This is a genomic window from Promicromonospora sp. NPDC019610, from assembly GCF_044389365.1.
Lineage (GTDB): Bacteria > Actinomycetota > Actinomycetes > Actinomycetales > Cellulomonadaceae > Promicromonospora.
In genome coordinates, this window is record NZ_JBIRXX010000001.1 from 1,424,410 (window position 1) to 1,477,935 (window position 53,526).

At 73.7% G+C, this 53,526-nt stretch carries 58 protein-coding genes (2 of these 58 cut by a window edge); 36 read left to right on the plus strand and 22 right to left on the minus strand.

The features are described 5' to 3' along the window. The 4 genes in view from ACH45N_RS06300 to ACH45N_RS06315 are tightly spaced (each overlapping or abutting the next) and all read left to right on the plus strand, a layout consistent with a single transcriptional unit that may run on beyond the window. Positions 1-340, plus strand: the final stretch of a protein-coding gene (locus tag ACH45N_RS06300; RefSeq protein ID WP_397392201.1) for an ABC transporter permease. 698 nt of this gene lie to the left of the window's left edge; the window shows 340 of its 1,038 coding nt (coding positions 699-1,038); its start codon lies off the left edge, out of view; its stop codon occupies positions 338-340. Continuing rightward, entirely contained in the window at positions 337-1,173 is an 837-nt protein-coding gene (locus ACH45N_RS06305; RefSeq protein ID WP_357480633.1) for an ABC transporter permease, read from the plus strand. Before ACH45N_RS06300 ends, ACH45N_RS06305 begins: the two co-directional genes overlap by 4 nt. After that, positions 1,170-2,939: a dipeptide ABC transporter ATP-binding protein gene (locus tag ACH45N_RS06310; RefSeq protein WP_397392203.1), complete on the plus strand. Its 1,770-nt coding sequence runs from the start codon at positions 1,170-1,172 to the stop codon at positions 2,937-2,939. Before ACH45N_RS06305 ends, ACH45N_RS06310 begins: the two co-directional genes overlap by 4 nt. Beyond that, a complete protein-coding gene (locus ACH45N_RS06315) occupies positions 2,936-3,910 on the plus strand; it encodes an ROK family protein (RefSeq protein WP_397392205.1) in 975 nt (324 codons plus the stop codon). Before ACH45N_RS06310 ends, ACH45N_RS06315 begins: the two co-directional genes overlap by 4 nt. 108 nt (positions 3,911-4,018) lie before the next feature. On the opposite strand, the gene ACH45N_RS06320 is transcribed toward ACH45N_RS06315, so the two are convergent. Further along, on the minus strand, positions 4,019-4,438 hold the full coding sequence (locus ACH45N_RS06320; protein WP_397392207.1) for an Hsp20/alpha crystallin family protein: 420 nt from the start codon (positions 4,436-4,438) through the stop codon (positions 4,019-4,021). 102 nt (positions 4,439-4,540) lie between these two features. Beyond that, positions 4,541-5,539, minus strand: a complete 999-nt coding sequence (locus ACH45N_RS06325; protein ID WP_397392209.1) for a S66 peptidase family protein — start codon at positions 5,537-5,539, stop codon at positions 4,541-4,543. A 72-nt stretch (positions 5,540-5,611) separates the two neighbouring features. Here ACH45N_RS06325 and ACH45N_RS06330 point away from each other — a divergent pair, with 72 nt between their 5' ends. From ACH45N_RS06330 to ACH45N_RS06340, 3 genes are all read left to right on the plus strand, one after another. Further along, positions 5,612-5,965 (plus strand): VOC family protein, encoded by a 354-nt coding sequence (locus tag ACH45N_RS06330; RefSeq protein WP_397392211.1) that lies wholly within the window; start codon positions 5,612-5,614, stop codon positions 5,963-5,965. A gap of 61 nt (positions 5,966-6,026) precedes the next feature. Continuing rightward, positions 6,027-6,578 carry a nucleotidyltransferase family protein gene (locus tag ACH45N_RS06335; protein ID WP_397392213.1) on the plus strand — a complete coding sequence of 184 codons (552 nt, stop codon included), beginning with the start codon at positions 6,027-6,029 and terminating at the stop codon, positions 6,576-6,578. Continuing rightward, positions 6,575-6,910 (plus strand): DUF86 domain-containing protein, encoded by a 336-nt coding sequence (locus ACH45N_RS06340; RefSeq protein ID WP_397392215.1) that lies wholly within the window; start codon positions 6,575-6,577, stop codon positions 6,908-6,910. Before ACH45N_RS06335 ends, ACH45N_RS06340 begins: the two co-directional genes overlap by 4 nt. A 282-nt stretch (positions 6,911-7,192) precedes the next feature. Here the strand turns inward: ACH45N_RS06340 and ACH45N_RS06345 are convergent, their stop codons facing one another. Continuing rightward, positions 7,193-8,407: an XdhC family protein gene (locus ACH45N_RS06345; RefSeq protein WP_397392217.1), complete on the minus strand. Its 1,215-nt coding sequence runs from the start codon at positions 8,405-8,407 to the stop codon at positions 7,193-7,195. Between the two features lie 191 nt (positions 8,408-8,598). Between ACH45N_RS06345 and ACH45N_RS06350 the strand changes: the two genes are divergently transcribed. Beyond that, positions 8,599-9,087, plus strand: a complete 489-nt coding sequence (locus ACH45N_RS06350; RefSeq protein WP_397392219.1) for a dsRBD fold-containing protein — start codon at positions 8,599-8,601, stop codon at positions 9,085-9,087. A gap of 12 nt (positions 9,088-9,099) precedes the next feature. On the opposite strand, the gene ACH45N_RS06355 is transcribed toward ACH45N_RS06350, so the two are convergent. Further along, positions 9,100-9,738, minus strand: a complete 639-nt coding sequence (locus ACH45N_RS06355) for a hypothetical protein (RefSeq protein ID WP_397392221.1) — start codon at positions 9,736-9,738, stop codon at positions 9,100-9,102. A 78-nt stretch (positions 9,739-9,816) separates the two neighbouring features. On the opposite strand from ACH45N_RS06355, the gene glp reads away from it, so the two are divergent. Next, complete coding sequence (gene glp / locus ACH45N_RS06360) at positions 9,817-11,097, plus strand: gephyrin-like molybdotransferase Glp (protein ID WP_397392223.1); 1,281 nt, start codon at positions 9,817-9,819, stop codon at positions 11,095-11,097. 40 nt (positions 11,098-11,137) lie between these two features. Beyond that, complete coding sequence (locus tag ACH45N_RS06365; RefSeq protein WP_397393805.1) at positions 11,138-11,587, plus strand: molybdenum cofactor biosynthesis protein MoaE; 450 nt, start codon at positions 11,138-11,140, stop codon at positions 11,585-11,587. Here ACH45N_RS06365 and ACH45N_RS06370 read toward each other — a convergent pair. The 6 genes from ACH45N_RS06370 to ACH45N_RS06395 all read right to left on the minus strand — a co-directional run bounded on the left by ACH45N_RS06370 (position 11,553) and on the right by ACH45N_RS06395 (position 17,986). Beyond that, the gene (locus ACH45N_RS06370) at positions 11,553-12,908 is read right to left on the minus strand and encodes a glycosyltransferase family 4 protein (protein ID WP_397392225.1); all 1,356 of its coding nucleotides are present in this window, start codon (positions 12,906-12,908) and stop codon (positions 11,553-11,555) included. The genes ACH45N_RS06365 and ACH45N_RS06370 overlap by 35 nt on opposite strands. Before the next feature lie 92 nt (positions 12,909-13,000). Then, entirely contained in the window at positions 13,001-14,380 is a 1,380-nt protein-coding gene (locus tag ACH45N_RS06375; protein ID WP_397392227.1) for an ABC transporter substrate-binding protein, read from the minus strand. Positions 14,381-14,429: 49 nt separating this feature from the next. Next, positions 14,430-15,311 (minus strand): carbohydrate ABC transporter permease, encoded by an 882-nt coding sequence (locus tag ACH45N_RS06380; RefSeq protein WP_397392229.1) that lies wholly within the window; start codon positions 15,309-15,311, stop codon positions 14,430-14,432. After that, on the minus strand, positions 15,308-16,297 hold the full coding sequence (locus ACH45N_RS06385; RefSeq protein WP_397392231.1) for a carbohydrate ABC transporter permease: 990 nt from the start codon (positions 16,295-16,297) through the stop codon (positions 15,308-15,310). Before ACH45N_RS06385 ends, ACH45N_RS06380 begins: the two co-directional genes overlap by 4 nt. Positions 16,298-16,431: 134 nt before the next feature. Continuing rightward, positions 16,432-17,550: a GTP 3',8-cyclase MoaA gene (moaA, locus tag ACH45N_RS06390; protein WP_397392233.1), complete on the minus strand. Its 1,119-nt coding sequence runs from the start codon at positions 17,548-17,550 to the stop codon at positions 16,432-16,434. 52 nt (positions 17,551-17,602) lie between these two features. Further along, positions 17,603-17,986, minus strand: a complete 384-nt coding sequence (locus tag ACH45N_RS06395) for a universal stress protein (protein WP_397392235.1) — start codon at positions 17,984-17,986, stop codon at positions 17,603-17,605. A 224-nt stretch (positions 17,987-18,210) separates the two neighbouring features. Here ACH45N_RS06395 and ACH45N_RS06400 point away from each other — a divergent pair, with 224 nt between their 5' ends. From ACH45N_RS06400 to ACH45N_RS06445, 10 genes are all read left to right on the plus strand, one after another. Continuing rightward, positions 18,211-19,335 (plus strand): SPFH domain-containing protein, encoded by a 1,125-nt coding sequence (locus tag ACH45N_RS06400; RefSeq protein WP_397392237.1) that lies wholly within the window; start codon positions 18,211-18,213, stop codon positions 19,333-19,335. Positions 19,336-19,337: 2 nt separating this feature from the next. Beyond that, on the plus strand, positions 19,338-20,525 hold the full coding sequence (locus ACH45N_RS06405; protein WP_397392239.1) for a hypothetical protein: 1,188 nt from the start codon (positions 19,338-19,340) through the stop codon (positions 20,523-20,525). Between the two features lie 26 nt (positions 20,526-20,551). Then, positions 20,552-20,983 carry a zf-TFIIB domain-containing protein gene (locus tag ACH45N_RS06410; RefSeq protein WP_397392241.1) on the plus strand — a complete coding sequence of 144 codons (432 nt, stop codon included), beginning with the start codon at positions 20,552-20,554 and terminating at the stop codon, positions 20,981-20,983. 181 nt (positions 20,984-21,164) lie between these two features. Then, on the plus strand, positions 21,165-21,296 hold the full coding sequence (locus ACH45N_RS06415) for a hypothetical protein (RefSeq protein ID WP_397392243.1): 132 nt from the start codon (positions 21,165-21,167) through the stop codon (positions 21,294-21,296). Then, complete coding sequence (kdpF, locus tag ACH45N_RS06420) at positions 21,293-21,385, plus strand: K(+)-transporting ATPase subunit F (RefSeq protein ID WP_020016455.1); 93 nt, start codon at positions 21,293-21,295, stop codon at positions 21,383-21,385. Before ACH45N_RS06415 ends, kdpF begins: the two co-directional genes overlap by 4 nt. A 5-nt stretch (positions 21,386-21,390) precedes the next feature. Further along, entirely contained in the window at positions 21,391-23,058 is a 1,668-nt protein-coding gene (gene kdpA / locus ACH45N_RS06425; protein ID WP_397392245.1) for a potassium-transporting ATPase subunit KdpA, read from the plus strand. After that, positions 23,055-25,247, plus strand: coding sequence for a potassium-transporting ATPase subunit KdpB (gene kdpB / locus ACH45N_RS06430; protein ID WP_397392247.1), 2,193 nt, complete (start codon positions 23,055-23,057; stop codon positions 25,245-25,247). The genes kdpA and kdpB overlap by 4 nt, the downstream gene beginning before the upstream one ends. 31 nt (positions 25,248-25,278) lie before the next feature. Next, a complete protein-coding gene (gene kdpC / locus ACH45N_RS06435; protein ID WP_397392249.1) occupies positions 25,279-25,905 on the plus strand; it encodes a potassium-transporting ATPase subunit KdpC in 627 nt (208 codons plus the stop codon). Positions 25,906-25,909: 4 nt separating this feature from the next. Next, complete coding sequence (locus ACH45N_RS06440; protein ID WP_397392251.1) at positions 25,910-28,489, plus strand: DUF4118 domain-containing protein; 2,580 nt, start codon at positions 25,910-25,912, stop codon at positions 28,487-28,489. Then, a complete protein-coding gene (locus ACH45N_RS06445) occupies positions 28,486-29,208 on the plus strand; it encodes a response regulator (RefSeq protein ID WP_397392253.1) in 723 nt (240 codons plus the stop codon). Before ACH45N_RS06440 ends, ACH45N_RS06445 begins: the two co-directional genes overlap by 4 nt. 25 nt (positions 29,209-29,233) lie before the next feature. Here the strand turns inward: ACH45N_RS06445 and ACH45N_RS06450 are convergent, their stop codons facing one another. Beyond that, positions 29,234-29,995, minus strand: a complete 762-nt coding sequence (locus ACH45N_RS06450; RefSeq protein ID WP_397392255.1) for an alpha/beta fold hydrolase — start codon at positions 29,993-29,995, stop codon at positions 29,234-29,236. Positions 29,996-30,001: 6 nt separating this feature from the next. Between ACH45N_RS06450 and ACH45N_RS06455 the strand changes: the two genes are divergently transcribed. Next, positions 30,002-30,154 (plus strand): hypothetical protein, encoded by a 153-nt coding sequence (locus ACH45N_RS06455; protein WP_397392257.1) that lies wholly within the window; start codon positions 30,002-30,004, stop codon positions 30,152-30,154. Between the two features lie 31 nt (positions 30,155-30,185). Here ACH45N_RS06455 and ACH45N_RS06460 read toward each other — a convergent pair whose 3' ends face one another. After that, the gene (locus ACH45N_RS06460) at positions 30,186-30,602 is read right to left on the minus strand and encodes a MarR family winged helix-turn-helix transcriptional regulator (protein ID WP_397392259.1); all 417 of its coding nucleotides are present in this window, start codon (positions 30,600-30,602) and stop codon (positions 30,186-30,188) included. Positions 30,603-30,653: 51 nt separating this feature from the next. On the opposite strand from ACH45N_RS06460, the gene ACH45N_RS06465 reads away from it, so the two are divergent. After that, positions 30,654-31,268: a TIGR03086 family metal-binding protein gene (locus ACH45N_RS06465; RefSeq protein WP_397392261.1), complete on the plus strand. Its 615-nt coding sequence runs from the start codon at positions 30,654-30,656 to the stop codon at positions 31,266-31,268. On the opposite strand, the gene ACH45N_RS06470 is transcribed toward ACH45N_RS06465, so the two are convergent. Next, positions 31,168-32,220: a DMT family transporter gene (locus ACH45N_RS06470; RefSeq protein WP_397392262.1), complete on the minus strand. Its 1,053-nt coding sequence runs from the start codon at positions 32,218-32,220 to the stop codon at positions 31,168-31,170. The genes ACH45N_RS06465 and ACH45N_RS06470 overlap by 101 nt on opposite strands. A gap of 68 nt (positions 32,221-32,288) precedes the next feature. Here ACH45N_RS06470 and ACH45N_RS06475 point away from each other — a divergent pair, with 68 nt between their 5' ends. Both ACH45N_RS06475 and metG read left to right on the plus strand, forming a co-directional pair. After that, a complete protein-coding gene (locus tag ACH45N_RS06475; protein ID WP_397392264.1) occupies positions 32,289-33,872 on the plus strand; it encodes a PLP-dependent aminotransferase family protein in 1,584 nt (527 codons plus the stop codon). Between the two features lie 82 nt (positions 33,873-33,954). Continuing rightward, positions 33,955-35,673 (plus strand): methionine--tRNA ligase, encoded by a 1,719-nt coding sequence (metG, locus tag ACH45N_RS06480; protein ID WP_397392266.1) that lies wholly within the window; start codon positions 33,955-33,957, stop codon positions 35,671-35,673. 164 nt (positions 35,674-35,837) lie between these two features. On the opposite strand, the gene ACH45N_RS06485 is transcribed toward metG, so the two are convergent. After that, positions 35,838-36,293 (minus strand): SufE family protein, encoded by a 456-nt coding sequence (locus ACH45N_RS06485; protein WP_121385377.1) that lies wholly within the window; start codon positions 36,291-36,293, stop codon positions 35,838-35,840. 88 nt (positions 36,294-36,381) lie between these two features. On the opposite strand from ACH45N_RS06485, the gene ACH45N_RS06490 reads away from it, so the two are divergent. Continuing rightward, complete coding sequence (locus ACH45N_RS06490) at positions 36,382-36,693, plus strand: DUF3175 domain-containing protein (RefSeq protein ID WP_397392268.1); 312 nt, start codon at positions 36,382-36,384, stop codon at positions 36,691-36,693. 4 nt (positions 36,694-36,697) lie between these two features. On the opposite strand, the gene ACH45N_RS06495 is transcribed toward ACH45N_RS06490, so the two are convergent. Next, positions 36,698-37,591, minus strand: coding sequence for a sulfurtransferase (locus ACH45N_RS06495; protein ID WP_397392270.1), 894 nt, complete (start codon positions 37,589-37,591; stop codon positions 36,698-36,700). A gap of 142 nt (positions 37,592-37,733) precedes the next feature. Here ACH45N_RS06495 and ACH45N_RS06500 point away from each other — a divergent pair, with 142 nt between their 5' ends. After that, positions 37,734-38,252 (plus strand): hypothetical protein, encoded by a 519-nt coding sequence (locus ACH45N_RS06500; RefSeq protein ID WP_397392272.1) that lies wholly within the window; start codon positions 37,734-37,736, stop codon positions 38,250-38,252. 40 nt (positions 38,253-38,292) lie between these two features. Here the strand turns inward: ACH45N_RS06500 and ACH45N_RS06505 are convergent, their stop codons facing one another. Next, positions 38,293-39,600, minus strand: coding sequence for a transcriptional regulator (locus ACH45N_RS06505; protein ID WP_397392274.1), 1,308 nt, complete (start codon positions 39,598-39,600; stop codon positions 38,293-38,295). 289 nt (positions 39,601-39,889) lie between these two features. On the opposite strand from ACH45N_RS06505, the gene ACH45N_RS06510 reads away from it, so the two are divergent. Beyond that, complete coding sequence (locus ACH45N_RS06510) at positions 39,890-40,519, plus strand: hypothetical protein (protein ID WP_397392276.1); 630 nt, start codon at positions 39,890-39,892, stop codon at positions 40,517-40,519. A gap of 273 nt (positions 40,520-40,792) precedes the next feature. Here the strand turns inward: ACH45N_RS06510 and ACH45N_RS06515 are convergent, their stop codons facing one another. Then, entirely contained in the window at positions 40,793-42,472 is a 1,680-nt protein-coding gene (locus tag ACH45N_RS06515; protein ID WP_397392278.1) for a von Willebrand factor type A domain-containing protein, read from the minus strand. 242 nt (positions 42,473-42,714) lie between these two features. On the opposite strand from ACH45N_RS06515, the gene ACH45N_RS06520 reads away from it, so the two are divergent. After that, positions 42,715-44,238 carry an aldehyde dehydrogenase family protein gene (locus tag ACH45N_RS06520; protein ID WP_397392280.1) on the plus strand — a complete coding sequence of 508 codons (1,524 nt, stop codon included), beginning with the start codon at positions 42,715-42,717 and terminating at the stop codon, positions 44,236-44,238. A gap of 97 nt (positions 44,239-44,335) precedes the next feature. After that, complete coding sequence (locus ACH45N_RS06525) at positions 44,336-44,767, plus strand: DUF779 domain-containing protein (RefSeq protein ID WP_377231504.1); 432 nt, start codon at positions 44,336-44,338, stop codon at positions 44,765-44,767. On the opposite strand, the gene ACH45N_RS06530 is transcribed toward ACH45N_RS06525, so the two are convergent. After that, positions 44,724-45,230, minus strand: coding sequence for a hypothetical protein (locus ACH45N_RS06530; RefSeq protein ID WP_397392282.1), 507 nt, complete (start codon positions 45,228-45,230; stop codon positions 44,724-44,726). The genes ACH45N_RS06525 and ACH45N_RS06530 overlap by 44 nt on opposite strands. A gap of 126 nt (positions 45,231-45,356) precedes the next feature. On the opposite strand from ACH45N_RS06530, the gene ACH45N_RS06535 reads away from it, so the two are divergent. Then, positions 45,357-46,160: a MerR family transcriptional regulator gene (locus ACH45N_RS06535; protein ID WP_397392284.1), complete on the plus strand. Its 804-nt coding sequence runs from the start codon at positions 45,357-45,359 to the stop codon at positions 46,158-46,160. Here the strand turns inward: ACH45N_RS06535 and ACH45N_RS06540 are convergent. Further along, on the minus strand, positions 46,124-46,741 hold the full coding sequence (locus tag ACH45N_RS06540; RefSeq protein WP_397392286.1) for a DinB family protein: 618 nt from the start codon (positions 46,739-46,741) through the stop codon (positions 46,124-46,126). The two genes, ACH45N_RS06535 and ACH45N_RS06540, sit on opposite strands and share 37 nt — an antisense overlap. 55 nt (positions 46,742-46,796) lie before the next feature. On the opposite strand from ACH45N_RS06540, the gene ACH45N_RS06545 reads away from it, so the two are divergent. Continuing rightward, the gene (locus tag ACH45N_RS06545) at positions 46,797-47,681 is read left to right on the plus strand and encodes a PfkB family carbohydrate kinase (protein WP_397392288.1); all 885 of its coding nucleotides are present in this window, start codon (positions 46,797-46,799) and stop codon (positions 47,679-47,681) included. Further along, positions 47,672-48,310 carry a nucleoside/nucleotide kinase family protein gene (locus ACH45N_RS06550; protein WP_397392290.1) on the plus strand — a complete coding sequence of 213 codons (639 nt, stop codon included), beginning with the start codon at positions 47,672-47,674 and terminating at the stop codon, positions 48,308-48,310. The genes ACH45N_RS06545 and ACH45N_RS06550 overlap by 10 nt, the downstream gene beginning before the upstream one ends. Positions 48,311-48,340: 30 nt before the next feature. Here the strand turns inward: ACH45N_RS06550 and ACH45N_RS06555 are convergent, their stop codons facing one another. Further along, positions 48,341-48,964, minus strand: a complete 624-nt coding sequence (locus ACH45N_RS06555; RefSeq protein WP_397392292.1) for an Rv3235 family protein — start codon at positions 48,962-48,964, stop codon at positions 48,341-48,343. Positions 48,965-49,016: 52 nt separating this feature from the next. After that, positions 49,017-49,799 (minus strand): hypothetical protein, encoded by a 783-nt coding sequence (locus ACH45N_RS06560; RefSeq protein ID WP_397392294.1) that lies wholly within the window; start codon positions 49,797-49,799, stop codon positions 49,017-49,019. 279 nt (positions 49,800-50,078) lie between these two features. Here ACH45N_RS06560 and ACH45N_RS06565 point away from each other — a divergent pair, with 279 nt between their 5' ends. Next, positions 50,079-50,633 (plus strand): hypothetical protein, encoded by a 555-nt coding sequence (locus ACH45N_RS06565; protein ID WP_397392296.1) that lies wholly within the window; start codon positions 50,079-50,081, stop codon positions 50,631-50,633. A 99-nt stretch (positions 50,634-50,732) separates the two neighbouring features. Here the strand turns inward: ACH45N_RS06565 and ACH45N_RS06570 are convergent, their stop codons facing one another. Beyond that, positions 50,733-50,951, minus strand: coding sequence for an AlpA family transcriptional regulator (locus tag ACH45N_RS06570; protein ID WP_020016485.1), 219 nt, complete (start codon positions 50,949-50,951; stop codon positions 50,733-50,735). Between the two features lie 195 nt (positions 50,952-51,146). Here ACH45N_RS06570 and ACH45N_RS06575 point away from each other — a divergent pair, with 195 nt between their 5' ends. From ACH45N_RS06575 to hisN, 3 genes are all read left to right on the plus strand, one after another. Continuing rightward, positions 51,147-51,836, plus strand: a complete 690-nt coding sequence (locus tag ACH45N_RS06575; protein ID WP_397392299.1) for a hypothetical protein — start codon at positions 51,147-51,149, stop codon at positions 51,834-51,836. Then, complete coding sequence (locus ACH45N_RS06580) at positions 51,833-53,134, plus strand: hypothetical protein (protein ID WP_397392301.1); 1,302 nt, start codon at positions 51,833-51,835, stop codon at positions 53,132-53,134. Before ACH45N_RS06575 ends, ACH45N_RS06580 begins: the two co-directional genes overlap by 4 nt. 105 nt (positions 53,135-53,239) lie before the next feature. After that, positions 53,240-53,526: the 5' end (the start) of a histidinol-phosphatase gene (hisN, locus tag ACH45N_RS06585; RefSeq protein WP_397392303.1), read on the plus strand. Its footprint extends 514 nt past the window's final position; 287 of the gene's 801 nt are visible here — the first part of the coding sequence; its start codon is at positions 53,240-53,242; its stop codon lies off the right edge, out of view.

A 53,526-nucleotide genomic window follows, 5' to 3' on the forward strand; every position in this document is an offset into this window, starting at 1 on the left:
CCTCGACAACCTCGGCGAGGACTACGTGCGCACCGCCCGCGCCAAGGGCACCGCCTACCGGCGCGTCGTGCTGCGGCACGTGCTGCGCAACTCGCTCACGCCCGTCGTCGCGATGCTCGGCTACTACCTGCCCGTGATGTTCGGCGGCGCGCTCGTGGTGGAGCAGCTCTTCAACTACCCCGGCATGGGCCTGCTGTTCTGGAGCGCCGCGCAGAGCAGCGACTTCCCGGTGCTGCTGGGCTGCGTGCTCGTCATCTCGGTGGCGACCGTCGTCGGCTCGCTGCTGGCCGACCTGCTCCAGGCCCTCCTGGACCCGCGCACCCGAGGGGGCCTGCGATGACGGGGCTGCGCAGGTTCGCCCGCAACCGGCTGGCCGTCGTCGGCGCCGTGGCGCTCGCCGTGCTGGTGCTGTTCGTGCTGGTCGGCCCGCTCGTGTACCCCACCGAGCAGGTGGCGACCGACCTCGGCGCCGCCAACCTGCCGCCCGGCGTCGACGGGCACCCGCTCGGCACCGACGCGCTCGGGTACGACAACCTGGGCCGACTGATGGTGGCCGGCCGGGTGTCGCTCCTGGTCGGCGTGCTGGCCGGGGCGCTCGCGACGGTGGTCGGCACGCTCTGGGGCGCCGTCGCCGGCTACGTGGGCGGCGTCGTGGATGCCGTCATGATGCGCGTGGTCGACGCCGGGATCGCCATCCCCGCGATCTTCCTGCTGCTGGTGCTGTCCACCATCGTGCGGCCCACGGTCGGCATGATGATCGTGGTGCTGGGCCTGGTGTCCTGGCTGGTCCCGGCCCGGCTGATCCGGGCGGAGGCACTGTCGGTGCGGACCCGCGACTACGTGGTGGCGGCCCGCGCGATGGGTGCCACGCACCGCCGCACCGTGCTCACGCACGTCATCCCCAACACCGTGGGCACCGTGGTCGTCAACGCGACCTTCCAGGTGGCCGACGCCATCCTGCTCGTGGCCTACATCAGCTTCCTCGGGATGGGCGTCCAGCCGCCCACGACCGACTGGGGCGCCATGCTCAACGACGGCATCAACTACATCTACCAGGGCGCGTGGTGGCTCATCCTGCCGCCCGGCCTCGCGATCGTGATCGTGGTCTGCGCCCTGAACTTCGTGGGCGACGGGCTGCGGGACGTCGTCGACGTGAAGGGGAGGACCGCATGAGCGACGTCGTCCTGCGCATCGCGGACCTGAACGTCACCTTCGCCACCGACTCCGGGGAGGTGGAGGCGGTGCGCGGCATCGACCTGGAGGTGCGGCGCGGCCGGGTGGTCGCGCTGGTGGGCGAGTCCGGCTCGGGCAAGAGCGTCACCTCGCTGTCCGTCCTGGGCCTCCTGCCCGGGACAGCCCGGGTGTCGGGCTCGGTGGAGCTGGCCGACGGCGACACGCTGCGCGACGTCGTCACCACGCCCGAGGAGCAGCTCGTGGACCTGCGCGGCCGCGTGGCGTCCATGGTGTTCCAGGAGCCGATGACGGCGCTCAACCCGACCATGACCCTGGGGGACCAGGTCGCCGAGGCGGTGCTGAACCACGAGCGCGTGCCGCGTGCCGTCGCCCGCGAGCGGGCCGTGGAGCTGTTGCGGTCGGTGGGCATCCCCGAGCCGGAGCGGCGGGCGGGGCAGTACCCGCACGAGCTGTCCGGCGGGCAGCGGCAGCGCGTGGTCATCGCCATCGCGCTGGCCTGCGAGCCGCGGCTGATCGTCGCGGACGAGCCGACCACGGCGCTCGACGTCACCGTGCAGGCCGGGATCCTCGACCTGCTGCGCGAGCTGGTGGCGCAGCACGACACGGCGCTGCTGCTGGTCACGCACAACATGGGCGTGGTGGCCGACCTGGCCGACGAGGTGGCCGTGATGAGCGGTGGCCGGATCGTGGAGCACGGGCTCGTGGAGCAGGTGCTGCTCGACCCGGCGCACGCGTACACGCGGGCGCTGCTGGACGCCGTGCCGGCGGCGCCGCCGGCGAGCTCGACGACGGCTGACCACGAGTCGGCCGACCGGCGGTCGAGCTTGTCGAGACCTGGTACGACGAGCGCGGGCGTCTCGACAGGCTCGACCACCGGGGTCGGTGAGGTGGTGCTCGACCTGCGCGGCGTCAGCCTCGACTACCGGGTGCAGGGCCGCCACGTGCGCGCCGTCGAACGCCTCGACCTGACCGTGCGCGCGGGCGAGATGCTGGGCCTGGTCGGCGAGTCGGGCTCGGGCAAGTCGACGGCCGGCCGGGCCTGCCTGGGTCTGCTCGCGCCGTCCGAGGGCGAGGTGCTGCTGCTCGGCACGTCGATGGCGCGGGCGCGCGGCCGGGCGCGTCGGCGCCTGCTGGCCGACGTCGGCGTGGTGTTCCAGGACCCGGGCGGGTCGCTCGACCCGCGCCGGCTGGTGGGCGAGTCGATCGCGGAGCCGCTGGCGATCCACGGCCGGGACGGGCGGCGACTGACGCCGGCCGAGAAGCGGGCGCGGGTGCGGGAGCTGCTGGACGCCGTCCGGCTGCCGGCGGGCGCCGAGCGGCGCTACCCGCACGAGTTCTCCGGCGGGCAGCGGCAGCGCATCGGGCTCGCCCGCGCGCTCGCGCTGCGTCCCCGCCTGCTGGTGGCCGACGAGCCGACGAGCGCGCTGGACGTGTCCGTGCAGGCCGAGGTGCTGCAGGTGCTGCGCGACCTGCACGCGGAGCTGGGGTTCGGCTGCCTGTTCATCAGCCACGACCTGGGCGTGGTGCACGAGCTGACCGACCGCGTGGCCGTGCTGCGCGCGGGCCGGCTCGTGGAGAGCGGCGCGACCGCGGAGGTGTTCAGCGCGCCGCGCGAGCTGTACACCGCGGAGCTGCTGGCCTCGGTGCCGACGCCGGACCCGGTGGCGCAGCGGGAACGGCGCGCGGCGCGGCTGGCGCTGGCCTCCGCGGAGGACGCCGCCCCGGCCGCCGGTGCCGCCCGATGACGGACCGGCCCACGGCCGGCGTCGACATCGGGGGCACCAAGATCAAGGCCGCCGTCGTCACGACCGACGGCGCGGTGCTCGCCTCGGCGACCGCGCCCACGCCGTCGGGCGGCGCGGCGATGCTCGACGTCGCGGCGGAGCTGGTCGCGGGTGCGACGGCGTCGGCGGGCGTGCCCGTGGCGGCCGTCGGCGTGGGCGCGGCCGGCGTCGTCGACCCCGTGACGGGCGAGGTGCTGGCGGCCAGCGACTCCTTCGTCGACTGGGTGGGCACGAACCTGCGCTCCGGGCTCGCCGCCCGGACCGGACTGCCGGTGACCGTCGCGAACGACGTCGACTCGTTCCTCGTGGGCGAGGCGACCTGGGGCGCCGTCCGCGGTGTCCGGTCGGCGGCGGGCATCGCGCTCGGGACCGGCGTCGGGGGAGCGCTGTGGCTGGACGGCGCGCTGTACCGGGGCGCGGGCGCGGCGGGGGAGATCGGGCACATGCCCGGGTTCGGCGACACGCGGTGCACCTGCGGGCAGCGGGGGCACCTGGAGACGCTCGCGTCCGGACGGTCGGTGGAGCGGCGGTACGCGGAGCTGGTGGCGGCGGGCGGCTCGGGCGGTGTCCTGCGGGGTGCGGCCGGCGTCGGCGTCGCCCCCGGGGCCGGCATCGCTGCCGGGGCCGGTGTCGTCGTCGGCGCGGCGGAGATCGAGGCGCAGGCCCGGGCCGGGGACGAGGCCGCGGTGCGCGTGCTGGCCGACGCCGGCCACGCGGTCGGCTCGGCGGTGCTGGTGCTGGCGGCGCTGCTCGACGTCGGGCACGTGGTGGTGGGCGGCGGGCTGGCCCACGCCTGGGACCTGCTGGAACCCGCGATCCGGGCCCGGCTGGCGGACGAGCCGCCGGTCTCGGGGCACACGGTCGAGGTGCGCCGGGCCGTGCTGGGCGGCGACGCGACGGTGGTGGGCGCGGCGGCCCTGGCCCGGCCCTGACGGGTGGCGCAGATGAGATCGGTCAGCTGCCCCGGCCCGGCAGCAGAACGCGGACGGCGCCCGGCCGCGGGGTGCGGTCGGGCGCCGTCGGGTGGCTGCCTGAGGGGATCAGGCGGCGGTGGTGACCTCGATGCGCTGCGGCGTGGTGCCGGCGAAGACGCCCGGCACGGTGACCGTCAGCACGCCCGCGTCGTAGGACGCGCGGACGACGTCGCCGTCCACGGCCCTGGGCAGCGTGACGACGCGGCGGAAGGAGCCGAAGCGGACCTCCGAGATGCGGCGGCCCTCGGACTCCTCCGAGCGCTGGTCCTTGCGCTCGCCGCGGACGACGAGCTTGCGGCCCTCGACCTCGACGGTGATGTCGTCGGCCGGGTTGACGCCCGGCAGGTCGAGGCGGGCGACGAGGTCCTCGCCCTCACGGTAGACGTCGGCCGCGGGCACGACGCCCTCGGAGACGCCGAGCTGCTGGCTCCACGGCTCGCGCAGCCAGGTGCTGGCGAACGGGGAACGGGTAAGAACGGTGGTCATGATGTCCTCCTCCGGACGGGTCTGATGACGGGTACAACCTGAGTCGACCCGACTCAATTTCCGGGTTCGCCGACGGCGGACGCCACCCTCCCGCACCCCGTGTCAGTGGCGGGTGATCGTGAGGCTCGCGTCGTCCGGGCCCACGACGACGTCCGCCGCGCCGCCGACCGGGATCGTGAGCAGCGGGCTGGTGTGGCCCAGGTCGACCCCTGCCAGCACCGGCTTGCCGGCCAGCGCGGGCTGCCGCGCGACGATCTCGTCGAGCGCCGCGCGCGTCATGCCCGAGGCGGTCTGGAACCGGCCGACGACCAGCCCGGTCACGCCGGCGGCGTCGGGCAGCTGGAGCAGGGACGTGAGGTTGCGGGCGAAGGCGACCGTGTTCGACTCGTAGTCGTCCTCGATGAAGAGGAGCGCGCCGTCGAGCGACGGCATGTTCGCCGTGCCCTGGAGCAGGTTGAGCGTGCAGAGGTTGCCGCCCACGATCCGGCCCGACGCCTGCCCGGGCCGCAACCGCCACCAGCCCTCGTTGGCCACCGGGGTGCGGGCGTCCTGGTCGAGGAACCACAGGTCGTCCGTCCAGGCCGCCGACGGCTCGACGGCGATCGGGTCCTCGGTCGTGACCGCGGCACGGAACCAGTCGCCGGTGGGCTCGAAGTGGTCGCGCATGCCCCAGCTCGACCAGTGCGGGCCGGAGTAGGTGGCCAGGCCCGTGCGGGCGAGGATCGCGTTCTGCAGCGCAGTGATGTCCGAGTAGCCGCAGAACACCTTGGGGTGGGCCGCGATCAGGTCGAAGTCGAGGTAGGGGAGCAGCTCGTTGCTGTTGAACCCGCCGATCACCGTGAGGATGCCCGCGACGGCGGGGTCGGCGAACGCTGCGTGCAGGTCGGCGACGCGGTGCTCGATCGAGGCGCTGCGGAACTGGTCGTCCTCGTCGACGTGCTCGCCGAACGTCAGCGTGAGTCCCATCGCGGCGAACCGCTCGTCGATCCAACGGGTGTTGTCGTGCTCCATGACCATGGCCCGCGACCGGGCGGGGGCGATGACGCGGACGGTGTCGCCGGAGCGGAGCTTGGGCGGGACGATGGTTGCGTGCGCTGACATGACCGCAGCCTAGGACGACGCCGTGGGTGCCGGCCCCGGAATTTTCCGACCAGTTCCCGACAAGGAGGAACGATGCGTGCCACCCGGATCATGGCCAACCTGCGGGTGGCCGACCTCGACGCGGCCAAGGACTTCTATGCCGACTACCTCGGGCTGAGCACCGAGGAGTTCAACCTGGGCTGGGTGGCTCGCTACACGTCGCCGTCCACCGGCGCGGTGGTCCAGCTCGTGACGCGCGACGCGACTGCCGCCGCGGACGCAGCCGTCTCGATCCACACACCCGACGTCGAGGGTGCGTACGCCGAGGCGCGGCAGCGGGGGTACGAGATCGTGCACCCGCTGACGACGGAGTCGTGGGGAGTGCGGCGGTTCCTGGTGCGGGCGCCCGACGGCACGGTGGTCAACGTGGTGCAGCACGCGGACTGACGGGTTCCCTGGGCGCTCGACGAGATGCCCTGATAGCATCTGCTATCAGGAGGTGGTTCGGGTGGAACGTCAGCCGGTGGAGCGAGAGACGGAGCGGGAATCAGCAGTCGAGCGTGCTTTCGCCGAGCACCTCATGCGGACGAGCCGGCATGCGGGCGAGCTACGAGCGGCTGCCACGCGTGAGCTTGTCATCGCGGCAAGCCAGGCGCGCGACCTGGGGTGGAGTCAGCGCAGGATCGGTCTGGCCCTCGGTCGGAGCCAGCCGGAGGTCGCGCGGCTCCTGAAGCTGGAGACGACGGCTGCCGACGACGAGCCGGACCAGGCGGTGCCGTTGCTGACCCTGCTTCTACGCGAGCGACGCGACGAGATCGTCGAGGCCGCTGCGCGTCGCGGGGTGCACAACGTCCGCGTGTTCGGGTCGGTGGCCCGCGGTGAGGACACCGCGGAGTCGGACATCGACTTGCTCGTCGACATCGATCCCGACGTCGGCCTGTTCACGATCGGTGCGCTGGAGGCGGAGCTCGAGGAGATGCTGGGGCGCGAGGTCGACGTAGTGATCGCGCGGGCGCTGCGCGAGGACGTGGCTGTCACCGTCGAGGCGATCCCGCTGTGACGGACAAGGACCAGCGCAACGTCGAGTCGGCGTTGCATCACCTGGACGTGCTCAAGTCGTATCTCAAGCAGGGCACGATGGACGACCCGGTTCTGTTCGACGCCGTTTGTCTCCGCCTCGGAGCCTCGATCGAGGTGGCCGCGAAACTGAGCGACGAGGCCCGGACCCGAGCGTTCGGCACGACGTGGAGGGCGATCTGGTCCACCCGGAACCGCATCGCGCACGCGTATGAGTACATCGACCCGCAGCTGATCCGTAGCACCGTCGAGGGCGACCTCGCGGCGTACGAGAGCGCGCTGCGCGGCCTGCTCCGGAAAGAGCCTGGCGCCTAGGGTCTGTTTGCGACCGCGACACCGCCCCTCTGGCAGGTTCGGACCATGAGTTCTCGATACCAGACGCGGCCAGCCCTGTTCGATGACATTTCGGCCGTCTTGGAAGTCTTGACGCAGAACCAGGCTGAGGCTCCGCCTGGCGCATCAACGCCGGTCGTACCGTCGGAACGACGGATCGAGATGCGGGACCGCATCCCCGGAGGCTGAGGGGTTCCACGTGACCGGCCTGGATACGGCAACGGAGTCGCGGACGAGCCGGCGTCCGGTTGTCACGGCCGGGCCTCAGCCGTGGATCGGGCCCTCCGTCTCGCGCAGGGGACGGGCCGTGGCACCCGAGCGGGCCGCGATCAGCTCGGCGACGATCGACACGGCGGTCTCGTCCGGCGTGCGCGCGCCCAGGTCCAGCCCGATCGGGCTGTGCAGCCGGGCGAGCGCGGCGGGCGGCACGCCGTCCTCGACCAGGCGGGCCGCCCGCTCGGCGTGCGTCCGGCGGGAACCCATGGCGCCCACGTACGTGCCGGCCGGCAGGTCGGTGAGCGCCGTGCGCAGCAGAGGCACGTCGAACTTGGCGTCATGGGTCAGCACGCAGACGGCGTCGCGCGCGGAGACACGGCCCGCTGCGACCTCGGCGGCCAGGTACCGGTGCGGCCACTCGGTCACCACCTCGTCGGCCTCCGGGAAGCGGGCCGGCGTGGCGAACACCGGCCGGGCGTCGCACACCGTGACCCGGTACCCGAGCAGCCGGCCGGCCCGGGCCAGCGCCGCCGCGAAGTCGATCGCGCCGAACACCAGCAGCCGCGGTGGCGGCGCGAACACCTGCAGGAACACCCGCGTGCCCGTGCCGGTGCGCTCGCCGTGCGGACCGTACTCCCGCAGAACGGAGGCACCGGCGTCGACCTGCCCGACGGCGTCCGCGCTCACCGCCGCGTCCAGGCCCGCGTCCCCGAGCGTCCCGCCCGGGCCGTCCGGCCCTTCACCGGGGACCACCAGCCGCCGGCCGAGTGCACCACGGCCGAGCGCACCGTCATCAGGCGCGTCGTCGGCGAGCGCACCGTCGGTCCGCGCATCGCCGCCGCCCGTCCCGACGACCGTGGCGAGGCAGACGCCCGACAGCGCCACACCGCCGTCGGGCGACGAGGCCCCGAGCACCCGCCGGGCGAAGGGCCCGAAGCCCGGCCAGGTCGTCCGCGACAGGGGAGCGACGAAGACCTCGATGGTCCCGCCGCAGGTGAGGCTCACGTCGAAGGCGTCGTCGTCGGTGACGCCGTAGCGGGCCGCCACGGGGCGGCCGGTCTCGGCGACCTCCAGGCCGAGGTCGTACACGGCGCCCTCGACGCACCCGCCGGACACCGAGCCGATCACCTCGCCGCCGGGGCCGACGGCCATCGCGGCCCCCGGCTCGCGCGGCGCGGACCGGAACGTGCGCACCACCGTGGCCACGGCCGCCCGCTCGTCGGCGCGCCACCAGTCCAGCAGCTGCGGCAGCAGATCCCGCACCCCCGGCTCCCTCCTCCGCGCGAACGCGCGAACCCTTCGCGACAACACGCGAAGCCTCCCCGCGAACCCTTCTCCTGCCAGGTTCTCACTTCCGTGTCACGCGCCGAGGTCGCCCAGGTAACCGGTACGTCTGTCCCGTCGCGGGGTTCGGGGCGATGATGGGGAGATCGCAACGAGGCGAGGAGGACCCCATGAAAGCAGCAGTGGGCGACCGGATCGTCACCGCTTCCGGAGTGGTCGGCGGCGTGGTGCGGGACGGCGTGGTGACCGAGTGCCCCCATGGCGACGGGTCGCCGCCCTACCGGGTGCGCTGGTCCGACACGGGCGAGGAGACTCTCGTCTACCCGGGCGGGGACACGTACGTGGACGCGCAGGTCGAGGCGGGCTCGGGCGCCTGGGCGGAGGCCCGGCGCGGGCGTGCGCTCACCTGGGACGTGCGGATCACCGTGGTCGAGGCCGCGGGCAGCACGACGGCGGAGGCGACCGTGATGAACGGCCCGCCCGACGCCCTGCGCGCCGTCGGGCACGCCAGGAAGTCACCCGAGGACGACGAGGTGCCGCTGATCGGCGACGAGATCGCCGCCGGCCGGGCGCTGCGCCGGCTCGCGGACCGGCTGCTCGCCGTGGCCGAGGCCGACGTCTCCGCGGCGGTCGGGCACAAGGCGCACCTGCACCGGTGACCCGGCCCGGCGTTACGCCAGGATCCCCGACGCGTCGAGCGCCCCGCGGACCTCCGGGTCGAGCCACGACTCCACACCCGCCCAGCTGGTGCGCCACGAGATGCCGGTGATCCGGGTGCCGTCGGCGAACGTCTCGATGTAGTCGGCCTGGAGCACGCCGTGCTCGTCGCACCAGAAGGCGTTCGCAGGGCTGCCGTCCAGGAGCTGGTCGATGCGCATCGCGGAGACCGAGACGCCGTCGGGCAGCACGAGTGGCTGGGTGTCGGTGCGCACCAGCAGCGCGTGCTGCGTGCGGGCGGGGTCGGTGTCGTCGAGCTGGGTGTACTCGACCCAGGAGCCGACGGTCGCGAGCTCGAGCACCAGCAGGTACCGGGCGAACGACGGCACGCCGTTCCCGACGCCCGGCGGCAGGTCGGCGCGCTCGAACGCGACGTCCACGCCGCCCGGCTCGCGCTGGTGCGACCAGCGCACCCAGCGCCGCACGTTCCCCTCGTACTCCACGCGGTGCCGGGCCCGCAGCACGACGTCGGGCATCGGGCGCATCGCCAGCACCGACTCGAGCACCAGCAGGCCGTCCACGGTCTCGGACTCCCGGCGCACCAGGGCGCCGTCCGGGGTGGTCCCGTTGTTGCTCAGCGCCTGGATGTACATGGCTGGTCCTCCGGTGCGGCGGGGTTCCCGCGCCAGGGTAACCGCCGACAGGTGCCGCTCGCCGGGTAGGTTGCGGACATGAGCGAGCGCGTGGACGTGGAACAGCACCGGGCCGATGTCGCGGAGCTGCTCGCGGCGTTCGTCGAGCGGCCCGTCGAGGAGGTGCCCCTCGACGGCGACGTGCTCGGCCGCGTCCTGGCGCGCGACGTCGTGGCCCACGAACCGCTGCCGCGGTTCCGCAACTCGCAGATGGACGGCTTCGCGGTCCGCGCCGCCGACGTCGCCGCGGCCGCCCCCGGCGCGCCGGTCACGCTGCCCGTGGTGGGCGATGTCGCCGCCGCCCCCGGCGACCCGGCCCCCCTGGCGCCGGGCACGGCCGTCCGGATCATGACCGGCGCGCCCGTCCCCGCCGGCGCGGACGCCGTCGTCCCCGTCGAGGACACCGACCACGGGACCTTCAACCGGGTCGCGGCCCCGGCGGACACCGCGACCACCGCGGCCCCCGCGGACCGCGTCACGGTCGCCCGCGGCCGGGCCGTCGGCGAGTTCGTCCGGGAGCCGGGGTCCGACGTCGCCGCCGGCACCGTCGTGCTCCCCACCGGCACGGTGCTCGCGCCCCACCACGTGGCGGCCGCCGCGGCGTGCGGCGTCGCCCGCCTCGCGCTCGTCGCCCCGGTCTCCGTGGCGGTCGTCTCCACGGGCAGCGAGCTCGTCGGACCGGACGACGAGCCCGGCCCCGGCCAGATCTTCGACGCCAACGGCCCGGCGCTCGCGGCCGCCGTCCGGGCGGCCGGCGGGCGCGTGGGCCTGCGTCTGTCCCTGCCCGACGACCCGGAGGCGGTGCGCGCCGGCCTGGAGCGCGCGGCGGCGCTCTGCGACCTGGTACTCACCACCGGCGGTGTGAGCCAGGGCGCGTACGAGGTGGTCAAGGACGCCCTGCCCGAGGTCACCTTCCGCTCCGTGGCCATGCAGCCCGGCGGCCCGCAGGGCCTCGGCCGGGTCGGCCGCACGCCGCTGCTCGCGTTCCCCGGCAACCCGGTCAGCGCGCAGGTCTCGTTCGTCGTGTTCCTCCGGGAGATCCTCCGCGCGGCCGCGGGCCTGCCGCCCGTGAACCGCGTGCGCGCGGTGCTCGACGACCCGCTGGTCTCGCCCGCGGGCCGGCGGCAGCTCCTGCGGGGGCGCTGGGTGCGGACCGCGGGGCCAGGCGCCTCGGCGGGTAGCACGCCCCACGTCGCCGTCGTCGGCGGGCCGGGCTCGCACCTCGTGGCGTCGATGGCCGCCGCGGACGTGCTGATCGACGTGCCCGCGGCCGCGACTACGCTCGAACCGGGTGCCGAGGTGGCCGTGTGGCCGCTGTGACGCCGCACCCGACGGAGAGGGACCGGTGAGGGAGCACGTGATGGACGATGCGGGGTCGGCAGGAGCGGGGCCGGCAGAGGTCGTGCGCGTGACGCAGGAGGTGCTGGACGACGCCGTCGGCCGGGCGGTCGAGGCCGCCGTGGCCGCGCCGGAGTGCGGCGCCGTGGTCACGTTCCGGGGCGTCGTGCGGGACGACGACGGAGGCCGCGACGTGGTGAGCCTCGACTACGAGGCGCACCCCGACGCCACCGCCGTCCTCCAAGAGGTGTGCCGGGCGGTGGCCGCCGAGACGGGCCTGCGCGTCGCCGCGACGCACCGCTACGGGCACCTGGTGGTGGGGGACGTCGCGCTCGTCGCGTCGGCGTCGGCCGGCCACCGCAAGGAGGCCTTCGAGGCGTGCTCCCTGCTGGTGGAGCGCATCAAGGCCGAGGTGCCGATCTGGAAGAAGCAGCAGTTCACGGACGGCGAGTCCGAGTGGGTCGGTCTGTGACGATCCGCCGGACCCGGGTGACCGCCCGGCCGACCGTGCGCGGGATGCTGGCGGGCAGCAGCTCGGGGAGCCGGCTGACCCGCCCGGGCAGTGTCAGGCTCGGTAGCGACGGCAGCGTCGGCAGGCTCGGCAGGCTGGGCAGCGTCAGGCTGGGCACGGTCAGGCTCGGCATGCTCAGCCCGGTCAGGCCGAGGCTCGGCAGCCGGTGCATCCCGCGCACCCAGATGCGCTCGCGCACCGGCGGGGGCGGCACGTCGAGCCGGTCGTAGAACGCCTCGGCGCAGGCCCGCCAGGAGAACAGCTCCGCGTACCGGCGCGTCTCCGCGCGGGAGCACGTCAGCGCCGCGAGGCACGCCGCCCGCAGGTCGTCGTCGACGGCGCCCGCGCCCGAGCCCGGGATGAGGTCGCGGGGTCCCGGCGCGTCGAAGCCGGCCACGGGCGTGCCCGAGGCCATGGCCTCCAGGATGACCAGGCCGAACGTGTCGGTGCGGCTCGGGAAGACGAGCACGTCGGCGTCGGCGAAGTGCTGGGCCAGGTCGTCGCCGGAGCGGCGCCCCCGGAAGTGGGCGTCGGGGTACGCGGCCTCCAGGTCGGCGCGGGCCGGGCCGTCGCCCACGACCACCTTGGAGCCGGGCAGATCCAGGTCGAGGAACGCCTCGACGTTCTTCTCGACGGCCAGCCGCCCCACGTACAGGAAGACAGGCCCGGGCAGATCGCGGTAGACGCCGGTTCCCGCGGTGCCGGCCGGAGTGGCCCCGGTCCCGGTGGCGGCGGCCCGACGGCGGGGGTGGAACTGCTCCGTGTCCACCCCGAGGCTCCAGGGCGTGACGTTCCGGATGCGCCAGTGGGTGAGCTGCTCGCGCATGGTCGGTGTCGCCACCAGCACCGCGCCGGACTTGTCGTGGAACTTGCGCACGTACCGGTAGCCCGCCCACAGAGGGATCCACGACCAGCGCGCGCTCACGTACTCCGGGAACTGGGTGTGGTAGCTGGAGGTGAACGGGAAGCCGAAGTGGTCGCAGACGGCGCGCGCGTACCAGCCGAGCGGACCCTCGGTGGCGATGTGCACGGCGTCGGGCGCGAACTCCAGGAAGCGCCGCTCCACGTCGTCGCGCGCCATGATCGGCACCCGGATCTCGGAGTAGGTGATCAGGGGGATCGTCCGGTAGCCGTCCCACGGCGTGACCACCTCGACCGCGCAGCCCATCCGCCGCAGCTCGGCCACGGTGCGCGAGAGCGCCGTGGCGACGCCGTTCACCTGCGGTTCCCAGGCGTCGGTGACGATCATGATCCGCTGCGGCCGCTCGGTCGCTGTCAGCACGGCGCGATTCAACCACGTTCCGGGGGACACGCCGACCACCGGGACGCCGGGCGGCCCGGTGGTCGACGCGGTCATGTCAGTCCCGCGCGCCGTCAGTCCTGCGCGTCGAGGTAGGGCTCGACGTTCTCGGTGTACGCCGTCTCGATGCGCGGCGTCACCGACTCGAACGCCGTGGCCGGGTCGGCGCCCTCGATGATGATCTGCTCCAGGGCGTCGTTGAGCAGTGCGTCGGCGCCGGGCACGAAGACGCGGACGTCGTCCTGCTTGCGGGCCTTGTCGGCGAGCTGGTCCACCGCGGTGCGGAACTGCGGCGTCTCCTCGTAGGTGGCCGTCATGGTGTCGCTCTCCACGGCGGAGGTACGCACGGGCATGTAGCCGGTGGCCTGCGAGAAGGTGGCGGTGTTCTCGGTGTTCGTCAGGAACTCCAGGAACATCGCGGCCGCGAGCTGCTCCTCGGGCGTCCTGGACGACGGGATCGCGAGGCCGGTGCCCCCGGTCGGGGTGCCGCCGCCCTGCGGACCGTCGGGCAGGTAGGCCGTGCCCACCTCGAACGTCGCGGCGTCGAGCGCGCCCTTGAGCGAGCCCGTGGAGCCGATGGTGGAGGCGATGAGGCCGGAGGAGAAGTCGGCCATGGCGTCGTCGGCGGACAGCGTGGCCACGCCGGACTCGTGGAAGAGGTCGTGCACGAACTGGCCACCCGCGATCGCCTCGGGGGTGTCGAGGGTGAGCTCGAAGCCGTCGGAGTACGCCCCGCCCTGGCCCCAGATCATGTTCTCGAACCACCAGGCACCCCACGACGGGCCGGTCGACAGGCCGAACGTCGAGCCCTTCTCGGGCACCTCCTTCTTCAGGGAGGCGTCCCACTCCTCGAGCTCGGCCCAGGTCTCCGGGCCGCGGTCGGGCAGGCCGGCGGCCTTCCACAGGTCCTTGTTGTAGTAGAACAGCGGCGTCGAGCGCGCGTACGGCACGGCCCAGTGCTGGTCTTCGTACTCGTAGTCGGAGTACAGGGCGGGCTGGAGGTCGGCGGCGTCGGCGTCCAGGAACTCCAGGACGTCGTCGACCGGCATGATCTGGTCGTTCAGGTGGTAGCGGAACCACCACACGTCCGAGGCGATGACCAGGTCGGGCAGGTCGTCCGTCTGCGAGGCGGCCTGGAAGCGCTGCGCCACCTCGTCGTAGTCGGCGCCGGCGGTGACGAGCTTGACACTGATGCCGGTCTCCGCCGTGAAGTCGTCGATGAGCTGCTGCTCGACCTCCTGGGAGGCGCCCGGGTGGTTGGACCACCAGGTGATCTCCTTCGCCGGCTCGACCTGCGACCAGTCGACGGCGTCGGCGCTCGCCTCGGAGCCGCCGGTCGCGCCGACGCTCGGGCCGGCGCAGCCGGCGGCGGTCAGGGCGGTGAGCGCGGCGAGCGCGGTGACGACGGCGGCGCGGGGGCGCCGGGCGGCCCTGCGGGCAGGACTGTGGGACACGGGGTGCTCCTTGGTTCTCGTGCTGGGGGGTGGGGAAGAGAAGGGCGGCTCAGCCGGTGACGGCGCCCGCGGTGAGGCCGGCGACGAGCCGCCGCTGCAGGACGAGGAAGACCAGCAGGATGGGTAGGGTCACGACGACCGTGGCGGCGAGCAGCACGCCCCAGTTCGTCATGCCGTCGGTGTTCTGCAGCAGGGTGAGCCCCACGGGCAGCGTCATCGTGCTGGGGTCGTCGACCACGAGGAACGGCCACAAGTAGTCGTTCCACTCCGTCACGACGGAGACCAGCGCGACGGCGGCGAGCGTCGGCGTGCTCATCGGCACCACGAACCGCCACAGCTTGCGCCAGTGCCCCGCGCCGTCGAGCTCGGCCGCCTCCAGGACGGACCGCGGCAGCGTGCGGAAGTGCTGGCGGAAGAGGAAGGTGCCGAACGCGCTGGCCAGGCCTGGCACGAGGATGCCCTGGTAGGTGTTCAGCCAGCCGAGGCTCGCCACCAGCGTGTAGTTGGGGATGATCGTGATCTGCGGCGGGATCATCAGCGTCGCGATGACCAGCCCGAACACGACCTTGCGGAACGGGAAGTCCAGGAAGACGAGCGCGTAGGCGCAGCACAGGCCGAGCGCGACCTTGAGGCCGGCGCCGACGATCGTCAGGCCGATGCTGTTGACCAGCAGCCGGCCGAGCGGGATGGCGTCCGCGGCCTGCGCGTAGTTGTCGAGGTCGGGGTGGGCCGGGAGCCACTGCAGCGGGAGCTGGTAGAGCTCGTCGGGCGCCTTGAGGCTGGCGAGCGCCATCCAGAGCAGCGGCGCGCCGAGCACGATCGTCGCGAAGATCATCGTGAGGTAGCCGCCGACCTGCGGCGGGCGCCGTCGTCGGGCCGGGTTGGTCGCCGCTGCGGCGGTGCCGGGGCGGGGGAGCGTGGCGGCGGTCATGCGTAGTGCACCTTCTGCTGGACGAACCGCAGCTGCACGGCGGTGACCGCGAGCAGCACGAGGAACAGGACGGTGGCGACGGCGGACGCGTACCCGGCCCGGCCGTTGACGAAGCTCTCCACGTAGATCGAGTACATGAGCGTCGTGGTGGACCCGAGAGGGCCGCCCTGCGTCATGGCCTTGATGGTGTCGAAGGACTGCAGCGAGCTGAGCAGCATCGTCACGAGCAGGAAGAACGTCGTCGGCGTGAGCAGCGGCAGCACGACCGAGCGCAGGGTGCGGGCGGCGGACGCGCCGTCGATGGCCGCGGCGTCCTTGAGGTCCTGCGGTACGGCCTGCAGGCCCGCCAGGTAGATGAGGGCGACGTACCCGAGGTTCTTCCACAGGTAGACGACGATGACCATGACGAGCGGCCACGGCCGGCCCGTGTACCAGTCGGGGGAGGCGATGCCCACCCAGCCGAGCACCTCCTGGACCAGGCCGTAGCGCGGGTCGAACATGAAGAGCCAGAGGATGCCGACGGCGAAGCCGCCCAGCACGTACGGCGCGAAGGCGACGGTGCGGGCGACGCCCCGGCCCCGCAGCCTGCGGTTGAGCAGCAGGGCCAGGCCGAGGCCCAGGACCATGGCGCCGCCGACGGTCGCGACCGTGAAGACGAGGGTGGTGGTGACGACCCGCCCGGTGGTGGGCGCGGTGAACCACTCGACGTAGTTGCCGAGGCCCACGAACCGCGCGGTGGGCGAGCCGAGGTTCCACTGGAGCGTCGAGAGGTACAGGCTCTCGACCAGCGGCCGGTACACGAAGACGAGCAGGAGGGCGATGTTGGGGCCGGCCAGCAGCAGGGCCCAGAGCAGGGCCGTGCGCCGGCGGCCGGCCGCGAGGCGGCTGCGGCGCGGGCGCTGCGGTGCTGTGCGCCCCGGGGCCGCGGACCCGGCCGTCGAGGCGCCGGGGTCCTCCGGCGCCCGTGGCGTCGCGATGGTGGTCACGTGCCAGGAGCCTAGGAAGGCTTGTGGGCGTTATGCGGCTTTTTGGCCCCTGGATGGCCGAGGCTTCCGGCAACGTACACGCGGGCGTCCCCGGGACGTCACCTGGGACGACGGGGCGTCATGCGCGCTTCATGTCAGCCGCCGATGGCGCCCATGCTGCGCTCGGTCTCGGCGAACGCGTCCGCGGCCAGCTCGACGGCGTCGCTGCCGTGGGCCCGAGGCTTGGCCCACATGGCGGCCCGCCACGCGTCGCCCACCTCGTCGTCGGTGGCGCCGGCGCGCAGCAGGGACTTGAGGTCGGTCTCCTCGTTGCCGAACAGGCACGAGCGCACGGTGCCCTCGGCGGTCAGCCGGGTGCGGTCGCAGGCCCCGCAGAAGGAGCGGGTCACGGAGGCGATGATCCCGACGGTCGCGGGGCCGTCGTCGACCTGCCACTCCTCGGCCGGGGCCGACGGGTCCTCGCGGCCCGCGGGGGTCAGGGTGAACCGCTCCTGCAGCACCTCCAGCAGGTCGGCCGCGCTGACGACGTCGTCGCGGGTCCAGCGCCCGTCGGCGTCGAGCGGCATCTCCTCGATGAAGCGCAGGTTGCAGCCGTGCTCCACGGACCAGGCGAGCAGGTCGGCGGCGCCCGCCAGGGTCTCGGGCAGCAGCACCGCGTTGATCTTGACGGGCGACAGCCCGGCGGCCAGCGCCGCGCGGATCCCGGTGAGCACGTCGTCGAGGCGGTCGCGCCGGGTCAGGGACGCGAACGCCTGGCGGTCCACCGTGTCCAGCGAGACGTTGACGCGGTCCAGCCCGGCCGCGACCAGGGCCTGCACGCGCTTGTCCAGGCCGAGCGCGTTCGACGTCATGGCGATGCGGACGTGCTCGTCGGAGCCCAGGGCGCGCATCGCGTCGTCGGCCGCCGTGCGCGCCGCGCCGATGATCTGCTCCAGGTCGCGCCGCATGAGCGGCTCGCCGCCCGTGAACCGGATGTCGCGGATGCCGAGGTCGCGCACGCCGACGCCGACGAGCCGGCCGATCTCCTCCGGCGTCATCAGCTCGTCGCGCGGCACCAGGGGCAGGCCCTCGGCCGGCATGCAGTACGTGCAGCGCAGGGAGCAGGCGGTCGTGATCGACACCCGCAGGTCGCGCGCGACTCGCCCGTACCGGTCGACCAGCAGTGGTGTGTCCGGGCGCGGCCGGCCCGCCGGTGTGGCCGCGCGCCGGGGCACGCCTCGCACCGACGGGATGCCGAGAGTCACAGCGGTCATCCCCCGAGGGTAGTCCGCCCGTCGTCGGTGCGGTTCACCCGTCAGGTGTTGTTCAGGCGTAGCTGGCCTTGACCACCAGGACGGGGGCAGGGGAGTCGAGCAGCACCTGCTGCGTCGTCGCGCCGACCAGGAACGTGCCCACCGTGGAGTGCTTGCGCGAGCCGATGACCACGAGCTCGGCGGCGACGGCCTCGGCCTGGTCGACGATCGCGTCGGCCACGTCGGCCTGCTCGGCGCGGAACGTGACGGGCGCGACGGTGACGGTGCCGGGCACGGTGTCGAGCAGGTGCGCGAGCGACGCGGGGACCTTGGTGTCCGCCTGCGGCGTGAGCACGAGGACGGCCAGCTCCTGCCGGCGTCGTACCGCCTCGGCGACGGCGGCGCGCATGGCCGCCTCGCCCTGGGGCGACTCGTTGTATGCCACGAGGACGGTCATCGGTCCTAGCACCTCCGGACAGGTTCGCCGGGTAGTCACCCTGCGGTGAAACTCTCTCACATGTCCGGTCCACCGGCAGGCGCCGGACGACCCGTGGAACATCCGTGGGACGCCCCGGGCACCGAACGGGACTTCTTTTCGTTTGCCGGGACGTACCGGACTTGTAGGGTCCGAGTGCTGGGGGCTTCCGGACGTGCACCGGGTGGAGAGAAGAGGAAGACGAGATGGGTCTGCTGGACAAGATCAAGGGCGAGCTGGTCGACATCGTCGAGTGGCTCGACGACACCCGGGACACGATCGTCTGGCGGTTCCCCCGCTACGAGAACGAGATCAAGATGGGCGCCCGGCTCGTGGTGCGCGAGTCCCAGACCGCCGTCTTCGTCAACGAGGGCGTGATCGCGGACGTCTTCCAGCCCGGCACGTACACGCTCGAGACCCAGAACCTGCCCGTGCTGTCGACCCTGAAGGGCTGGAAGCACGGCTTCCACTCGCCGTTCAAGGCCGAGGTGTACTTCGTCAGCACCCGCCAGTTCACCGACATGAAGTGGGGCACCAAGAACCCCGTCATGATGCGCGACCCGGAGCTGGGCATGGTGCGCGTGCGGGCCTTCGGCGCGTTCTCGGCCCGGGTCACCGACCCCCAGGTGCTGCTGCGCGAGCTGGTCGGCACCGACCCGCAGTTCCGCACCGACGAGGTGCACGAGTACCTGCGGCAGAACGTGGTGAGCCACCTCGCGAGCGTGCTCGCCACGTCCGGCATCCCCGTGATCGAGCTCGCCGCGCACCACGGCGACCTGGGCGACCAGCTCGCCGCCCGGCTCACCGAGGAGCTGGCCGACATCGGCATCTCCGTGCCGAAGTTCGTCATCGAGAACATCTCGCTGCCACCCGAGGTCGAGGAGGCCCTCGACAAGCGCACGTCCATGGGCATCGTCTCGTCCGGCACCGTGGGCAGCATGGCCGCCTTCCAGCAGTTCCAGGCCGGCCAGGCCATGGAGGCCGCGGCCGACGGTGGCGGCGCCGCGGGCGCCGTGATCGGCATGGGCCTGGGCCACGGCGTGGGCAACGCGATCGTGCCGCCCACGCAGCCGGCGCCCACGGCGCCCGCGCCCGCCCCGGCCGCGGCGTCGGGCCCGCCGCCCCTGCCCGGCGGCTGGTACCTGGGCAACGGCGGCGCGCAGACCGGCCCGTTCGACGACGCCGCGCTCGTGGGCCAGGCCGCCGCGGGCACCCTCACGGCGACCACGCTGATCTGGCGCGCCGGCATGGCCGGCTGGGAGCCGGCGGCGTCGGTCCCGGACGTGGCGAAGCACCTCGGCGCCACGCCGCCCCCGCTGCCGCAGGCCTGAGCATGGCGGAGCTCACCGACGGCGGCCCGGCCGCCCATCACGCCTACCCCTGCGCGCAGTGCGGGGCCGCCGTCGAGTTCGCGGCCGGCACCGGCACGCTGACCTGCCCGTACTGCGGTCACGAGCAGGAGGTCGCCGCCGTCGTCCGCGAGGTGCGTGAGCACGACTTCGCGGCGCTCGCGGCGACGGCCCGGCCCGCCGCGCCCGCGGCGCACGACTACCGCTGCGACACCTGCGGCGCCGTCACCACCAGCGACCACCTGTCCCAGAAGTGCGGGTTCTGCGGGTCGCCGATGGTCGCCGAGGTCGAGACCCTCGGCCTGGTCGAGCCCGAGGCGGTGCTGCCCTTCGAGGTGGACCGGGCGGCCATGCAGGGCGCCCTGCAGACCTGGGTGCGCTCGCGCTGGTTCGCGCCGTCGGCCCTGAAGAAGGTGGTCTCGGCGGAGCAGGCGCACGGCGTCTACCTGCCGCACTGGACCTTCGACGCGCGCACCCGCTCGGACTACACCGGCCAGCGCGGCGAGCACTACTGGGTCACCGAGACCTACACGACCACCGACTCCGAGGGCCGCAGCCAGACCCAGACCCGGCAGGTGCAGAAGACCCGCTGGTACCCGGCGTCGGGCACGGTGGCGCGGGACTTCGACGACGTGCTCGTCACCGGGACCCACCGGGTCATGCCCGAGCACCTGGCGAAGCTCAGCCCGTGGCCGCTCCAGCAGGCCCGGGCCTACCAGCCCGACTACCTCGCCGGCTACGAGACCCTGCGGTACGACGTCGAGCCCGAGGCCGGGCTGGAGCACGCCAAGGGGGCGATGGCGCCGGTCATCGAGAACGACTGCGAGCGCGACATCGGCGGCGACGTGCAGCGCGTGCACCAGGTGCACACCAGCTACGCGGCGGTGACCTACAAGCTCCTGCTGCTGCCCGTGTGGATCGCCACGTACCTGTACGGCGGCAAGCCGTTCCAGGTGCTGGTCAACGCCCGCACGGCCGAGGTGGTCGGGGAGCGGCCGTGGTCGGCGTGGAAGATCACGCTGGCCGTGCTGGCCGGTTTGCTCGTCGCGGCGGCGATCGTCTGGGCGGTCGTGGCGAACGGCGACGGCGGCTCGGCGGGCGCGCTCGCGGACGGGCTGGTGGACGGCCTCCGAGGAACCGCGGGCCCGCCCCGTCCGTTGGCCGATCGGTAGACGACGACCGCAAGGAGACCAATCCGATGCTGTGCCCCATCGACCAGACCACGCTCGTCATGTCCGAGCGCAAGGGGATCGAGATCGACTACTGCCCCACGTGCCGTGGCGTGTGGCTCGACCGTGGCGAGCTCGACAAGGTGATCGACCGCTCGGTGGAGACCGAGATCGCGGCCGAGAACCGGCCGGCGACGCCGCCGGCCGCACCCGCCGCCCCGCCCGCGCCGAACCCGGTGCACGCCGGCCCGGCCTACGGCTCGCCGCAGCCGGCCTACGACCCGCGCTACGACGACCGACGTCGTGACGACGACCGCCGCCGCGACGACGACCGTCGCTACGACCGGGACCGCCGGTACGACAACGAACGCCGGTACGGGTCGTACGACGACCGCCGCCACGACCCGCGGTACAAGAAGAAGCGCAAGGAGTCCTTCCTGGAGGACCTGTTCGACTTCTGATGCGCCCTCGAACGTAGGGTCCGTCGGCCCATGAGCGCTCATGAGCCGACGGACCCTACGTTCAACTCCCTGGGTCCTTGCCGGCCGCCTCCGTCAGAGGGGCGTTAGCGGGCGTTCGGGCGCCGTCAGCGTTCCGTCAAGGAGTGGTTCCACCGGTCGCGCGCAGGCGTAGACCAGTGGCATGACCGATCTGGCCTTCATCCTGCTGACCGTGGCGTTCTTCGCCGCGGTGGCCCTGGTGGCGCGCCGCGCCTCCGCGCGCCACGACTCCGCCCGCCACGACTCCGCCCGTCCCTCGGGGAGGCGGAAGTGAACCCCTTCGACGCCGTGGGCCTGGTGCTGACCCTGGCGGGCCTCGTCTACCTCTTCGTGGCGCTGATCCGCGCCGACCGGACGCGGTGAACGCCATGAGCACACCGGTTCTCGTCGCGGTCGCGCAGGTGCTCGTCCTGCTCGCTCTGCTCGCCGCCGTCCACGCGCCGCTGGGCGCGTACATGGCGCGCGTCTACTCCAGCCCCGAGCACCTGCGCGCCGAGCGCCTCTGGTACCGCCTGGTCCGGGTGGACCCGGACGCCGAGCAGCGCTGGACCACCTACCTGATGTCCCTCCTGGGCTTCTCGCTCGTCTCCGTGCTCTTCCTGTACGGGCTGCTGCGCCTGCAGGCGTACCTGCCCTGGAGCCTGGGCTTCACCGGGTTCGACCCGGCCGGCGCCTGGAACACCGCGGTCAGCTTCGTGACCAACACGAACTGGCAGTGGTACTCGGGCGAGGCCGCCGCCGGACACCTCGTGCAGATGGCCGGCCTGGCCGTGCAGAACTTCGTCTCGGCCGCCGTCGGCATGGCGGTCGCGATCGCCCTGGTGCGGGGCTTCGCCCGCTCGGGGACGGACGCCCGGGTCGGCAACTTCTGGTCCGACCTGACGCGCGGCGTGACGCGCATCCTGCTGCCCCTGTCCCTGGTGGCCGCGATCCTGCTCATGGTGGGCGGCGTGATCCAGAACCTGGACCCGCACACCGCGATCACCACGGTCGAGGGCGCCACCCAGCAGTCGCTGGGCGGCCCGGTGGCCTCCCAGGAGGCCATCAAGGAGCTCGGCACCAACGGTGGCGGCTTCTTCAACGCGAACTCCGGCCACCCGCTGGAGAACCCGACGCCGTTCACCAACCTGGTCGAGATCTTCCTGATCCTGCTCATCCCGTTCACCCTGCCGCGCACCTTCGGCATCCTGGTGGGCGACAAGCGGCAGGGCTGGGCGATCCTCGGCGTCATGGGCGGCCTGGCGCTCGCGTCGCTGGTGCTGACCACCTGGGCCGAGATGGCGGGGCCGGGCGCCGCGCCGCAGGCGGCGGGCGCCGCCATGGAGGGCAAGGAGACCCGGTTCGGGCTCGCGGGCAGCGCGCTCTTCGCGGTGGCGACGACGGCGACGTCGACGGGCGCGGTCAACGCGTCCCACGACTCGCTGACGGCGCCGGGCGGCGGGCTCGTGCTGTTCAACATGCTGCTGGGCGAGATCGCGCCGGGCGGTGTGGGCGCGGGCCTGTACGGCATGCTCGTGCTCGCCGTCGTCGCGGTCTTCATCGCGGGCCTCATGGTGGGCCGCACGCCGGAGTACCTGGGCAAGAAGATCGGCCGGCAGGAGATGACCCTCGTCGCCCTGTACGTGCTGACCACGCCCGCGCTGGTCCTGGTGGGCACGGCGGCCGCCGTGGTGGTCGAGCCCGGCCTGGTGGGTATCCAGGAGGCCGGGCCGCACGGCCTGTCCGAGGTGCTGTACGCGTTCGCCTCGGCGGCGAACAACAACGGCTCCGCGTTCGGCGGCCTCACCTCCGGCACCCCGTTCTACGAGGTGACGCAGGGTCTGGCGATGCTCGTCGGCCGGTTCGTGCCGATCGCGCTGGTGCTGGCCCTGGCGGGTCGCCTCGCGAGCCAGACGGCGGTGCCGGCGACGGCGGGCACCCTGCCCACGCACCGCCCGCTGTTCGCGGGCATGCTCGCGACGGTCGCGATCGTCGTCGTGGGGCTCACCTTCATCCCTGTTCTTTCCCTCGGTCCCGTTGTGGAGTCCCTGTCATGACCATCGACACCCGGGACGTCCCGGACGTCCCCACCCAGGAGCCCGTGCCCGACGGCGGCACGCGGCACCGTTCGGAGCGGCGCGCGCCGCGCGCCCTGACCTGGGCGCAGCTCCGGTCCGCCCTCCCGGGCGCGCTGCGCAAGCTGGACCCGCGCGTGCTGTACACCTCACCCGTCATGTTCGTGGTCGAGGTGGGCGCGCTGGTCACGACCGTGCTCGCGATCATCGAGCCGGACGCGTTCGCCTGGTGGATCGCGGTGTGGCTGTGGGCCACCGTGCTGTTCGCGACGCTCGCCGAGTCCGTGGCGGAGTCGCGCGGCAAGGCGCAGGCCTCCACGCTGCGCGCCACGCAGAAGCAGACGACGGCGCGCAAGGTCGACGCCCCGCAGGACACCCTGGCCTCGGGCACGCGGCTGGACCTGCTCCCCACGGTCGAGGTGCCGTCCTCGACGCTGCAGGTGGGCGACGTCGTCGTGGTCGCGGCGGGCGAGACCGTCCCGGGCGACGGCGACGTCATCGAGGGCGTCGCGTCCATCGACGAGTCGGCGATCACCGGCGAGTCCGCGCCCGTCATCCGCGAGTCGGGCGGCGACCGCAGCGCCGTCACGGGCGGCACGGTCGTGCTGTCCGACCAGGTCGTCGTGCGCATCACGGCGCCCGCCGGGTCCACGTTCGTGGACCGGATGATCGCCCTGGTCGAGGGCAGCGAGCGCCAGAAGACGCCGAACGAGATCGCGCTGAACATCCTGCTCACGTCGCTGACCATCGTGTTCCTGCTGGCGGTGGCCACGCTGCAGCCGTTCGCGGTCTACTCGGGCTCACGGCAGTCGCTGCTGGTCCTGGTGGCGCTGCTGGTCTGCCTCATCCCGACGACGATCGGCGCGCTGCTGAGCGCCATCGGCATCGCGGGCATGGACCGGCTGGTGCAGCGCAACGTGCTGGCGATGTCGGGCCGTGCCGTGGAGGCGGCGGGCGACGTGGACGTGCTGCTGCTCGACAAGACGGGCACCGTCACGTACGGCAACCGCCGCGCCACGCAGGTGCTGCCGGTGAGCCGGGTGACGCCGCAGGAGCTCGCGGTCGCGGCGCGGCTCGCGTCGCTGGCCGACGAGACGCCGGAGGGGCGCAGCATCGTCGACCTGGTCGACGAGAGGTACGGCGTGGGTGAGGAGCTGCCGCTGGACGCGGAGCTGGTGCCGTTCTCGGCCCAGACCCGGATGTCGGGCGTGGACCTGCCGCTGACCCGGTCGAGCGAGGCGGGCGGCGCGGGGCACACCGAGCTGCACCGCATCCGCAAGGGTGCGGGCAGCGCGATCCAGCGCTGGGTGCACAGCACGGGTGCGCGGATCTCCGAGAAGGAGGTCAAGGACCTGGAGAAGCACGTCGACGCCGTGTCCCGGGCCGGCGGCACGCCGCTGGTGGTCGCGGAGCAGGTGGGCGAGGCGCCCGCGCGGGTGCTCGGCGTCGTCCGCCTGAAGGACGTGGTCAAGGAGGGCATGCGTGAGCGGTTCGACGAGCTGCGCGCCATGGGCATCCGGTCGGTGATGGTCACGGGCGACAACGCCGTGACCGCACGGGCCATCGCCGCGGAGGCAGGGGTGGACGACGTCCTGGCGGAGGCCACGCCGGAGGACAAGCTGGCGCTCATCAAGCGCGAGCAGGAGGGCGGCAGGCTCGTCGCGATGGCCGGCGACGGCACGAACGACGCCCCGGCGCTGGCCCAGTCCGACGTCGGCGTGGCGATGAACACCGGTACGTCCGCCGCCAAGGAGGCGGGCAACATGGTGGACCTCGACTCGGACCCCACCAAGCTCATCGAGATCGTGGAGATCGGCAAGCAGCTCCTCATCACGCGCGGCGCGCTGACCACGTTCTCCGTGGCGAACGACGTCGCGAAGTACTTCGCGATCCTGCCCGCCATGTTCATGACCGTGTTCCCGCAGCTCGAGGCGCTGAACATCATGCGGCTGGCCAGCCCCGGCTCCGCCATCCTGTCGGCCGTCATCTTCAACGCGCTGATCATCCTCGCGCTGATCCCGCTGTCGCTGCGCGGCGTGACGTACCGGCCGGCGTCGGCGTCGTCCCTGCTGACGCGCAACCTGCTGGTCTACGGGCTCGGCGGCCTGGTGGCGCCGTTCATCGGGATCAAGCTCATCGACCTCGTCGTCTCGCTGCTCCCGGGCCTGTAGCCCGGTCCCGAGCAGACCGAAAGGAAATCCCATGGCATCGACCACAGTCGCGAGTGACCTCGCGGCGCTGACCCGGCACTCGCTGGCGGGGCTGCGCATGCTGCTCGTGCTCACCCTCCTGCTGGGGCTGGCCTACCCGCTCGCGGTGACCGCCGTCGGGCAGGTGGCCTTCCCCTGGCAGGCGAACGGCTCGCTGGTGCGGGCCGACGGCACGCACACCACCGACCGCTCGGAGGCGGTGGGCTCCGCGCTCGTCGCGCAGGGCTTCGAGGGTGCCGAGTACTTCCACCCGCGGCCGTCGGCCGCGGGCGACGGGTACGACACGTCCGCCTCCGCCGCGTCGAACCTCGGCCCGCTCAACCCGGACCTGGTCGCGACGATCGAGGAGCGCAAGGCCGCCGTCGCCGAGCTGGAGGGCGTGGACCCGGCGGACGTCCCGGCCGACGCCGTCACGGCGTCCGGCTCGGGCCTGGACCCGGAGATCAGCCCGGAGTACGCCGCGATCCAGGTCGCCCGGGTCGCGCGCGAGCGCGGCCTCCCGGTGGCCGACGTCGAGGCGGCCGTCGCCGCCCACACGGCCGGGCGCACCCTGGGTGTGCTCGGCGAGCCGCGGGTGAACGTGCTGGAGCTCAACCTCGCCCTCGATGACGCACACTGATCCCATGAGCACCGGACGCCGGGGCCGCCTCACGGTCTACCTGGGGGCGGCCCCTGGCGTGGGCAAGACCTACGCCATGCTGGACGAGGCGCACCGGCGCCGCGCGCGGGGCACCGACCTCGTGATCGGCCTGGTCGAGACGCACGGGCGGGCCGCGACGGTCGCCAAGATCGGCGACCTGGAGATGATCCCGCGGCGGCTGGCCGAGCACCGCGGGTCGACGCTCACCGAGCTCGACGTCCCGGCGCTGCTGGAGCGCGCGCCCGAGGTGGCGCTCGTGGACGAGCTCGCGCACACCAACGCGCCCGGCTCGCAGCACGCCAAGCGCTGGCAGGACGTGCACGACCTGCTGGACGCCGGCATCGACGTGGTCACCACGGTCAACGTGCAGCACATCGCGTCGCTGACCGACGACGTCGAGGCCATCACCGGCGTGCGGCAGCGCGAGACCGTGCCGGACCAGGTGGTGCGCGACGCCGACCAGATCCAGCTCGTCGACCTCTCGCCGGAGCAGCTGAGGCGCCGGCTCGCGCACGGCAACGTGTACCGGGCCGAGCAGATCGACGCCTCGATGTCGTCGTTCTTCCGCGTGGGCAACCTGACGGCGCTGCGCGAGCTCGCCCTGCTGTGGCTCGCCGACCGCGTGGACGACGCCCTCACCCGGTACCGCGCCGACCACTCGATCGGCGGCACCTGGCCGGCCCGCGAGCGCATCGTCGTGGCCGTCACGGGCGGGCCGGAGACGGAGACGCTGCTGCGCCGGGCGGCACGTATCGCGCAGCGGGCCGCGGGGACCGAGCTGCTGGCGGTGCACGTGCTGCCCACGGACGGGCTGCCGTCCACGCCGTCGGCCACCATCGCCGCGCACCGCGCGCTCGTGGAGTCGCTCGGCGGCGTGTTCCACACGGTGGTGGGGGAGGACGTGCCGTCCGCCGTCGTGGACTTCGCCCGCGGGGTGAACGCGACGATGATCGTCGTGGGCGTCTCCCGCCACCCCGTGTGGCGGCAGGCGCTGCTCGGCTCGTCCAGCGCGGAGATCGCCCGACTCTCGGGCACGATCGACGTGCACCTCGTGACGCACGAGCGCGCCCGCGTGGGCGTGGGGGTGCGCTCGCGGTACTCCTCGCTGTCCCCGAAGCGCCGCGCGGTCGGCTGGGGCTCGGCCCTGCTGATCCCGGCCCTGCTGACGGCCGCGCTCCTGGTGATCGGCACGGACGACGTCGCGCTCGCCACGGACGCCATGCTGCTGCTGGCGGGGGTGGTCGGCGTCGCCATGATCGGCGGGCTGTGGCCCGCCGTGGTGGCCGCGGTGGTGTCCAACCTGTGCCTGAACTGGTTCTTCGCGCCGCCGGTGGGCCGGCTCACGATCGCCCAGGGGGAGAACGTGCTCGCGCTGGCCGTGTTCGTGGTGATCGCGGTCGCCGTCGCCTCCGTGGTGGACCTCGCCGCGCGGCGCACCACGCAGGCGTACCGGGCGCGCGCCGAGGCGTCCACGCTGGCCGCGCTGTCCCGCTCGGTGCTGGCGGGCCAGGACACGGCGCAGGCGATCGTGCACCGGCTCGCCCAGACCTTCGCGATGGCGGACGTGCGCCTGGAGGAGCGTTCCGACGACCGCGCGCCGTGGTCCGTGGTGGCGCACGAGCGGTGGGTCACGGACGCGGAGCCCACGGCCGCCCCGGCCTCCGACGGCGTGCCCGGCGGTGCGTCCGGCGGTGCGGAGGCGGACCCGACCGTGACCGAGGTGGTGATCGACGACCGGCACCGGCTGGTGCTCGCCGGCCGGGTGCTGCCGGCGAGCGACCGGCAGGTGGTGGAGGCGTTCGGCGTGCAGGCCGGCATCGTGCTGGAGCGGCGCCGCCTGCGCGAGCAGGCCGCCCAGGCCGAGGTGCTGGAGCGCACCGAGAGCACCCGCACCGCGCTGCTCGCCGCCGTCTCGCACGACCTGCGCACGCCGCTCGCGGCGATCCGCACGGCGGTCGACGGCCTGTCCTCGCCCGACGTCGAGCTCGACCGGGAGGACCGCGACGTCCTGACGGCCACGATCGCGGACTCGACGCACCGGCTGGAGCGCCTCATCGGCAACCTCCTGGACCTGTCCCGCATCCAGACCGGCGCCGTCCGGCCCGCGCTGCGGGCGGCGTCGCTGGAGGAGGTGGTGCCGATCGCCGTCGAGCCGTGGCTGGCCGACCTGGCGCTCGACGTGCCGGAGGACCTCCCGCTCGTGCACACCGACCCCGGCCTGTTCGAGCGGGTGGTGGCCAACGTGGTGTCCAACGCGGTGCGGCACTCGCCGCCGGGCGCCAGGGTGCTGTTCACGGCGTCCGCCGCGCGCGACGCGGTGGAGCTGCGCGTGGCCGACACCGGGCCGGGTGTGCCCGAGGAGCGCAAGGCCACGATGTTCGAGCCGTTCCAGCGGCTCGACGACACGAGCGCGGGCGGCCTCGGCCTCGGTCTCGCGGTCGCGGCGGGCCTCGCGGACGCCGTCGGCGCCCGGATCTCGGCCGAGGACACGCCCGGCGGCGGCCTCACGATGGTGCTCACGGTGCCGCGCGAGACCCCCCTGGATGATGGGATGGCCTCGTGACCGGTGAGACGGACGGTGGTGAGGCGCGCGCGACGACGTCGGGCAACCGCGTGCTCGTGGTGGACGACGACGCCGCGCTGACCCGCGCCCTGACGATCAACCTGCGCGCCCACGGCTGGGACGTGACCGCCGCGCCGACCGGCGCGGCCGCGCTCGACGCCGTGGCGTCGGCGCGGCCCGACGTGGTGCTCCTCGACCTCGGGCTGCCCGACATGCCGGGGCTCGACGTCATCGCGGGCATCCGCGGCTGGACCCGGGTGCCGATCGTGGTGCTGTCGGCCCGGCAGCTCGGCGACGACAAGGTGGACGCGCTCGACGCCGGGGCCGACGACTACGTGACCAAGCCGTTCGCGATGAACGAGCTGCTGGCGCGGCTGCGCGCCGCCGTCCGCCGGGCGGAGCCCGCGCAGGCCGAGGAGCCCGTGGTCACCGCCGGCGACCTGCGGATCGACCTGGCGCGGCGGCAGGTGTCCCGCGCCGGGGAGGAGGTGCGCCTCAGCCCCACCGAGTGGGCGCTGCTGGAGGTGCTGGTGCGCAACCGCGGCCGGCTCGTGGACCGCAAGCTGCTGCTGCACGAGGTGTGGGGCCCCGCGTACTCCACGGAGACCAACTACCTGCGCGTCTACACGGCGCAGCTGCGGCGCAAGCTGGAGCAGGACCCGTCGCACCCGAAACACATCCTGACCCACCCGGGGGCGGGGTACCGGTTCGAGGAGTGAGGGCGTAGCCCGGCGGGCCCGTGCCCTACGACCCGTCCAGGAGGAAGGCCGTGACGTCGGGCGCGAACCGGCGGTCGGTGAGGACCTGCTCGTGGCCGCCGCCCGCGTAGGTGGTGACCGTGGCGTCGGGTATCCGGTCCGCGGTCTCGCGCACGCGGCCCGGCGGATAGACGCGGTCCTGGTCGCCGTGGATCAGCAGGACGGGTGACGCCACCTGGTCGAGCCGGCCGGCGATGTCGAACGTGTCCTCGGCCCGCAGCACGGTGGCGGCATCGGTGTGGTCGCCGGGGCCGTCGGCGAGCCACAGGCCGGCCGCCACCAGCGGCCGGAGCACGGGCGTGCCGGTGACCAGCGGGGCGAGGGCGGGGCTGGGCCGGTGTCCCGCCAGCGCGCGGTCGACGTAGCGGCGCTGTGCGTCGCGGCCGAGTGCGCCGAGCGTGTGCGCGGTGGAGGCCAGGACGAGCCGGTCGACGAGGTGCGGGTGGTCCACGGCGAGCTGCAGGGCGACGGCGCCACCGGTGGAGACGCCCAGGACGTGCACCGGACCGGACGACAGCCCGCCGATGCCGTGGGCATGGACGGCGGCGATGTCGGCCATGGTCGAGCCGACGGGCAGGCCTGGCGGGCGGTTGAGCACGTGCACGGTGAAGTGCTCCGCGAGCGGGCGCACGAGGCGCAGCACCGACCAGCGGCTCAGGCCGGTGATCGCGCCGGCCCGAGGGAGGAACAGGAGGATGGCCAGCGGTGGGCCGTCACCCACGACCAGATCGGTGACCTGCGACGTCATCGCACCATGATGGGCCCTACCGGTCGGTGTCGGCTCCACGAGCTGGCCGCGGCGACCGGCCTGGCCGAGCTCGACTCGCCGACCCACCTGTTCTGGATCGGGCCGCACGCCACGCAGGTGCACCGGGCGGTGCAGACGTTCCTGGCGGAGCTCCTCTGAGGCGCGCCGCGCCGGCTCGGGCGCGGGTGCGCTAGTCCAGGGACGCGGCCAGCGCCACCAGCGCCCGCTCGAAGCCCGCGCGCTCGCCGGCCGGAAGACCGCCCAGCAGCTCCTGCTCCATCGCGCGGATGCCGGCCTGGCACCGCTCCAGGACCCGCCGCCCCTCGGCGGTGAGCGAGACGACGCGGTTGCGGCGGTCGGCCGGGTCGGGTACGCGGCTGACCAGCCCGAGCTCCACGAGCCGGTCCAGGTTGCCGATCAGCCGGGTCTTGTCGCGCCCGGTCGCGGCCGCGAGCTGCGCCTGGGTCGGGGCGTCCTGCCGGGCGAGCGCGGTGAGCACCACGTGGTCCCACATCTGCAGGCCGGCGGCCGCGAGGACCGGCTCCTCCCGAGCGATCACGACGCGCAGCAGCCGGTCGAGCAGGTAGCCAAGCTCGGGACGCTCCACCCGCCGATCCTAACCGCGGCGCGATAATCTACCCAGGTGTATCGTCTACGCATGCTTACTTATTCGGAGATGCTCACCCTGCACCACACCGCACTCGCCGACACCACCCGCCTCGTCGAGCAGGCCGCCCAGGGCCCGCTCCATCTCGCGACGCCGTGCCACGAGTGGGACCTCGCCGCCCTGCTGTCGCACATGATCGGCCAGAACCACGGCTTCGCGGCCGCCCTCGGCGACGGCGACGCCGACGTCGCGCTCTACGCCGGTCCGGAGGTGACGCCGGACGGCGTCGTCGCCGCGTGGGAGGCGTCCGCGACGGCGCTGCGCGAGGCGTCCGCCCGCGCGCAACCAGACGCCCCCGTCCACCTGGCCGAGTTCGACGCGCAGGTCTCGGCGACGCTCGCCCTCGGGATGCAGCTGCTCGACACCGCGGTGCACGCCTGGGACGTCGCCACCGCACTCGGCACCACCTACCGGCCCGACGACGCCACCGTCGCCTTCGTGCTCGAGAGCGCGGGCGCGATCGCCGCCCGCCCCGGCGGGACGCCGGGCGTGTTCGCGCCGCCGCTCACCGGGACCGGTTCCGACCCGTGGACCGACGCCCTGCGCCTGCTCGGCCGGGACCCGCAGTCGGGCCTGCGGGGCCGGGACCCGCAGCCGGCCGGTTGACCAGCCCGAGCGCGACGCCCGCCACCACGATCGCCACACCCAGCCAGACGGCGGGGCCGGGCACCGGCCCGCCGAGCGCGACGCCGCCCACGGCCGATGCCACGGGGACGACGCCGGTGAACAGCCCGGCCCGGCCCGGACCGATCCGGCCCACCGCGGTGTACCAGAGCAGGAACGCCACGACGGTGACACCGAGCGCCAGGTGCAGCGTGGCCGGCAGGTGCTCGGCCCGCAGGGTCAGCACGGCGCCCGGCCCCTCGACCGTCACGCTCAGCACCCAGAGCGCCACGGCCGCGATCCAGACGGCGTGCAGCGAGACACCGTGCGGCCCGAGCCGGCGCAGCACGGGGACGGCCAGCAGCGTGAACCCGGCCTCGCACACCAGGGTGAGCAGCGCGTAGCCGATCCCCGCCGCGTCCGTGCGTCCGCCGCCCGTGACCAGGACGGCGCCCAGGGTCACCACCGCGGCGGCGCCCACCACGGCCGGCGTCGGCCGGGTCCCGCCCAGGAGCGGTCCCACCAGGGCGAGCAGCACGGGCACGGCGGCGACCGCCACCCCGATCACCGCGGGCTCGGCGTGCGCGACGCCGCGGACCACCCCCACGTTGAACAGCACCAGCCCGCTCAACGCCACACCCGCGAGCCAGGCCCACTCCCGGCCGCGGGGTACGGGCAGCGCCCGGCCGGTCAGCCGCAGCACCACCGCCAGCACCAGGGCCGCCAGCGTGTACCGCACGGCCTGCACCGCGAACAGCGGCGCATCGGCGAGCACACCCGAGACCGCCACCTGGCTGCCCACCAGCGCCATGCCGAGTGCGGCGAAGAGCGGGCCGGTCCAGGCCGGGCCGTGCTGGTCGGTCCGAGGGACGGCGGCGTCGTCCCGCGTGGGGCCGGTGCCGCTGCCGGTGCCGGTCCTGGTGCCGGCGCGCTGGGCCGGGGTGCTGGTCGTCATGTCCGCGAGCCTGCCGCCGCTTTGGTATATCTGACAGAGCCAAGATCGCCGATTCTGAGAGGACCAAGATGGCCGGGGCCGACTTCCTCCAGCTCGACCCCGCCCACGCCCCGGCCGGCGGGCTCACCGCCTGGCTCGCCGAGGCGGTCCGCGGTGCGGTGTCCGACAGCCGCCTGGTCCCGGGCGACCGGCTCCCCGCCACACGGGTGCTCGCCGAGCAGCTCGGCTGCTCCCGCGGCGTGGTGGTCGACGCCTACCGGCGCCTGACGGACGAGGGCCTGCTCGCCGGGCGGCGCGGCGGCGGGACGACGGTCCGGGCCGCGTGGGCCACGGCCTCAGGCTCCGGCGCGCCGGCCCGTGGACCCGGCACCGCCCCGGCGGCCCGTCCGCCGTCGTCGGGCCTCGCGGGCGGCCTGCCCGGCTTGTTCGCGCCGGGCGACCCGAGCGGCCCGGGCGGCCCGGGCGGCCCCGGCGCACCCGGTGCCGCCGGGACCGACCTGATCGACCTCTCGCCCGGCCTGCCCGACCTGTCCGCGTTCCCGCGCGCCGCCTGGGCCCGCGCCGAGCGCGCGGCCCTGGACGGCCTGGCGTCGCGCGACCTCGGCTACGGCGACCCGCGCGGCCTGCCCGCGCTCCGGGAGGCGCTCGCGGGCTGGCTCGCCCGCACCCGGGGCCTGCCCGCGCACCCGGACGACATCCTGGTGGTCAACGGCGTCTCCCAGGGCCTGATGCTGCTCGCCCGGGCGCTCGTCGCCCGCGGCACCACCCGGATCGGGTTCGAGGACCCGGGGTCCTACGGCGCGCGCGAGCACCTGCGCCGGTGGGACCTCGCGCCCGTACCCGTGCCGGTGGACGGGCACGGGCTCGACGTCGCGGCGCTGGACCGGTCGGGGGTCGACGCCGTCCTGGTCACCCCGGCGCACCAGTTCCCCACGGGTGTGGTGCTCGCGCCCGGCCGGCGGCGCGCGCTGGTCGCCTGGGCGCGGTCCGGAGCGGTGCCGGGTCCGGACGGGCTGCCGGGCCGCCTCGTGATCGAGGACGACTACGACGCCGAGCACCGGTACGACCGCCCGCCGGTCCCCGCGCTGCGCGCCCTCGCGCCCGAGCACGTGGTGCACCTGGGCAGCGTGTCCAAGACGCTCGCCCCGGGGATCCGGATCGGCTGGCTGCTCGCGCCCGCCGCGCTCCGGTCCGAGCTGGTCGAGGCCCGGTACTGGACCGACCTCGCCGGCCCGGCGCTGCCGCAGCTCGCCCTGGCGCACTTCATCACCTCGGGCGGTTTCGAGCGGCACCTGCGCCAGGTCCGACGCCGGCACCGCGCCCGGCGCGACGCCCTCCTGGCCGCGCTCGCGACCCACCTGCCCGGCGCCACGGCCCACGGCGTGGCCGCCGGCCTGCACCTGCTGGTCACCCTGCCCGGCGTCGACGACGCCGACCTGGCCCGGCGCGCCGCCGCCGCCGGGGTCCGGGTGCACCCGCTGTCGGCCCACCGGGTGGGCGACGGACCACCCGGGCTGGTGATCGGGTACGCCGCCAACCCGCCGGACCGCCTGGCCGAGGCGGTGACGCGCATCGCGGACGCCGTTGCCGGCACCACCGCCGTCGGCTCACACCGTGGTTGCGATGGCACCCCTGGCGGCGCGGGGATCTAGGCTGGGCCGTGGCTCGCTCCGCGAGCCCGCCGGACGACCGTCCGGCCACGAGATCCACACCCGAGAATCGGAGCATCCAGCGATGGCTCGCCACCTTGTCACCAGTGCGCTTCCGTACATCAACGGCATCAAGCACCTGGGGAACATGGTCGGGTCGATGCTCCCGGCCGACGTCTACGCGCGGTACCTGCGCCAGCGCGGCCATGACGTGCTGTACATCTGCGCCACCGACGAGCACGGCACGCCGGCCGAGCTGGCCGCGGCCGAGGCAGGTCTGCCCGTCGCGGAGTTCTGCGCGGGCGCGCACGAGACGCAGAAGAAGATCTACGACGGTTTCGGGCTGTCGTTCGACCACTTCGGCCGCAGCTCCTCGACGCAGAACGCCGAGACCACGCAGCACTTCGCGCGGCGGCTGAACGAGCACGGCTTCATCGAGGAGCGGGCGATCCGGCAGGTGTACTCGCCGGTCGACGGCCGGTTCCTGCCCGACCGCTACGTCGAGGGCACGTGCCCCCACTGCGGCTACGACCGGGCGCGCGGCGACCAGTGCGAGAACTGCACCCGCGTGCTGGACCCGACCGACCTGATCAATCCGCGCTCGGCGATCAGCGGCTCGACGGACCTCGAGGTGCGTGAGACCAAGCACCTGTTCCTGCTCCAGTCGAAGCTCCAGGCCGAGGTCGAGGCGTGGATCGACCAGAACAGCAAGGACTGGCCGCTGCTGTCGACGTCGATCGCCCGCAAGTGGCTCTCCGAGGGCCTGCACGATCGCGCGATCACCCGCGACCTGGAGTGGGGCGTGCCCGTCCCGGCCGACACCTGGCCCGAGCTCGCGGCCGACGGCAAGGTCTTCTACGTCTGGTTCGACGCCCCGATCGAGTACATCGGCTCCACCCAGGAGTGGGCGGACGCCGCCCCCGCGGGCGAGACCCGGGACTGGAAGTCCTGGTGGTACGAGGCCGACGACGTGCGCTACACGCAGTTCATGGCCAAGGACAACGTCCCGTTCCACACGGTGATGTTCCCGGCCACGCAGCTCGGCGTCCGCGAGCCGTGGACCATGGTCGACTACGTCAAGGGCTTCAGCTGGCTGACCTACTACGGCGGCAAGTTCTCGACGTCGCAGAAGCGGGGCGTCTTCACCGACGCCGCGCTGGAGATCCTGCCGGCCGACTACTGGCGCTGGTACCTCATCGCGAACGCCCCCGAGTCCGACGACTCGTCGTTCACCTGGGAGCACTTCGCCGGCACGGTGAACAAGGACCTGGCCGACACGCTGGGCAACTTCGTCAACCGGGTGCTGACGTTCTCCGCCAAGCGGTTCGGCGAGACCGTGCCCGCGGGCGGCGAGCCGGGCGAGGCCGAGCAGAAGCTCGGTGCCGAGGTGGCCCGGCTGCTGGCCGAGTACGAGGGGCACCTGGAGGCGCTCCAGTACCGCAAGGCCGCGAACTCCCTCCGCGCGCTGTGGTCGGCGGGTAACGCCTACCTCGTCGAGAAGGAGCCGTGGAAGCAGGTCAAGGTCGACCCGGAGGCGGCGGCGGTCTCGCTGCGCACGGCGATGAACCTGATCCGCCTCTACGCCGTGGTCTCCGAGCCGTTCGTCCCGCAGACGGCGGCGACCCTGCGCGCCGTGTTCGCCCTCGACGGCGACACCGCGACCTGGGTGACCCCGCAGGCCGCGACGGCGCTCGACGCCGTCCCGGCCGGGACGGGCTTCACCGTCCCGCCGGTGCTGTTCGCCAAGATCACCGACGACGACCTGGACGTCTACCGCGAGCGCTTCGGCGGCGGCGAGTCCTGAGCTCGGCACTCTGAGGGCTGCCGGCTGAGCACGGCAGTCTCCCGCGACGTCGGCACTTGGCATCGAGATCGGCACAGGCCTGTGCCGACCTCGATGCCAACTGCCGACGTCACGGCCGCGGCCGTGTGCAGACTGCCGACGTCGCGCCGCAGCGCGTCGATCGGTCAGACCTGGGCGGCCGCCAGCTGCTCGCGGACCTGGCGCTTGGCGCGGGTCAGCATGCCCGCCATGCCGTTCAGGCGCAGCAGGCTCACGACCTTGGTCAGGCCGAGCTGCAGCGGGTAGTCCTCGGGCACGTCCAGCACCTGCTGCGCCGTCAGCCCGGTCAGGCCCTGCGCCAGGATCGAGGCGAACCCGCGGGTGGTGGGCGCCTCCTCGGGTGCGCTGGCGTGGAAGGTGACCACCCCGGCGTCGTCCACCTCGGCGAACGCATACACGGGGGACTGGCACTCCTGCACCCGCTCGAGGCGCTCGGGCGCGTCCGCGTACTTCTCGGGCAGCGGCGGCAGCTCGCGCGAGACCTCCAGCAGGAGCTGGAGCCGGTCCCGTTCGGGCGTCTCCAGGAAGGCGTCCCGCAGCTCGGCGAGAGCCTCGGGCAGGTCGACGTCGTTGGTGCTCATCCGTTCATCCTTTCACCGTCGCGGCGGCCGGGGCGAGCCGCGGGGCACGGCCCGGGCGAGTGGGCGGGTGCCGTCGTAGCGTGGCCGTATGGCCGAGAACAAGGGGTCGAAGAAGGGGTCCGACGGCGGCCCCGACCGTTGGTCGCAGGGCGTCACCGAGGGCAGTGACGCCCTGGACCTGGAAGAGGGCGTGTTCACGTGGGCCGATCCCGCGCGGATCGCCCGGTCGCTCAAGAAGTCGGCCGAGGCCAGCGACCGGCGCAAGAGCTCCCCGTACCGTTCGGCGATGTCGATGCTCACGTTCTACGTCAACCGCGCGGGCAAGGACCTCGACGCCGACCAGCGCGAGGTGCTCGAACGCGCCAAGGACGAGCTGCGCAAGGCGTTCGGCCGGGACTGACCCGTCAGACGGTGCCCGGCTCCGCGCCCGTGGCGACCGGGACGCGCACCGCGTTGCCCCACTCGGTCCACGAGCCGTCGTAGTTGCGCACGTTCGTGTACCCGAGCAGGTACGTCAGCGCGAACCAGGTGTGGCTGGAGCGCTCGCCGATGCGGCAGTAGGTGACGACGGCGTCGTCGGGGTCCAGACCCAGCCCGGCGGTGTAGATCGCGTCGAGCTCCGCGCGCGTCTTGTACGTGCCGTCCTCCGCCACCGCAGTCGCCCACGGGACGTTGCGCGCCGTCGGGATGTGGCCGCCGCGCAGCACGCCCTCCTCCGGGTAGTCCGGGATGGCGATGCGCTCGCCGGTGTACTCCTGCGGGGATCGGATGTCGACGAGCGGGCCGGTGCCGAGGTGTGCCAGCACGTCGTCGCGGAAGGCGCGGATCGTCGTGTCGTCGCGCTCGACCACGGGGTACTCGACCGGGGCGGGCGCGGGGACGTCGGTGGTGAGCTCGCGGCCCTCGGCGCTCCACAGCCCGCGGCCGCCGTCGAGCAGCCGCACGTCCTGGTGCCCGAACAGCGTGAACACCCAGGCGGTGTACGCGGCCCACCAGTTGTTCTTGTCGCCGTACAGCACGATCGTCGTGTCGCGCGTGATGCCCTTGGCGCCCATCAGGGCGGCGAACGCGGCGCCGTCGAGGTAGTCACGGATCTGCGGGTGCTGCAGCTCGGTGTGCCAGTCGACCTTGACCGCGCCGGGGATGTGCCCGGTCTCGTAGAGCAGCACGTCCTCGTCGGACTCGACCACGACGATGCCCGGGTCCTTGAGGTGCTCGGCCAGCCACGCCGTGCTCACGAGCCGTTCGGGGTGGGCGTACTGCGCGATCTTGTCCGACGGGTCGATGGGAGCGGGCATGGTTCCTCCTCGATGAGCGTGCACTGTCGAGTCTAGGAACACGAGGCGGGCTCCGGATGATCCCGGCGGGTTTCCTTCACGCAGGTCCCGCTAAGGTCGCGGCAGGCACACACGTCGTCCAGGGAGCGGAGACACCTTGATCGTGGCCCTCAACATCTTCCGTACGGAAGTGCTGCTCGGGCTGTGGCTGATCAGAGTTGTCGCGCGCTTTGCTGTGCGGTCCTGGCGAGACTCGTTCCCAGGCCCCGGCTCATCGCTTCCTTGGGCGACGATGGTCGCAGACAGGCAAGAGGCCCGTGACAGCATCTTGCAGCTGTCGTACTTCGGGATGAGCGCCCTCTGCGTGCTCGGGATCCTGGCGTTCGGCGTCCCAGCCAGGCTGCTGGGATTCCCCGTGATCTTCACCTTCCTCGGCTATCTCGCCGCGCTGGCGCCCTGCGCTGTCGTGGCCGTAGCCCATCTCACCGTCCAGCGGACGTTGAGCCTGGCGTTCGACATCGCGGATCCTCCGCCTGCCGGGGAGAGTCCTTGGGAGCTCGACGTCGAAAAGAATCCTCGTGCGTTCCTCGGGGTGTCCCTCTGGGGTCTGTCCGTATCGGTCGTTGTTGCTCTCGCGTTGACGGCTTGGCTGCCGCACCCGTTCACGTGGGCACCCGGCTGAAGGCTGATCGTTGCGGCGCGACGACAGAGTGCGGTGCCGTTCAGCGGAGCCGTCGCTCCAGCACCCCGAGGTGGGCGCGCGCCCGGGCGGCCTGCGGCCCGCCCGGCTCGGCCAGCCGCACCAGGTGGGTCCAGGCCGTGTGGTCGTCCACGCCCTCGTCGCGGGCGGTCCACTGCTCGACGGCGACGGCGTCGTCGCTGGCGTGCACCCCCGCCCGGACCTCGGCCTCCAGCTCCTCGCGCAGCCGCTCCACGCCGGGCGCGACCGAGCGGCGCAGCAGCGGCTCGGGGTACGCGGACAGGGCGCCGCGCACGTCGCCGCGGCGCAGCCGGGAGCGCACCGTGTCGACGTCGGACCGCAGCATCCGGGCGAGCCGGTAGGGGCGGGACGCGGCGAGCAGCGGGCCGTCGAGCACGCCGTCGGCCACCCGGCGCAGACGGGAGATCTCCGCCCGGACGGTCACCGGCGACAGGTCGCCCGGGTGCAGCAGCACGGCGAGCTCCTCGGCGCTGAGGCCGCGCGGGCGCTCGGCGAGCAGCAGCAGGATCTCGGCGTGCCGCAGGGAGAGCCGGCGGCCGCGCAGCGTCGGCGTGCCGAGCAGGCGCAGGTCAGGGGTGCGGTCGGAAGCGCCGCCGGCCGGGCCGGTGTCCCCGCCCGGGGCGACGTCGGCCACCCAGGGCGCGTGCCCGACGTCCGCCCCGCCCGCGCCGCCCGTGGCCCGCAGCGCGAGCTCGCGCTCGACCATGGCGACCGTGGCGCGCACCAGGGCGCGGGCGACGTGCGACCCGGCGGCACTGCCCCCGGTCAGGTCGAGGACGCCGATGATGCCGCCGGCCGGGTCGTGCACCGGGGCCGCCGTGCAGCTCAGCCGCTGGACGGGACGTGCGAAGTGCTCGGCGCCGAGCACCTGCACGGGGCGGCGCGTGGCCAGCGCGGTGCCGGGCGCGTTGGTACCCACGGACTCCTCGCGCCAGAGCGCGCCCTCGACGAAGCCGACGCCCTCCACGGCGGAGCGCACCTGCCCGCGGCCCTCGACCCACAGGAGGCGGCCGACGTCGTCGGACACCGCGACCACCAGGCCGTCGCCCGTCGCGCCGCCCACCAGGTCGCGCACCAGCGGCATCGCGACGGCCAGGGGATGGGCGCTGCGGTACTCGTCCAGCTCGTCCGACGCCGCGACCGTGACCGTGTTCGGCCTGTCGGGGTCCACACCGTTGCGCAGGCTCCGCTGCCACGACGCCGCGACGATCGGGTCGATCCCGTCGGGCTCCAGCGAGCCGGCGGAACTGACGAAGCTCTCATATGCCGCGCGAACCCAGCGCGCGTCCCGGTGTGGCACCTGCTGCATGCTGCCCCTCACCCTGTCCCGACGTCGTCGTCGAACCACGCCAGTGTAGGCATCGGACCAAGTTCATCACCACGTTGTCCACCGTGACCCCCAAGTTTTCCACCGTCGCGGGACGGTTTTCCACAGATCACAAGCGCATTACGGTCTCGCCGCGCGCACCGCGGAAAGTAGTCTTAGCGTCATTAGCACCGGTAGTTAAACGGGCTTCGCGTCCGACAGATAGTTTTCATGAGAACTCTCTTTGGGGGAAGAGTTGAACACCGTCGCTTTAGCTAGACCGGAATCGCAGATGTCTGGAACAGATGAACAGGCCGGAGACAGTCCGAGCCGTGCACTGCCCGCCATCGAGCTCGCGGACCTGCCCGCGCTGGACACCCCGCCGCCGCTCGAACCCGATGCCGGCCTCGACCTCGCCGGCGCGCGGGGCCGCCGCCGGTGGACCTTCGGCGCCGCGATCGTCACGTGCCTGGCGGTCGCGATCACGCTCTGGTCGATGTCCGCCCAGGCCGAGGAGACCGGCCGCATCCTCACCCTGACCGCCCAGATCGACAGCCAGGTCACCAGCACCTCGGCCCGGTCGCACGACCTCGCCGCCGTCCTCGAGACGGCCGAGCGGGTCTACGAGGGCTCGGAGGGCCAGGTCGCGGACCCGGCCACCCGCGACGTCCTCGCCCAGGCGCTCGCCGAGGCGCGCCAGGCCGGGGCCCAGCGGCTGACCGACGCCCCGCCGACGTCGGTGACGCAGGCCCGCACCCTGCTCGCCCAGGCCACCCACATCGAGACCTCGCTCGACTGGGCCGTGGAGGACCTGCGCGTGGCCGTCGACATGGTGCAGCAGTCGCAGGGCGCGCAGCGCGCGCTGGACACCCGCGAGCCGATCGGCAACCGGACCGTCCTCACGTCGCACGAGGGTTCCTGATCGTCCCCCGGTCCGCCGGCCGCCCGGAGCGCACGGTCCGCCTCGAGAACGACCTCGGGGACCGAAAGCGCGAAGATCGGCGTCCGGCGTCATTCCCCGGTAGCGCGCGGCCGACGAGGATTCGAATTCCGCATTGACCGCGTCCGGTCGAAAATTCCCGGACGGTTCGTCGGCGGTAAAACTATCTCCAGCGCATTCTGTATGTCTTTCGATACGGTCTGTCGAATGCGCGCCGGGTGACAGCCGCCGTCCCGCGTCGAGATCACCCCACGCTCACCCCATCGCGCGGTAGGCGTCGACCAGGTCGACGAACTCCGCCCGCAGCCCGTACGGGTCGGCGCCCAGCGCACCCGCCGCCCGGGCGCGGGCCCCGTCGAGGTTCGCGTCCGCCCGGTACTCCGAGCCCGTGGCGATCAGCCCGAGCTCCGCGACCGCGGAGGCGAACTCGAAGTCCGCCGACGGCGTCGTCGTGTACGCGGCGGCGCCGACCGGGAACTCCGCCTCGGTGCTCGCGGCGGACGGCCCGCCGTCCGGCGACTTGTACCGCACGTGCACCGTCATGAAGTCGTCACTCGTGCCGACCTCCCGGTCGGAGTACTCCAGGTCTCCGTCCGAGCCCGTGCTGCCGTCCGAACCGGCGGGGACGAGCTCGTAGAACGCCGTCACCGAGTGGCCCGCGCCCACGTCGCCGGCGTCCTTGGTGTCGTCGTCGAAGTCCTCGTCCGCCAGACGCCGGTTGTCGTACCCGAGCAGCCGGTACGAGCCCACCACGGCGGGGTTCAGCTCGACCTGCAGCTTCAGGTCCTGGGCGACGACGAACATCGTCGAGCCGAACTCGTCCACCAGCACCTTGCGCGCCTCGGCCAGGGTGTCGATGTACGCGTAGTTGCCGTTCCCGTGGTCCGCGATGGCCTCCATCATGCTGTCCTTCAGGTTGTACATGCCGAAGCCCAGCACCGACACGTAGACCCCGGACGCCCGCTCCGCCTCCACCAGCGTGGTCAGCTCCGCGGGCGAGGACGGGCCCACGTTGAAGTCGCCGTCGGTCGCCAGGATCACCCGGTTGTTCCCGCCGCGCACGAAGTTCTTCTCGGCCAGCTCGTACGCCGTGGTCAGCCCGGCCGCGCCACCCGTGGACCCGCCGGCCCGCAGCGACCGCAGGTGGTCCACCAGCACGCCGTGCTCCGAGCCGGGCACGGAGTCGGCGACCACCCGGTTGTCGCCCGCGTACGTCACGATCGACACGCGGTCGCGCTCGTCGAGCTGCTCCACGAGCAGCGCGAACGACTCCGCCAGCAGCGGCAACTTGTCGGGCTCGTCCATGGACCCGGACACGTCCAGCAGGAAGACGATGTTGTTGCCCTCCGACGTCGGCAGCGCCTCCGTCGCCTGCACACCCACCATCGCGAGCTGGTGCTCGGGGTTCCACGGGGCCTGTGCCACCTCGGTCGTCACCGAGAACGGCCGCTCGGCCCCGGCGGCGGGAGCCGGGTAGTCGTAGTCGAAGTAGTTGACCAGCTCCTCGATCCGCACCCCCTCGGGCGCGACCCCCTGGTTCACCTGGCGGCGCAGGTTCGAGTACGACGCCGTGTCGACGTCGGACGAGAACGTGGACAGCGGACTCGTCGCGACGTCCAGGAACGGCGACTCGGGGGAGTCGTCGTACTCCTCGCCCCCGGGCTCGACCGGGCCGGGCTCCGGGTAGGGCTCCGGGTAGGGCGGCACGAACGACTGGTCGCCCCGCGCCTCGGGGGCCGACGCACCGTCCAGGGCCTGCGCGCCGTCGGGGAGCGGGGCCGTGTCGGGGGCAGTCAGGGTCGTGGTCTCCGTGGTGGTGTCCGACCCGGCGTCCTGCGCGGTGCAGCCCGCGAGCGCCAGCACCACCGACAGGGCCGCGGCGAGCGGGACCAGCAGCGGGACCGCGGGGGCGGGGCGGCGTGGTGCGAGGTTCATCAGGGCTTCTCCTCGGAGTCGGCTCGTCGCACGGGCCCGGTCGGCCCGGCGATCTGTCCTTATCTGTCCATCTGTGCCGGCGCCCTCCCGGCTTGCCCCCACGAGGTCACGGTCGGGTTGCAACGCGGATGCAACGCCCCGCTGCCTAATCTCGCCGCACTCGGGTGCACCGGTGCGCCCGGGGCGCGGCTCCGCCGCCGGGCATCCCGGGGCGGGCGCGAGATCCTGCGAGGAGGCAGACCATGACCGTGTACGCAGCCCCAGGTACCGAAGGTGCCATCGCGAGCTTCCGGCCCCGGTACGACCACTGGATCGGCGGCGAGTACGTACCCCCTGCGAACGGGCAGTACTTCGAGAACCCCAGCCCGGTCAACGGGCGCACGTTCACCGAGGTCGCCCGCGGCGACGCCGACGACATCGATCGGGCCCTCGACGCCGCGCACGGCGCCGCGCCCGCGTGGGGACGCACGTCGGTCACCGAGCGCGCGATCATCCTGAACAAGATCGCCGACCGCATGGAGGAGCACCTCGAGGAGCTGGCCGTCGCCGAGACCTGGGAGAACGGCAAGCCCGTCCGCGAGACCCTCAACGCGGACCTGCCGCTCGCGATCGACCACTTCCGGTACTTCGCGGGTGCGATCCGGGCCCAGGAGGGGTCGATCAGCGAGATCGACGGCGACACCATCGCGTACCACTTCCACGAGCCGCTGGGCGTCGTCGGGCAGATCATCCCGTGGAACTTCCCGATCCTGATGGCCGTCTGGAAGCTGGCTCCGGCGCTCGCGGCGGGCAACGCCGTGGTGCTCAAGCCGGCGGAGCAGACGCCGACGTCGATCCTGTACCTCATGGAGCTCATCGCGGACCTGCTGCCGCCGGGCGTGGTGAACGTGGTCAACGGGTTCGGCGCGGAGGCGGGCAAGCCGCTCGCGAGCTCGTCCCGGATCCGCAAGATCGCGTTCACGGGCGAGACCACGACGGGCCGCCTGATCATGCAGTACGCGTCGCAGAACATCATCCCGGTGACGCTGGAGCTGGGCGGCAAGTCGCCGAACCTGTTCTTCAGCGACGTCGCCGCGGCGCACGACGAGTTCTACGACAAGGCCCTGGAGGGCTTCACGATGTTCGCCCTCAACCAGGGCGAGGTGTGCACGTGCCCGTCGCGCGCGCTCATCCAGAGCGACATCTACAGCTCGTTCCTGGCCGACGCCGTGGCGCGCACCGAGGCGATCAAGCAGGGCAACCCGCTGGACACCGACACGATGATCGGGGCGCAGGCGAGCAACGACCAGCTCGAGAAGACCCTCAGCTACTTCGACATCGGCAAGGCGGAGGGCGCCAGGGTGCTCACCGGCGGGCACCGGGCCGAGCTGGAGGGCGACCTCGCGGGCGGGTACTACGTGACGCCCACGATCTTCGAGGGCAAGAACGAGATGCGGATCTTCCAGGAGGAGATCTTCGGGCCGGTGGTGGCGGTGACGGAGTTCGCGGACTACGACGACGCCATCAAGATCGCCAACGACACCCTGTACGGGCTGGGCGCGGGCGTGTGGACGCGGTCGAGCGCGGCCGGCTTCCGGGCCGGCCGGGCGATCGAGGCGGGCCGGGTGTGGACCAACAACTACCACGCGTACCCGGCCGCGGCGGCGTTCGGCGGCTACAAGGGCTCGGGCGTGGGTCGCGAGAACCACAAGATGATGCTCGATCACTACCAGCAGACCAAGAACCTGCTGGTCAGCTACTCCCCGGACAAGCTGGGCTTCTTCTAGGCCGGCGCGGGGTGCCACGCCGGGCGGGAGGCCGGGCCGGTACGTCACCGGCCTCCTGCCCGGCGGTCCGGTTCGACTTCGAGCTCTGGGAGGTTCCATGTCCGACGACGTCCGCCCGGCCCCCGCGACCGGGCCACCTGCCGCACGGGTCGCCGTGACCGACGACGCCGCGGCGCTGCTCGTGCGCCTGCGGGACAAGCACGGCGAGCTCATGTTCCACCAGTCGGGCGGCTGCTGCGACGGCTCGTCGCCCATGTGCTACCCGGACGGCGACTTCATCACCGGCGACGCGGACGTGCACCTCGGCGACCTCGCGATCCCGGCCGCCGAGGCGGGGTCGTTCACCGTGCCGGTCTGGATGAGCCGCAACCAGTTCGAGTACTGGAAGCACACGCACCTGACGATCGACGTGGTGCCGGGCCGCGGCGCCGGGTTCAGCGTCGAGGCGCCCGAGGGCGTGCGGTTCCTCATCCGGTCGCGGCTGTTCACCGACGACGAGTGGGAACGGCTCGAGGCCATCGGGGCCTGATCCGGGGCTCGGGTCCGTCGGTCGCTCGGGAGTCGTCGGGAGCAGGTGCTTGCTCCGGGGCGAGCGCCGCGACGCCGTCCGCCGTCGCGAGGAAGAACGCGGCGACCGTGAGCCCCTGGTCGGCGGCGGCCGACCGGAGCGCCGCGTGCCAGGCCCGGTCCTCGAACGAGGGATCACCGGGGCCGGGGCGTTCCAGGACGACCACCACCGACGCGCCCGGCTCGCCTCGCAGGATCTGGTGCCAGACCCGGCCCAGGTTGCCCACCCCGATCGGGTCAGGCAGCTCCGGCACCAGATCCACGGGGACGACCACGGGCAGCGGGCGGCGCTCGCCGTCGAGCAGGGCGAACCACAGCGTGCGGCGCCGCGGCCGGATACCGCCGTGCAGGAGGTGCGCGAAGGCGAGGAGCGCCGCGTCGTCGACCAGGGGATGGCCCGGGATGATCTCGCTCGATGCTGTCATGCCGATCAGTCTGGGTGAGAGCACCGCCGGGCATGAGTTATCCACAGGTGCAATTGCTTGATCGTGCTTGGCCAGCAAGAATGAGGGCTTGAAGTTGACGCGACGTCAACCTTTACGGTGGTGAACATGCACTGGTCCATCCAGGAGATCTCGCGGCTGACCGGCGTCACGAGCCGCACGCTGCGGCACTACGACGCCGTCGGCCTGCTGCCCGCCGTCCGCACGACGGACGCCGGTCCGCGCCGCTACGACCGCACCGCGCTGGTGCGGCTGCAGCGGATCCTGCTGCTGCGTGATCTCGGGCTCGGCCTCGGCGCCATCGCCGAGGTGCTCGACGCCCAGCGGGACGAGGCGCAGGCGCTGCGCACGCACCTCGGGTCGCTGCGGGCGGAGCAGAGCCGGCTGGCCCGGCAGATCGCGTCGGTCGAACGGACGGTCGCGGATCTCGAGAAGGACCCGGACACCACCGAGGAGAGCATCATGGCGAAGGACATGTTCGACGGTTTCGACCACACGCAGTACGAGCAGGAGGTCACCGAGCGCTGGGGCGGCGACGCGTACCGGAAGAGCGACGCGTGGTGGCGGGGGCTGACACCGCAGGAGCAGCAGGAGTGGAAGGGGCGCGTCGCGGCGCTCGGCAAGGACTGGGCCGACGCCGCGGCGGCGAGGACCGACCCGGCCTCGGACGAGGCGCAGGCCCTGGCCGCCCGGCACGCCGAGTGGCTCGTCTCCGTGCCGGGCACGCCGGGCGCGGCCCAGCCGCTGCCCGACCGCGGGTACCTGCTGGGCCTGGCCGACATGTACGTGGCGGACGAGCGTTTCGCCGCCAACTACGGCGGCACGGAGGGCGCGACGTTCGTCCGCGACGCGCTGCGCGTCTTCGCGGAGCGGGCCTATCCCGCCGTGGCCGACGCGGACGGTGCGTACTGAGCCCGGTACAGGTCGCGCAGCAGGCAGATCTCGCCGCCGTGCGCCATGGCCTCCCGACCGAGATGAGTCACCAGCGCCGCCATCGGGAACTCGGCGTACGCGAGGCCCTTGGGGCCGATCGGGCGCAGCAGCGACTCGTCGTCCAGCGCGGCGATGCCGGCCTGCCACGACCGGTAGCCCTCCTCGAGCATCGCCAGGCCGCCGGCGGCCGTGACCGGCGCCTCGGGCCAGTGCCGCGCGTCGAACATGTCGGCGTCGGCCGGCGCGTCCGTCGGGCCGAACAGGGCCCGGGCGCGCCGCCCGAACACGTCGCGGCCCACGTGCACCATGCGCCAGGCGATCGTGGTCACGGGCGGGACCTCCGGCTCGGGCACCTCCTGCTCGAGCCGGGGCACCCCGTCTGCGCCGGCGCGCACGCTCCACGCCGGCGACGCGGGTTCCCACAGGTACTCGGTGTCGGTGAGGCCCTCCAGGCGGGGCCACAGATGGAAGTCCCAGTAGAACGAGAGCTGATCCAGGAGGAGGTCGCGCCACACGGAAGGGGGCGGTGTCGGCGGTATGGTCGGCTCCGTCGTCGTCATGTTCGGACAGTACGCCCGGTCTCTGACACCCAGTTTCAAAGGTAGCCTCTGCCCCATGCGCGACACCGCCGCCGAATCTCCGCAAAAACCCCCGGTGACCTGCTGGTTCGCAGGTCTCACGACGCTCGATGTGATCCACCGCAGCGCTGTCCGGCCGGGACCCAACGAGAAGATCACCGCCGTCCGCCAGGACGTCTCCGCGGGTGGCCCCGCCGCGAACGCCGCGGTCATCGCGGCGACGCTCGGCGCGCGTGCGCTCCTGATCAGCGCGATGGGCACGGGACCGGTGGGCTCGGCCGCCCGGGGCGACCTGGAGCACCACGGGGTGGAGATCCACGACACGGCGGGCGGCCGGGAGATCCCCATCGCCGTGTCGGCCGTGTTGGTCGACGACGTGACCGGCGACCGCTCGGTCGTCTCGCCGGACGCCACGCTCACCAACGGTCTCGACGTTACGTGCGTGGAGCTCGACGCCCTGCCGCGGCCCGACGTCGTCCTGCTCGACGGGCACCACCCCGACCTGGCACGGAGCGTCCTCGCGTACGCCCTCGCCCTCGAACCCCGCCCGCTCATCGTGCTCGACGCCGGCCGCTGGCGCCCGGTCTTCGCCGACCTGCTCGGCTCGGCCGACGTGGCCGCCCGGTCCGCGGACTTCCGCGCCCCCGACGACACCGCCGCGTCCCGGGCGGTCGTCACGACGCACGGCTCAGCGCCCGTGACCTGGCAGGACAAGGACGGGCGGAACGGCTCGACCTATGTGCCGAACGTCCAGGTGCGGGACACGCTCGGCGCGGGCGACGCGTTCCACGGGGCCCTGTGCGTGGCGCTCGCCAGGGGCGCCGGCCTGGAGTCGGCGGTCCAGGAGGCGATCCGGGTGGCGTCCATCCGGGTGCAGCACGTCGGCCCGAGGTCCTGGCTGGAGTACGCGGCGTGCGCCTGACCACCGCGGAGCTCGTGGAGCGGGCGGCCCGGCTCGCCGCGGACGCCGTCCGTGCGGGCGAGGCGCGGGTGCTCGGCGTCACCGGCCCGCCCGGCGCGGGGAAGTCGACCCTGGCCGCCGCCCTCGCCGACGGCCTGCCGCCCGGCACCGCCGTGGTGGTCGGGATGGATGGCTTCCACCTCTCCAACGCCGTGCTGGAGACCCGGGGCAGCCGCGCGCGCAAGGGCGCGATCGACACCTTCGACGACGCAGGCTACGCCGCGCTGATCGACCGGATCGCGGGCCGCCGGCCGGGCAGCCCGCCGGTCTTCGCGCCGGAGTTCCGCCGCGAGATCGAGGAGCCGGTGGCCGCCGGTACCGTCGTCGCCGACGAGCCCCTGGTGATCACGGAGGGCAACTACCTCCTCGCGCCCGACGGCGCCTGGCCCGCCGCCCGGGCCCGCATGGCGGAGGTCTGGTACGTCGATCTGCCCGACGCCGAGCGCCTCCGGCGCCTCGTCGCCCGCCACCACGCCTTCGGCAAGCTCCTGCCCGACGCCGAGGCGTGGGCCCGCGGCTCCGACCAGCGCAACGCGGACCTCATCGCCACCACCCGGGTCGCGGCGGACCTCGTCGTGGAGTGGGTGTAGCCCGACGTCACGGTGGTCCGCCCCGCTCGGTCAGCCGATCTCGAGGACCGCGACGCGCCACACCCCGCGCCGTGCCTCCAGCCGCACGGCCGCGGCGCGCACCCGCCCCTCGTCGTGCAGGATCACCGTCGCCTCGGCGGACGAGGCACCCAGCCGGACCAGCCGCACGCGCCGCACCGCGGCGGGGTGTGCCCTGGGCCGCGTCGGCCGCACCTGCCGGGCCTCCCGCATCAGCCGGCCCCGCTCCAGCAGCTGGTCGTAGACCTGCGGCGTCACCCAGCGGGCGAGCTGCGCGGCGGGTCGCTCCCCGCGCAGCACCTCGACCGCGGCGCGGACCACCCGGCAGACCTGCGCGGTGGGGTCGGGCAGGGTGGGGTCCGGCTCGGGCACCGGCCGTCCCGACAGCGCCTCCAGCGCCGCCGCCGCGTTCTGCAGCTCGGGGTACGGCGTGCCGCCGATCCGCATACGGCGCAGCCGCCGGCCGATGCCGGGCCCCGTGACCGGCCCGGCCGGCGGCACGGCGGTCCGCTGGGCGGGCGGCGCCGTCGCCCCCGCCGTTGCCGCCGGGCGAGGTGCGGTGCGGCGGGTGCGGGACGGCGGGGCGGGCTCCGGCACGGGAGCGGTGGCCTCTGGTGGGCTGTCGAGAGTGGTCATCCGGGATCTCCTGGGGGCGCGGTGGGGTGCGGGTTCGGGTGCGCGACGGCGCTCAGGGCTGGTGCAGCACCATGCCCGGCCGGATCAGGTCCGGGTCGGGGCCCAGCACCTCGCGGTTGGCGTCGTGCCAGCGGACGACGGCGCCGGCGATCTCGGCGTCGGACGGGTGGTCGGCCGCGAGCTGGTCGGCCGCGAGCTGGTCGGCCGCGAGGGCCCACAGCGTGTCGCCCGCCTTGACCACCACCAGGCGTTCCCCGCCCGCTTCCACGCGTCGGTCCCGGTCGACCAGCGACGCCCGCCCGGGCACGGTTCCGGGGCCGGAAGCGGCTGAGGCATCAGAGGGGTCTGTGGCCACCGACCGGTCCGGGCGGCCCGCAGGCTCCCCGCCCACCGGGCTCGTCGGCCGCCAGCCGAGGTCGAGGACGGCCGCGGGCCCCGCGTCTGCGGCGGGGACCGCGCCGGCGGGCAGAGCCATCGCCGTCGGCGCGGTGAGCGCCAGGCCGAGTCCCGCGCCCGCCGCGATCCGGGCCAGTCGCCGCACCACCGCCGGCGCGTGACGGGCCACGGTGCGTTCGGCCGCCGCCCAGCGCCTGCCGCGCCGGTCCGCGAGAACGCAGGCCAGCGCGAGCAGCGCGTGCACACCCGTCCAGCCGGCCACCGCGGTGCCGACGGCGACCGCCGCCAGCTCGACGACGTCCTCCACCGGGAACAGCGCCGGGCCGAGGCCGGACCCCACCTGCCACGTGCGCGTGCCGAGCAGCCCGCACGCCGCGACGAGCGCCGTCCCGACGGCGAGCAGCCCGAGGAACCCTCGCCAGGTGCCTCCGGTCTCCACGTCCGAGGCCTCCGGCGTCGCGCCCGGGGCCGGGGAGCCGGCAGGCGGGCGACCCGCGTGCGCCGGCCCCGGGCCATCGTCGTGGCGGTCGGCAGCTGGTGTGTGCTCACGGTCGTGCGTCAACATGGTTCCCCCTGCTGCGGTTCGATTTCACACGGTACGAGCTCGGAAGGCATCGGTGATGTCGTTTGATGTCGTCCGGCGGTCGTTATTCAACAGGGGTGTCGGGAGGGTGTCCACCGGGGGGCGGGATGCCTGTGGATGACGCAGGGTGTCTGCATGACATCCGCGCGCCCGACCGGCCCCACGCGCTGGGAGGCGCTCTTCAGTGATCTCGAGGCGCAGGCGCGCGCGCAGGCGGTCGCGGAGACCGACGCGCTCGTGTCCGAGCTGACGCGCGCCGAGCACGCGACGATGACGGTCGCCGACCGGTTCCGCGCCGTCGTCGGCGCGGTGGTGACGGTCGAGCTGCTCGACGGCGCACCGTTGCGCGGCGTCGTGCTGGAGGCGGCGGACGAGTGGGTGCTGCTCCAGGGGCTCCGGCCGGAGCCGGTGAGCCAGCACCTCGTGCCGCTGGCCGCGGTGACGGCAGCGCACGGGCTGGCCCGTCAGGCGACGTCCGCGACGTCGCGGCGGGACTCCCTCGGGCTGGGGCCGGCGCTGCGCGGCCTGCAGCGCGACCGGGCCCGGGTCGCCGTGCGCACCCTGAGCGGTGTGTGGGCGGGGCGCATCGCGCGCGTCGGCCGCGACCACCTGGACGTCGACCTGCTCGACGGCCGCGGAACCCGGCTGGTTCCCTTCACCGCCCTGCTGGTCGTGAGCGAGGCGCCCTAAACCGACTGGAATGCCCGGAAATGGACAGCGGGACCGGTCTCACCCCGTATGGAGTGTGCCGGTCCCGTCGGTGTACGACGCGGCTTTTCAGCCGTCTGCTCAGCCGTCAGCGGCCGCAGATCCCTTGAGCCGCTCACGGCTCTTTGCGTACATACGCTCGATGTACGACTCGAGCTCGGCTGCCTCGACGCGCCAGACCTTCTTGGGCCCCACCTGGATGGCGGGAAGGTCGCCGGTGCGAACGAGTGCATAGCCCTGGGCCATCGAGATGTTGAGGGTCTCGACCACATCCGCCAGAGAGAGAAAGCGCTTTTCCATGGGAACAGTGTGGCACGAGACACCGACATGAGGGGGTTATCCACAAGAAGTGTTTATCTGATGCCGGATCGGCGGCGTTCGATCACTATGGTTCCGGCGCTCTGCCCAGGCTGTGCGTCATTCCATGCGGGTTCGGGGTTCAACTTGTACTCGACGCCCTACCCAAAGTCCACCAAAGTACGCGGAAGGACCGAGATGACGTATGCCCCGGCCGCCCCGGCGCCCGTAGCCCGGGACCAGGGCCTCCCCGAGCCGGCCGCGACCAGGCTGCGCAGGCCTGGCTGGCGCGACCCGCGGCTCGTGACCGGGCTCGTCATCGTCGCACTGTCCGTCGCGGCCGGCTCCTGGGTGGTCTCGGCGGCGAGCCGCACCGTCCCGGTCTTCGTGGCCGACGGCGCCCTCACGCCCGGCGCGCCCCTGACCGCAGGCTCGCTCCGCACGGTCGACGTCCGGCTCGGGTCCGGGACGGGGCGCTACCTGTCCGCCGCCGAGCCGTTGCCGGCGGACCTGGTGGTGCTCCGCGTGGTGGACGACGGCGAGCTGGTGCCGCTGACGGCCCTCGGCGCGGACGCCGCCGTCCGCTCGGTCGCCGTCCCCGTGACCTCGGGGCTGTCCGACCGGATCCGGGCCGGCGTCGTGGTGGACCTGTGGTTCGTCCCCGACGTGCCGGTCTCGCCCGAGGCCGGCGCGGCCCGCCCGGAGCCGGTCACGCTGGCGGAGGACGTGGTGGTCGAGCAGGTGGACGCGCAGGACGGCGCGATCGTCGTGGACGGCACGGTGACGCTGCACGTGCTCGTCCCGGAGGACGTCCTGCCGGCCGTGCTGGGTGCGCTCTCCGACGCCGGCACCGTCGCCGTCGTGCCCGTGGCGGGCGGCGTCCGGTGAGTGAGGAGCGGACGGTCACCGTCCTGGTCGCGGTGCAGGCGCCCGAGGAGGAGGCGGCGGTGGTGACCGTGCTCGGCGCGCAGCCGCGGACGACCGTCGCCCGGCGGTGCGCGGAGCTCGCCGAGCTCCTGGCCGCGGCCGAGGCGGGGGCCGGCACGGCGGCCGTCGTCTCCGGGGACCTGCCCGGCCTGGACCGGGACGCGGTGGCGCGGCTGCGGGGCGCGGGCCTGCGGGTCGTCGTGGTCGAGGACCCGGCCACGCCCGCCGCCCGGCTCGCGGGCCTGGGCTGCGACGCGGTGGTCGCGGGCGGGGACGCGGAGAACCTCGTCGCCGCGGTCCGCGGCGACGGCTCGGCCCACGAGGACGGCCTCGCGGCGGGTACCGCCCCGGCCGTCGTGCCCGACGACGGGACCCGGCCCGGCACGCTCGTCGCCGTCTGGGGTCCGGCCGGCTCGCCCGGCCGCACCACCACCGCCATCGAGCTCGCCGCCGCCCTCGCGGGGGTGGGCGCCACCGCGCCGCGCCGGTCCGGCCTGCTGCGCCGGCCGCGCCCGGCACCCCCGGCGCACGGCGCGAGCACGGTCGTGCTGGCCGACGCCGACACCTACGCCTCCTCGGTGACCTCCCGGCTCGGCCTGCTCGACGACGCGCCCGGCCTGGCCGCCGCCGCCCGCGCGGCCGGCCAGGGCCTGCTCGACGTGCGGACGCTGGCCGGGCACGCCCCGGTGGTGCTGCCGGGCGTGCGCGTCCTGACCGGGATCACCCGGGCCTCCCGCTGGCCCGAGCTGCCCGCCAGCTCGCTCGACGTGGTGTTCCAGCGCTGCCGCGAGTTCGCGGCCTGGACCGTGGTCGACTGCGGGCCGGTGCTCGAGGCCGACGAGCTGCTCATGTACGACACGCGCGCGCCGCAGCGGAACGGCGCGACCCTGAGCGCGCTGCAGGCCGCGGACGTCGTCGTGGTGGTCGGCGGCGCCGACCCCGTGGGGCTCCAGCGGCTGGTGCGAGGCCTGGAGGACCTCCGGGACGCCGCGGTGCCCGTCCCGGCGGCACGCGTGGTGGTCGTGAACCGGGTGCGGGTCTCCGCCGTCGGGCGCCGGGCCGAGGCCCAGGTGCGCGACGCCCTCGCGCGCTACGGGGGAGTGGGCGACGCGCACCTCGTGCCGGACGACCCGGCCGGGCTCGACGCCGCGCTGCTGGCGGGCCGCGTGCTGGCCGAGTGCGCGCCGGGATCGCCCGCGCGGGCCGCTTTCGAGAGTCTCGCGACGCGGGTCCGGGACCTCGTGCCCGCGGCGGTCTGAGCGGCGGCAGCGGCGGCTCGGCGGCCCGGCCGAGGTACATCGCGCGTAACAATCCGCCCGTCCGGCGCGGCTCGGCGACGGAAACCTGGCAACCGGCGCTAGGTTGTGCCCGTGGCCGCCGTGACGAAGGACAACTACGCCGACGACCTGCGTCTGGCGCACGTGATCGCCGACCAGGTCGATTCCATCACCATGTCCCGCTTCCGGGCGCTCGACCTCAAGGTGGAGACCAAGCCGGACCTGACGCCCGTGTCCGACGCCGACCGCGCGGCCGAGGACTTCATCCGGGGTCAGCTCGCCCGCGCACGCACGCGCGACGCGATCGTCGGCGAGGAGTACGGCTCCGCGGGCAGCGGCGCGCGGCGCTGGATCGTCGACCCGATCGACGGCAC

Bases quoted from the DNA above. Each gene is read 5' to 3' on its own strand.
- ACH45N_RS06305 (WP_357480633.1), top strand. From the start codon at position 337: ATGACGGGGCTGCGCAGGTTCGCCCGCAACCGGCTGGCCGTCGTCGGC.
- ACH45N_RS06310 (WP_397392203.1), top strand. From the start codon at position 1,170: ATGAGCGACGTCGTCCTGCGCATCGCGGACCTGAACGTCACCTTCGCC.
- ACH45N_RS06315 (WP_397392205.1), top strand. From the start codon at position 2,936: ATGACGGACCGGCCCACGGCCGGCGTCGACATCGGGGGCACCAAGATC.
- ACH45N_RS06320 (WP_397392207.1), bottom strand. From the start codon at position 4,438: ATGACCACCGTTCTTACCCGTTCCCCGTTCGCCAGCACCTGGCTGCGC.
- ACH45N_RS06325 (WP_397392209.1), bottom strand. From the start codon at position 5,539: ATGTCAGCGCACGCAACCATCGTCCCGCCCAAGCTCCGCTCCGGCGAC.
- ACH45N_RS06330 (WP_397392211.1), top strand. From the start codon at position 5,612: ATGCGTGCCACCCGGATCATGGCCAACCTGCGGGTGGCCGACCTCGAC.
- ACH45N_RS06350 (WP_397392219.1), top strand. From the start codon at position 8,599: ATGAAAGCAGCAGTGGGCGACCGGATCGTCACCGCTTCCGGAGTGGTC.
- ACH45N_RS06355 (WP_397392221.1), bottom strand. From the start codon at position 9,738: ATGTACATCCAGGCGCTGAGCAACAACGGGACCACCCCGGACGGCGCC.
- glp (WP_397392223.1), top strand. From the start codon at position 9,817: ATGAGCGAGCGCGTGGACGTGGAACAGCACCGGGCCGATGTCGCGGAG.
- ACH45N_RS06365 (WP_397393805.1), top strand. From the start codon at position 11,138: ATGGACGATGCGGGGTCGGCAGGAGCGGGGCCGGCAGAGGTCGTGCGC.
- ACH45N_RS06380 (WP_397392229.1), bottom strand. From the start codon at position 15,311: ATGACCGCCGCCACGCTCCCCCGCCCCGGCACCGCCGCAGCGGCGACC.
- moaA (WP_397392233.1), bottom strand. From the start codon at position 17,550: ATGACCGCTGTGACTCTCGGCATCCCGTCGGTGCGAGGCGTGCCCCGG.
- ACH45N_RS06395 (WP_397392235.1), bottom strand. From the start codon at position 17,986: ATGACCGTCCTCGTGGCATACAACGAGTCGCCCCAGGGCGAGGCGGCC.
- ACH45N_RS06400 (WP_397392237.1), top strand. From the start codon at position 18,211: ATGGGTCTGCTGGACAAGATCAAGGGCGAGCTGGTCGACATCGTCGAG.
- ACH45N_RS06405 (WP_397392239.1), top strand. From the start codon at position 19,338: ATGGCGGAGCTCACCGACGGCGGCCCGGCCGCCCATCACGCCTACCCC.
- ACH45N_RS06410 (WP_397392241.1), top strand. From the start codon at position 20,552: ATGCTGTGCCCCATCGACCAGACCACGCTCGTCATGTCCGAGCGCAAG.
- ACH45N_RS06415 (WP_397392243.1), top strand. From the start codon at position 21,165: ATGACCGATCTGGCCTTCATCCTGCTGACCGTGGCGTTCTTCGCCGCG.
- kdpA (WP_397392245.1), top strand. From the start codon at position 21,391: ATGAGCACACCGGTTCTCGTCGCGGTCGCGCAGGTGCTCGTCCTGCTC.
- kdpB (WP_397392247.1), top strand. From the start codon at position 23,055: ATGACCATCGACACCCGGGACGTCCCGGACGTCCCCACCCAGGAGCCC.
- kdpC (WP_397392249.1), top strand. From the start codon at position 25,279: ATGGCATCGACCACAGTCGCGAGTGACCTCGCGGCGCTGACCCGGCAC.
- ACH45N_RS06440 (WP_397392251.1), top strand. From the start codon at position 25,910: ATGAGCACCGGACGCCGGGGCCGCCTCACGGTCTACCTGGGGGCGGCC.
- ACH45N_RS06450 (WP_397392255.1), bottom strand. From the start codon at position 29,995: ATGACGTCGCAGGTCACCGATCTGGTCGTGGGTGACGGCCCACCGCTG.
- ACH45N_RS06455 (WP_397392257.1), top strand. From the start codon at position 30,002: ATGATGGGCCCTACCGGTCGGTGTCGGCTCCACGAGCTGGCCGCGGCG.
- ACH45N_RS06465 (WP_397392261.1), top strand. From the start codon at position 30,654: ATGCTTACTTATTCGGAGATGCTCACCCTGCACCACACCGCACTCGCC.
- ACH45N_RS06470 (WP_397392262.1), bottom strand. From the start codon at position 32,220: ATGACGACCAGCACCCCGGCCCAGCGCGCCGGCACCAGGACCGGCACC.
- ACH45N_RS06475 (WP_397392264.1), top strand. From the start codon at position 32,289: ATGGCCGGGGCCGACTTCCTCCAGCTCGACCCCGCCCACGCCCCGGCC.
- metG (WP_397392266.1), top strand. From the start codon at position 33,955: ATGGCTCGCCACCTTGTCACCAGTGCGCTTCCGTACATCAACGGCATC.
- ACH45N_RS06485 (WP_121385377.1), bottom strand. From the start codon at position 36,293: ATGAGCACCAACGACGTCGACCTGCCCGAGGCTCTCGCCGAGCTGCGG.
- ACH45N_RS06490 (WP_397392268.1), top strand. From the start codon at position 36,382: ATGGCCGAGAACAAGGGGTCGAAGAAGGGGTCCGACGGCGGCCCCGAC.
- ACH45N_RS06495 (WP_397392270.1), bottom strand. From the start codon at position 37,591: ATGCCCGCTCCCATCGACCCGTCGGACAAGATCGCGCAGTACGCCCAC.
- ACH45N_RS06505 (WP_397392274.1), bottom strand. From the start codon at position 39,600: ATGCAGCAGGTGCCACACCGGGACGCGCGCTGGGTTCGCGCGGCATAT.
- ACH45N_RS06510 (WP_397392276.1), top strand. From the start codon at position 39,890: ATGTCTGGAACAGATGAACAGGCCGGAGACAGTCCGAGCCGTGCACTG.
- ACH45N_RS06515 (WP_397392278.1), bottom strand. From the start codon at position 42,472: ATGAACCTCGCACCACGCCGCCCCGCCCCCGCGGTCCCGCTGCTGGTC.
- ACH45N_RS06520 (WP_397392280.1), top strand. From the start codon at position 42,715: ATGACCGTGTACGCAGCCCCAGGTACCGAAGGTGCCATCGCGAGCTTC.
- ACH45N_RS06525 (WP_377231504.1), top strand. From the start codon at position 44,336: ATGTCCGACGACGTCCGCCCGGCCCCCGCGACCGGGCCACCTGCCGCA.
- ACH45N_RS06530 (WP_397392282.1), bottom strand. From the start codon at position 45,230: ATGACAGCATCGAGCGAGATCATCCCGGGCCATCCCCTGGTCGACGAC.
- ACH45N_RS06535 (WP_397392284.1), top strand. From the start codon at position 45,357: ATGCACTGGTCCATCCAGGAGATCTCGCGGCTGACCGGCGTCACGAGC.
- ACH45N_RS06540 (WP_397392286.1), bottom strand. From the start codon at position 46,741: ATGACGACGACGGAGCCGACCATACCGCCGACACCGCCCCCTTCCGTG.
- ACH45N_RS06545 (WP_397392288.1), top strand. From the start codon at position 46,797: ATGCGCGACACCGCCGCCGAATCTCCGCAAAAACCCCCGGTGACCTGC.
- ACH45N_RS06555 (WP_397392292.1), bottom strand. From the start codon at position 48,964: ATGACCACTCTCGACAGCCCACCAGAGGCCACCGCTCCCGTGCCGGAG.
- ACH45N_RS06565 (WP_397392296.1), top strand. From the start codon at position 50,079: ATGACATCCGCGCGCCCGACCGGCCCCACGCGCTGGGAGGCGCTCTTC.
- ACH45N_RS06570 (WP_020016485.1), bottom strand. From the start codon at position 50,951: ATGGAAAAGCGCTTTCTCTCTCTGGCGGATGTGGTCGAGACCCTCAAC.
- ACH45N_RS06575 (WP_397392299.1), top strand. From the start codon at position 51,147: ATGACGTATGCCCCGGCCGCCCCGGCGCCCGTAGCCCGGGACCAGGGC.